The 56,166-nt window shown below is 66.3% G+C and carries 55 protein-coding genes (1 of these 55 cut by a window edge); 26 read left to right on the forward strand and 29 right to left on the reverse strand.

The window, feature by feature from the left end; genetic code table 11:
- The 4 genes in view from ASF14_RS17160 to ASF14_RS17175 are tightly spaced (at most 3 nt apart) and all read left to right on the forward strand, a layout consistent with a single transcriptional unit that may run on beyond the window.
- Positions 1-1,754: the 3' portion of a phage tail length tape measure family protein gene (locus ASF14_RS17160; protein ID WP_236697120.1), read on the forward strand. 1,603 nt of this gene lie to the left of the window's left edge; the window shows 1,754 of its 3,357 coding nt (coding positions 1,604-3,357); its start codon lies off the left edge, out of view; the stop codon is at positions 1,752-1,754.
- Between the two features lie 3 nt (positions 1,755-1,757).
- A complete protein-coding gene (locus ASF14_RS17165; RefSeq protein WP_056437873.1) occupies positions 1,758-2,354 on the forward strand; it encodes a hypothetical protein in 597 nt (198 codons plus the stop codon).
- Positions 2,354-3,001: a DUF2163 domain-containing protein gene (locus tag ASF14_RS17170; protein WP_056437876.1), complete on the forward strand. Its 648-nt coding sequence runs from the start codon at positions 2,354-2,356 to the stop codon at positions 2,999-3,001. The genes ASF14_RS17165 and ASF14_RS17170 overlap by 1 nt, the downstream gene beginning before the upstream one ends.
- Positions 2,998-3,426 carry a DUF6950 family protein gene (locus ASF14_RS17175; protein WP_056437878.1) on the forward strand — a complete coding sequence of 143 codons (429 nt, stop codon included), beginning with the start codon at positions 2,998-3,000 and terminating at the stop codon, positions 3,424-3,426. Before ASF14_RS17170 ends, ASF14_RS17175 begins: the two co-directional genes overlap by 4 nt.
- 28 nt (positions 3,427-3,454) lie before the next feature.
- Here the strand turns inward: ASF14_RS17175 and ASF14_RS17180 are convergent, their stop codons facing one another.
- Positions 3,455-3,772 carry a hypothetical protein gene (locus ASF14_RS17180; protein WP_156361279.1) on the reverse strand — a complete coding sequence of 106 codons (318 nt, stop codon included), beginning with the start codon at positions 3,770-3,772 and terminating at the stop codon, positions 3,455-3,457.
- A 40-nt stretch (positions 3,773-3,812) separates the two neighbouring features.
- Between ASF14_RS17180 and ASF14_RS17185 the strand changes: the two genes are divergently transcribed.
- From ASF14_RS17185 to ASF14_RS17235, 11 genes are all read left to right on the forward strand, one after another.
- Entirely contained in the window at positions 3,813-6,680 is a 2,868-nt protein-coding gene (locus ASF14_RS17185) for a hypothetical protein (protein WP_156361280.1), read from the forward strand.
- Positions 6,680-7,261, forward strand: a complete 582-nt coding sequence (locus tag ASF14_RS17190; RefSeq protein WP_056437885.1) for a hypothetical protein — start codon at positions 6,680-6,682, stop codon at positions 7,259-7,261. The genes ASF14_RS17185 and ASF14_RS17190 overlap by 1 nt, the downstream gene beginning before the upstream one ends.
- Positions 7,258-9,897 (forward strand): hypothetical protein, encoded by a 2,640-nt coding sequence (locus ASF14_RS17195; protein WP_056437886.1) that lies wholly within the window; start codon positions 7,258-7,260, stop codon positions 9,895-9,897. Before ASF14_RS17190 ends, ASF14_RS17195 begins: the two co-directional genes overlap by 4 nt.
- A gap of 50 nt (positions 9,898-9,947) precedes the next feature.
- Positions 9,948-10,436 (forward strand): hypothetical protein, encoded by a 489-nt coding sequence (locus tag ASF14_RS17200; protein WP_056437889.1) that lies wholly within the window; start codon positions 9,948-9,950, stop codon positions 10,434-10,436.
- Positions 10,433-10,753, forward strand: a complete 321-nt coding sequence (locus tag ASF14_RS17205) for a hypothetical protein (RefSeq protein ID WP_056437892.1) — start codon at positions 10,433-10,435, stop codon at positions 10,751-10,753. Before ASF14_RS17200 ends, ASF14_RS17205 begins: the two co-directional genes overlap by 4 nt.
- Before the next feature lie 224 nt (positions 10,754-10,977).
- Entirely contained in the window at positions 10,978-11,565 is a 588-nt protein-coding gene (locus tag ASF14_RS17210) for a glycoside hydrolase family 19 protein (protein WP_056437894.1), read from the forward strand.
- Positions 11,562-11,903, forward strand: a complete 342-nt coding sequence (locus ASF14_RS17215) for a DUF6527 family protein (RefSeq protein ID WP_056437897.1) — start codon at positions 11,562-11,564, stop codon at positions 11,901-11,903. Before ASF14_RS17210 ends, ASF14_RS17215 begins: the two co-directional genes overlap by 4 nt.
- Complete coding sequence (locus ASF14_RS17220) at positions 11,891-12,328, forward strand: hypothetical protein (protein ID WP_056437900.1); 438 nt, start codon at positions 11,891-11,893, stop codon at positions 12,326-12,328. Before ASF14_RS17215 ends, ASF14_RS17220 begins: the two co-directional genes overlap by 13 nt.
- A 187-nt stretch (positions 12,329-12,515) precedes the next feature.
- Entirely contained in the window at positions 12,516-14,165 is a 1,650-nt protein-coding gene (locus ASF14_RS17225) for an SGNH/GDSL hydrolase family protein (RefSeq protein WP_156361281.1), read from the forward strand.
- Positions 14,165-14,503, forward strand: coding sequence for a hypothetical protein (locus ASF14_RS17230; protein WP_156361282.1), 339 nt, complete (start codon positions 14,165-14,167; stop codon positions 14,501-14,503). The genes ASF14_RS17225 and ASF14_RS17230 overlap by 1 nt, the downstream gene beginning before the upstream one ends.
- A 506-nt stretch (positions 14,504-15,009) precedes the next feature.
- The gene (locus tag ASF14_RS17235) at positions 15,010-15,294 is read left to right on the forward strand and encodes a hypothetical protein (RefSeq protein WP_056437908.1); all 285 of its coding nucleotides are present in this window, start codon (positions 15,010-15,012) and stop codon (positions 15,292-15,294) included.
- Here ASF14_RS17235 and ASF14_RS21700 read toward each other — a convergent pair.
- The 4 genes from ASF14_RS21700 to ASF14_RS17250 all read right to left on the reverse strand — a co-directional run bounded on the left by ASF14_RS21700 (position 15,273) and on the right by ASF14_RS17250 (position 17,720).
- Positions 15,273-15,431, reverse strand: coding sequence for a hypothetical protein (locus tag ASF14_RS21700; RefSeq protein ID WP_156361283.1), 159 nt, complete (start codon positions 15,429-15,431; stop codon positions 15,273-15,275). The genes ASF14_RS17235 and ASF14_RS21700 overlap by 22 nt on opposite strands.
- Positions 15,432-15,723: 292 nt before the next feature.
- Entirely contained in the window at positions 15,724-16,872 is a 1,149-nt protein-coding gene (locus tag ASF14_RS17240; protein WP_056437910.1) for a glutathionylspermidine synthase family protein, read from the reverse strand.
- Positions 16,869-17,246 (reverse strand): hypothetical protein, encoded by a 378-nt coding sequence (locus tag ASF14_RS17245; protein WP_056437913.1) that lies wholly within the window; start codon positions 17,244-17,246, stop codon positions 16,869-16,871. The genes ASF14_RS17240 and ASF14_RS17245 overlap by 4 nt, the downstream gene beginning before the upstream one ends.
- Positions 17,247-17,351: 105 nt before the next feature.
- Positions 17,352-17,720 (reverse strand): glycine zipper 2TM domain-containing protein, encoded by a 369-nt coding sequence (locus ASF14_RS17250; RefSeq protein ID WP_056437916.1) that lies wholly within the window; start codon positions 17,718-17,720, stop codon positions 17,352-17,354.
- Positions 17,721-17,822: 102 nt separating this feature from the next.
- Here ASF14_RS17250 and ASF14_RS17255 point away from each other — a divergent pair, with 102 nt between their 5' ends.
- On the forward strand, positions 17,823-18,242 hold the full coding sequence (locus tag ASF14_RS17255) for a secondary thiamine-phosphate synthase enzyme YjbQ (protein WP_056437919.1): 420 nt from the start codon (positions 17,823-17,825) through the stop codon (positions 18,240-18,242).
- Between the two features lie 125 nt (positions 18,243-18,367).
- The gene (locus ASF14_RS17260; protein WP_052811366.1) at positions 18,368-18,949 is read left to right on the forward strand and encodes a CC0125/CC1285 family lipoprotein; all 582 of its coding nucleotides are present in this window, start codon (positions 18,368-18,370) and stop codon (positions 18,947-18,949) included.
- Between the two features lie 62 nt (positions 18,950-19,011).
- On the opposite strand, the gene ASF14_RS17265 is transcribed toward ASF14_RS17260, so the two are convergent.
- The 4 genes from ASF14_RS17265 to ASF14_RS17280 all read right to left on the reverse strand — a co-directional run bounded on the left by ASF14_RS17265 (position 19,012) and on the right by ASF14_RS17280 (position 23,763).
- Positions 19,012-19,362, reverse strand: coding sequence for a hypothetical protein (locus ASF14_RS17265; protein WP_056437921.1), 351 nt, complete (start codon positions 19,360-19,362; stop codon positions 19,012-19,014).
- A 251-nt stretch (positions 19,363-19,613) separates the two neighbouring features.
- Positions 19,614-22,358 carry a preprotein translocase subunit SecA gene (gene secA, locus ASF14_RS17270; RefSeq protein WP_056437924.1) on the reverse strand — a complete coding sequence of 915 codons (2,745 nt, stop codon included), beginning with the start codon at positions 22,356-22,358 and terminating at the stop codon, positions 19,614-19,616.
- Between the two features lie 108 nt (positions 22,359-22,466).
- Complete coding sequence (locus ASF14_RS17275; protein WP_056437926.1) at positions 22,467-22,727, reverse strand: hypothetical protein; 261 nt, start codon at positions 22,725-22,727, stop codon at positions 22,467-22,469.
- A gap of 196 nt (positions 22,728-22,923) precedes the next feature.
- Positions 22,924-23,763, reverse strand: a complete 840-nt coding sequence (locus ASF14_RS17280) for an energy transducer TonB (protein WP_056437929.1) — start codon at positions 23,761-23,763, stop codon at positions 22,924-22,926.
- Between the two features lie 82 nt (positions 23,764-23,845).
- Between ASF14_RS17280 and argJ the strand changes: the two genes are divergently transcribed.
- Both argJ and ASF14_RS17290 read left to right on the forward strand, forming a co-directional pair.
- The gene (gene argJ / locus ASF14_RS17285; RefSeq protein ID WP_056437931.1) at positions 23,846-25,072 is read left to right on the forward strand and encodes a bifunctional glutamate N-acetyltransferase/amino-acid acetyltransferase ArgJ; all 1,227 of its coding nucleotides are present in this window, start codon (positions 23,846-23,848) and stop codon (positions 25,070-25,072) included.
- Positions 25,073-25,077: 5 nt separating this feature from the next.
- On the forward strand, positions 25,078-25,689 hold the full coding sequence (locus ASF14_RS17290) for a glutathione S-transferase family protein (RefSeq protein WP_056437934.1): 612 nt from the start codon (positions 25,078-25,080) through the stop codon (positions 25,687-25,689).
- Positions 25,690-25,923: 234 nt separating this feature from the next.
- Here ASF14_RS17290 and trxA read toward each other — a convergent pair whose 3' ends face one another.
- The 9 genes from trxA to ASF14_RS17335 all read right to left on the reverse strand — a co-directional run bounded on the left by trxA (position 25,924) and on the right by ASF14_RS17335 (position 39,694).
- Positions 25,924-26,244, reverse strand: a complete 321-nt coding sequence (gene trxA, locus ASF14_RS17295; RefSeq protein WP_007404159.1) for a thioredoxin — start codon at positions 26,242-26,244, stop codon at positions 25,924-25,926.
- A 52-nt stretch (positions 26,245-26,296) separates the two neighbouring features.
- Positions 26,297-29,755, reverse strand: a complete 3,459-nt coding sequence (gene addA, locus ASF14_RS17300) for a double-strand break repair helicase AddA (protein WP_056437936.1) — start codon at positions 29,753-29,755, stop codon at positions 26,297-26,299.
- A 138-nt stretch (positions 29,756-29,893) separates the two neighbouring features.
- On the reverse strand, positions 29,894-32,848 hold the full coding sequence (locus ASF14_RS17305) for a PD-(D/E)XK nuclease family protein (RefSeq protein WP_056437939.1): 2,955 nt from the start codon (positions 32,846-32,848) through the stop codon (positions 29,894-29,896).
- Entirely contained in the window at positions 32,841-33,596 is a 756-nt protein-coding gene (locus tag ASF14_RS17310; protein ID WP_056437941.1) for a nucleotidyltransferase family protein, read from the reverse strand. The genes ASF14_RS17305 and ASF14_RS17310 overlap by 8 nt, the downstream gene beginning before the upstream one ends.
- Positions 33,593-34,561, reverse strand: a complete 969-nt coding sequence (locus ASF14_RS17315) for an aminoglycoside phosphotransferase family protein (protein ID WP_056438437.1) — start codon at positions 34,559-34,561, stop codon at positions 33,593-33,595. Before ASF14_RS17315 ends, ASF14_RS17310 begins: the two co-directional genes overlap by 4 nt.
- Positions 34,558-35,004, reverse strand: a complete 447-nt coding sequence (tsaE, locus tag ASF14_RS17320; RefSeq protein WP_056437944.1) for a tRNA (adenosine(37)-N6)-threonylcarbamoyltransferase complex ATPase subunit type 1 TsaE — start codon at positions 35,002-35,004, stop codon at positions 34,558-34,560. Before tsaE ends, ASF14_RS17315 begins: the two co-directional genes overlap by 4 nt.
- Positions 35,001-37,373, reverse strand: a complete 2,373-nt coding sequence (locus tag ASF14_RS17325; protein WP_056437947.1) for a sensor histidine kinase — start codon at positions 37,371-37,373, stop codon at positions 35,001-35,003. Before ASF14_RS17325 ends, tsaE begins: the two co-directional genes overlap by 4 nt.
- Before the next feature lie 158 nt (positions 37,374-37,531).
- A complete protein-coding gene (ahcY, locus tag ASF14_RS17330) occupies positions 37,532-38,950 on the reverse strand; it encodes an adenosylhomocysteinase (RefSeq protein ID WP_056437950.1) in 1,419 nt (472 codons plus the stop codon).
- Positions 38,951-39,112: 162 nt separating this feature from the next.
- Positions 39,113-39,694: a YqgE/AlgH family protein gene (locus ASF14_RS17335; protein WP_056437954.1), complete on the reverse strand. Its 582-nt coding sequence runs from the start codon at positions 39,692-39,694 to the stop codon at positions 39,113-39,115.
- Between the two features lie 105 nt (positions 39,695-39,799).
- On the opposite strand from ASF14_RS17335, the gene ASF14_RS17340 reads away from it, so the two are divergent.
- From ASF14_RS17340 to ASF14_RS17355, 4 genes are all read left to right on the forward strand, one after another.
- Positions 39,800-40,279, forward strand: coding sequence for a peroxiredoxin (locus tag ASF14_RS17340; protein ID WP_056437958.1), 480 nt, complete (start codon positions 39,800-39,802; stop codon positions 40,277-40,279).
- 115 nt (positions 40,280-40,394) lie between these two features.
- Positions 40,395-40,613 carry a hypothetical protein gene (locus tag ASF14_RS17345; protein ID WP_056437961.1) on the forward strand — a complete coding sequence of 73 codons (219 nt, stop codon included), beginning with the start codon at positions 40,395-40,397 and terminating at the stop codon, positions 40,611-40,613.
- A 79-nt stretch (positions 40,614-40,692) separates the two neighbouring features.
- A complete protein-coding gene (locus ASF14_RS17350) occupies positions 40,693-42,129 on the forward strand; it encodes an AMP nucleosidase (RefSeq protein ID WP_056437964.1) in 1,437 nt (478 codons plus the stop codon).
- Positions 42,130-42,202: 73 nt separating this feature from the next.
- The gene (locus ASF14_RS17355; RefSeq protein WP_156361284.1) at positions 42,203-42,655 is read left to right on the forward strand and encodes a hypothetical protein; all 453 of its coding nucleotides are present in this window, start codon (positions 42,203-42,205) and stop codon (positions 42,653-42,655) included.
- A 209-nt stretch (positions 42,656-42,864) separates the two neighbouring features.
- Here the strand turns inward: ASF14_RS17355 and ASF14_RS17360 are convergent, their stop codons facing one another.
- The 3 genes from ASF14_RS17360 to ASF14_RS17370 form a co-directional block, all read right to left on the reverse strand.
- Positions 42,865-44,703 (reverse strand): M2 family metallopeptidase, encoded by a 1,839-nt coding sequence (locus ASF14_RS17360; protein ID WP_082442312.1) that lies wholly within the window; start codon positions 44,701-44,703, stop codon positions 42,865-42,867.
- A 76-nt stretch (positions 44,704-44,779) separates the two neighbouring features.
- On the reverse strand, positions 44,780-45,541 hold the full coding sequence (locus tag ASF14_RS17365) for an alpha/beta fold hydrolase (RefSeq protein ID WP_056437969.1): 762 nt from the start codon (positions 45,539-45,541) through the stop codon (positions 44,780-44,782).
- Positions 45,542-45,789: 248 nt separating this feature from the next.
- Positions 45,790-46,563, reverse strand: a complete 774-nt coding sequence (locus ASF14_RS17370) for a helix-turn-helix domain-containing protein (RefSeq protein WP_056438443.1) — start codon at positions 46,561-46,563, stop codon at positions 45,790-45,792.
- Positions 46,564-46,761: 198 nt separating this feature from the next.
- Between ASF14_RS17370 and ASF14_RS17375 the strand changes: the two genes are divergently transcribed.
- Together ASF14_RS17375 and ASF14_RS17380 are read left to right on the forward strand one after the other, a co-directional pair.
- Positions 46,762-47,295 carry a hypothetical protein gene (locus ASF14_RS17375; RefSeq protein ID WP_156361285.1) on the forward strand — a complete coding sequence of 178 codons (534 nt, stop codon included), beginning with the start codon at positions 46,762-46,764 and terminating at the stop codon, positions 47,293-47,295.
- Positions 47,296-47,400: 105 nt separating this feature from the next.
- Positions 47,401-48,045, forward strand: coding sequence for a YitT family protein (locus tag ASF14_RS17380; protein WP_056437974.1), 645 nt, complete (start codon positions 47,401-47,403; stop codon positions 48,043-48,045).
- A gap of 146 nt (positions 48,046-48,191) precedes the next feature.
- On the opposite strand, the gene ASF14_RS17385 is transcribed toward ASF14_RS17380, so the two are convergent.
- The 8 genes from ASF14_RS17385 to ASF14_RS17420 all read right to left on the reverse strand — a co-directional run bounded on the left by ASF14_RS17385 (position 48,192) and on the right by ASF14_RS17420 (position 55,200).
- Positions 48,192-49,220, reverse strand: a complete 1,029-nt coding sequence (locus tag ASF14_RS17385) for an aspartate-semialdehyde dehydrogenase (protein WP_056437978.1) — start codon at positions 49,218-49,220, stop codon at positions 48,192-48,194.
- Positions 49,221-49,339: 119 nt separating this feature from the next.
- Positions 49,340-50,626, reverse strand: a complete 1,287-nt coding sequence (lysA, locus tag ASF14_RS17390) for a diaminopimelate decarboxylase (RefSeq protein WP_056437981.1) — start codon at positions 50,624-50,626, stop codon at positions 49,340-49,342.
- Entirely contained in the window at positions 50,623-50,871 is a 249-nt protein-coding gene (locus ASF14_RS17395) for a hypothetical protein (RefSeq protein ID WP_156361286.1), read from the reverse strand. The genes lysA and ASF14_RS17395 overlap by 4 nt, the downstream gene beginning before the upstream one ends.
- Positions 50,868-51,278: a hypothetical protein gene (locus ASF14_RS17400; protein WP_056437987.1), complete on the reverse strand. Its 411-nt coding sequence runs from the start codon at positions 51,276-51,278 to the stop codon at positions 50,868-50,870. The genes ASF14_RS17395 and ASF14_RS17400 overlap by 4 nt, the downstream gene beginning before the upstream one ends.
- A 14-nt stretch (positions 51,279-51,292) precedes the next feature.
- Entirely contained in the window at positions 51,293-51,556 is a 264-nt protein-coding gene (locus ASF14_RS17405; protein WP_056437989.1) for a hypothetical protein, read from the reverse strand.
- Between the two features lie 118 nt (positions 51,557-51,674).
- A complete protein-coding gene (locus ASF14_RS17410) occupies positions 51,675-51,926 on the reverse strand; it encodes a hypothetical protein (protein WP_156361287.1) in 252 nt (83 codons plus the stop codon).
- Between the two features lie 131 nt (positions 51,927-52,057).
- A complete protein-coding gene (locus ASF14_RS17415) occupies positions 52,058-52,774 on the reverse strand; it encodes an MgtC/SapB family protein (RefSeq protein WP_056437995.1) in 717 nt (238 codons plus the stop codon).
- A gap of 146 nt (positions 52,775-52,920) precedes the next feature.
- A complete protein-coding gene (locus ASF14_RS17420; protein ID WP_156361288.1) occupies positions 52,921-55,200 on the reverse strand; it encodes a S9 family peptidase in 2,280 nt (759 codons plus the stop codon).
- 267 nt (positions 55,201-55,467) lie between these two features.
- Between ASF14_RS17420 and ASF14_RS17425 the strand changes: the two genes are divergently transcribed.
- Positions 55,468-56,118, forward strand: a complete 651-nt coding sequence (locus ASF14_RS17425; RefSeq protein WP_056437997.1) for a DUF6975 family protein — start codon at positions 55,468-55,470, stop codon at positions 56,116-56,118.
- Positions 56,119-56,166 lie beyond the last annotated feature (48 nt).

Consider the following 56,166-nt stretch of genomic DNA (forward strand, 5'->3'; position numbering starts at 1 on the left):
CGATCGACACCTTCATCCCCAAGCAGGATAAGGCGAACCAGCTGGCGGCGATCGACGCGAAGATCGCCGCCGCCAAGTCGCCCGCCGCGAAGGCTGCGCTGGCGTCCGAGCGGGCGCGGGTCGAAATGTCGGGCGAGGTCGTCACCCGTGCCCAGGTCGAAGCGCAGGCGCTCGCGCAGGGCAACCGCGCGCGCACCCAAGCGGCGAACAGCGGTGCGAGCCATGCGGCGACGCTCGCCCGTGAAGCCGAGTCGATGGAGGTCAGCGCGCGCGCCGCGCTTGATGTCGCCGATGCCTATCTCAAGAGCAGCGCGGCCGGTGTTGAGGCGGAGGCGCGGCGCAAGGCTTCCACCGACGCGACCCGCAAGGGGATTTCGGTCGACGAACAGGTCCGCCGCCAGCTGAACCTGCAGGTGTCGGAGGGCGTCGCCACCAGCGCCAAGGCAATTGCCGGGCTTCGCGATGAGACGGCGGCCCGGCGCGCGGCGAACGACAATGTCGCGGCGGGAAAGATCACCGCTGCGCAGCTGAACCAGACGCTGTCCGACGAAGCGGCGCTTCGCCCGCTGATCGCCATGCAGGTGATCGCCCAGGCGCAGGGCCAGACCAAGGCCTATGAGCAGATCACGCGCGCAATAGCCGCCTATCGCCAGGCGCTCGCCGATGCCCATGCCGAGGAGGCGCGCAGCGCGGGCGCGGCAGCGATCGAGGCGACCAAGCAGCGCACCGCCGAGACGGTCGCCTCGATCCTCGACATGAGCAAGTCGCCGCTCCAGCTGGCCATGGCAGCGGCTCGGCGCGCTGCGAACAAGGAGGCCGACGACAAGAAATATACCGATGCCGACCGTGCTGCATTGGTCAGTGCCCGTGTTGACGAGGCCCGCGCCACCAACGCGCAGGCGATGGCGCGCTATATCCTCGACGCCAGTCGGGCCCAGGCTGATCAGCTGGAACTCTCGCAGCGCGAACTGGAATTGGCCGGCGTCAGTGATCAGGTCCGCACGCGCGAGTTGGACAAGCTGCGCATCCAGCAGGAAATTCGTCGTCAGTTCCCGGACATGGAACAGGCGGACATCGATGCGCGGATGCGCGGTATCGATGTGCAGGACGCCATCAATACCAAGTTGAAGGTGACGGCGGCGGCGATGAACGAGCTGCGCGGTTACGGCGCCGAGTTCGTCGACAGCGTCCTGTCGCCGCAGGCTTGGTCGGATTGGGAGACCTTGGGCAAGGCGGCGACGGGCAGCATCCGCAACGAGTTTATCAAGCTGGCGCTGCTCAACCCCATCAAGAACCTGATCAACGGCAACAAGGATTTGCCGACCTTAGGCTCGGTGTTTGGCAACATCGGCAAGCTGTTCGGGGGCGCGTCGGCGATCCAGTCGGGTGTCGACCTGGGCGCCTGGAGTGAGATCGACATCACGAAAATCGGTCGCAACGCCTCCGGTACCGCTCGCTGGTCGGGTGGCCTGACCTGGGTCAACGAGAACGGTGGCGAGATCGCCGACCTGCCTGATGGCACCCGGATTTATCCAGCGGCCGAGACGCGCCGGATGCTGGCAGGGAACGACAATGCCGGGTTTGGTGGCATCAGCGTCACCGTCAACGCGCAGGACTCCGTGCTTGCGGAGACGGTGCGGGGCTGGGTTGCCGAGGGCATTGCCGTCGCATCCACGCGGGGTGCTGCGGGGGGCGCTGCGATGGCCGGTCGCAATGCCAAGATGGCAGCCCGTCGTCGCCTGCCGGGAACCTGACCTATGGCCATCGAACTTCCGCAGCCCCGCTTGCCTCAGGTCGCGGTCCCCAAGCTGCTCGATTGGGGTTCGGATCAGAAAGCCCCGATGGGCGGCGGGTATCAGCGCCTGAACCGGCTGGGCAATCGCTTCGCCCTCGACATCACCTATCCCCGCCTGAAGCCTGAGCCCGATGGCCGGGTGCTCATTGCCCGCTTGCGTCGCGCGAAAACCGAGGGGGCGTTGTTTCCGGTGCCCCAGCCGGGATTGGACATCGGCAACCCGGGCAATCCTGTGATAAACGGCGCCGGTCAGAAGGGCAGCGCCTTGGTGCTGCGCGGCTTCACTGGCGGCTATGTCCTGCGGGAAGGCCAGTTCTTCAGCATCATCCATGGCGGTCGGCGCTACCTGCATAATGCCGCTGGCGACTTCGTTGCGACCTCGGGCGGCATCCTGACCATCACCCTGGACCCCATGCTGCGGATCGAGACCATCGACGGCGCGGTCGTCGAGGTCGCCAAGCCGTACATTGAGGGCATCGTCTCGGGCGCGAGCATCGACATCGAACAGACGATCGCCAAGTCGAAGATCCCCACCATCACCATCACGGAGCGTTTCTGATGACCGCGCTCACCCCAGCGCTCGACGCCGAGTTGCGCAAGGATTCGCCGACCGTTTTCGGCGCGGTGAAGATCACCCTGCCCGATGGCATCATTCGGCTGATCGACGGCTCGGGCGTCATCCGCTTCGGCGGCGAGACCTATGTCGGCGAGGACCCGACCTATGGCGTCATCTCCGACGTGGAGAATCTGACGGACGGTGTCGGCGACAGCGCGCCCGCGATCTCGCTGACCCTACTGCCCGCCGGTGATGCGGCGGCGGCGGCGCTCGCCGCGCCATCAATGCAGGGTGCGGCGGTCGAGATTTATGTCGGCGCGGTCAATCCGGCGACCGGCGGCGTCATCCCCGATCCGCACCTCATCTTCGCAGGCGAGGTCGATGTGCCTACCTTGGGCGCGGACGAGCAGGGGCGAACCGTCGAGTATGAGGTGACCAGCGTATTCGAGCGCCTGTTCGAGGATGACGAAAGCGCTCGCCTGTCGGCGGGTCATCATCGCAGCATCTTCCCGAATGAAGCGGGCTTGGACTTCGTCACCGGCGTTGCCGAGACCGTCTATTGGGGCGTGCCTGGCGTCGGAGGCGCAGTGCAGAGCTTCAGCGGCGGTGGCGGTAGCTATGGTGGCGGTGGTCGGATGGTCGAGCAATGAGCGACGATCCGTTCATCATCCGCACCCGCGCAGCGCAGGCCACGCTGGATCAGTGGTCAACGCGGCCCATGCGGCTCGGCACCTCCGATTGCGTCCGCATGACCGCCTCCCACCTTCGGCGCCTCGGTCACAAGGTGAAGCTTCCCGCGTCAGGCTCCTATCGGACCATCCGAAGTGCTCTGAAGGCGCTGGACGAGCGCGGCTATGCCAGTCTCGCCGATGCATTGGACGCCATGGGGCTGGAGCGGATCGCGCCGGCGGCGGCGATTGTCGGCGATGTGCTGGCGTTGCCTGCCGAGGACAAGCTGGGCGCGCTGGCCGTTGCTCTCGGCAATGGCCGAGTGGTGGGGTATCATTCCGATGCGATCGGCGCGGCGGTCCTGCAGCCGATTGAATATGTCGCTGCGTGGCGGGCTATCTCCTAAGTCACCCGTATTCCGGTGTTTTGCTGGCTTACGATCCGGTTCTCGGTGCGCACTGTTCAACGACCTTTTGCGACAGCCAAGACTTGATCGACGTGCTTGTACCGGAGCTGTGCAAGTCGACACGAGCCGCAGCAGTGCCGGCCGCCATTCCACCGGCGGTCCAAACGATCATGACATCTTCGGGGCGATCGGGCTGGCGGTAGACCTGGGGCGGGTATCCTTGCCGAATTAGGCAGCGCTCGACCTCCGCGGAGCTTCTCGCCGTGACGTATTCGGCATCCGGTGTCCGACCGTCGAACTTGGCCACTTGGCCTTCGGCAAGCGCCATCAGTGCAATCAACAACATCACGACCTCCCGCGTGACGGGAGCCAGGGAGCCGCCGCCGATGAGCAATGTACTCAAAACGGCCGCTATTGTCGTCGGTGCCGTTGCATTCGCCGCGACTGGTATTGGAGCGATCGGAAGCGCCGGTCTGCTCGGAAGTTCGATCGCGGGCATTGGTACCGCGGCGGCCTTCACGTCGTTCGGGGCATTGGCATCAGCTGCAGCGGGTGCGCTCTCTCTCGCGGCCGGCCTCACCGCTAAAAAGCCATCCGCTGCCGACGCTACGGGCTCGCAGACCAGCTTCTCGGCCGATCCGGATGCGGGGGTGCCGCTCGCGATCGGTCGAACGGGCACGGCCGGCGATATTGTCATGCGCCGAGGCTGGGATACGCGCGACGCAGGGGATAACGACCGCCAGGCGTTCGTGGCGGTGCTGTCGCTCGGCCCGATCGCTGCGATCGAGGGGCAGACGGTAGACCGCAACCCGGTCAGCTATTCCAGCACGGGCGCCGCGATAGGCGCCTTCGCGGGCTTCATGTGGTCGATGACGCAACTCGGCGCGCTGGCGTCGCCCGCGTTGGCGTTCGGTGCCGGTGCGGGAACGCCCCCAGGCGTCGGTGCCGACTTCAAGCTGTCGGGCAAGGCGGCGGCGACGTGGACGCTGCGCTTCGATACGAAGGCCAAGCAGTATCAGAACGGCGTGCCCGCCCCCATGTGGACGGTACGCGGCGCGCTGGCATACGATCCGACGAAAGACTCGACATACCCGGGCGGCTCCGGCCCTCACCGTATGGCAGACCCGGCCGATACCGCCGCCTATGACGCTGCCATGGCGACTTGGGAGTGGACGGAGAACCCGTACCTGCTCGGCCTTCGCTGGGCGCACGGCTATTGGCAGCGCGACGTCAGCAACCCCAATAGCACCTATCAGCGTGTCATGGGCCTTGGGTCACCGTGGCGCCTGATCGACGTCGCCGCGTTCGTCGAGGGTCGGAACATCGCCGCCGCCAACGGCTGGACCTGTGGCGGGATGATCTATTCCCGCGATGAGAAGTGGGCGACGATGAAGAAGATCCTGCAGGCCGGAATGGGCGAGCCCATGCCGCTCGGCGCGCGGATCAGCTGCATCGTCAATGCGCCCAAGGTGTCGCTGGCGACGGTCACGTTCCAGGATGTGATCGGCGAAGCGCGAGTGTCCGCAACCCAGCCGCGCCGCAACCGCATCAACACCGTGACGCCGCGCTACCGCCTCGAGGAGAACAACTGGCAGTTCCTCCCCGGCTCGCCGATCACGGTGCCCGAGCATGTCGCCGAAGACGGCGGCAAGCGGTCGAAGGTGCTGGACTATCCGCTCATCCAGAACACCAAGCAGGTGGGCACTGCCGTCCGATACGACATCGAGAACGCGCGCGAATTCGGCCCGATCACGCTCCCGCTCAAGCTATTCTGGATGGGCTACAAGCCGGGCGACTGCGTCACCGCAGACCTGCCCGAGGTGGGCCTGAACAAGCAGACCATCCTGCTGCTCAACCGGGATTTGGACCCGCCCACCGGCGTCGTGACGTTCACCGCTCGCAGCGAGACGAATGCCAAGCACGCTTTCGCGCTGGGTCAGACGGCGACACCACCTCCGACGCCGGGTGTGACCGGGCAGCCCCTTGTCCCTGTCCCTGCCGTCGACGCCTGGGCTATCACGGCGACCAGCATTATTTCGCAGGCGCAGACCGTCCCGGCCCTCGTAGTGACAGGAACGGTTGACGCCGGCACAGCCGACGCGGTGGTCATCGAGTATAGGCCATTCGTATCCGGCCAAGCGGCGAATGTGGGGTGGAGTTCGGCGGGCATCTGGTCGGTCGGCGCCAACCGCGTGGAGATCACAAGCGTTCGGAGCGGCGCCGCTTACGAAGTGTCAGTGTCCTACCAGCGCAACGGCGTGACCGGTGGTCGTCGCATTATCGGACCGGTGGTCACGGCTGGCGTTGCGGTCGATTATGATGCGGTCGTCGGCCCGAACCGTCCGCAGAACGGTGCGACGGTCGGTGCACCAACCGGAACCCAGGTCGGCGGTCGTAAGGCCGAGGATGTGGTGGCCGACCTCAATCAGAACATCATCAACGTCGCTAACGAAATGGTGGTGAACGGAACCTGGCGCGGCGACACGGACAAGATCATCTTCATCGACGGCAAGCCCGTCCGCCAGGTGGTCGAGCAGCAAGGGGTGACGGCGGAAGGCCATACCTTGTTCATCACGAAGCTGCAGGAGGTGGACAGCAGCACCGGGCTGGCGAAGTTCATGATGGCGGGCAACGCTGACGGGGCGATCGTTGGCATCCAAGGCGTTGCCGGGGGTGGCATCAACCAGTTGAGCATGGTCGCCGAACGCTTCCTGTTCGTGGATACGAATGGCGGCAATGCGATCGTCGCCATGTCCTATGACACGACGGACAAGACTTGGCGGCTGGGTGCCGTGGAGGCGACCCGGATCAAGGCCGACACCATCGTCACCCGGCACCTCGTCTCTTCCTCGATCAGCCAGACGCGGGTCGCGCCTGTCGGAACCAGCGTTTCGATTGCCCGGAACGCCACTGCGACGGTCGCCACCGTGTCGATGACGAAACAGGAGCCGGATAGCGTCATGAAGGTGACGTTCTTCGGCATGTTCCAGTCGGACGACGACATTCAGATGACGTGTAGCGTCGATGTGGATGGGGCCACTGTGTACCCGGCGGGCACGATCAACAACGTGTTCGATAGCACGCAGAGCAAGGCGCAATCGACCATCACGCCGTTCGTCTACATCTCTGACCTTCCGGCGGGGGATCACACCTTCAAGTTCAATGTGACCAATCAAGAGGTCGATAACATCGCGCTAATCGTCAAAGCCGGGTCGGCCATGGAAGTCCTCGAACAGAAAAGGCCGCTTCTCTGATGGCTGACCAGGTGCTCACTCCGGCGGATGTCGCCAACTTCGTCGCCGTCTGGCAGGCGTGGGGCGCAAGCGTTGACCAGTTCAACGCGTGGATGATGGGCACCGCGACCGGCGGGCCGAACGGCGACGGTCGCTACCCGCTGACCAATCGGGGTGGTCAGGTGGTGCTGGTCATGTGCCCGGCCAAGCTTGCGACGCTCGTGCCGACCGGGCAGCCCTTTGACTGGCTGTTCGATTGCTACAGCCCGCGCGAGATGGTCCGGGTCGCCACCGGCCTGTCGCCGCTGCGCGCGCCGCGCGTGTTGATCCTGTCCGAAATACGGGCTTCGGTCATTGTGGCCGATATGTCGTCGGCGCAGACCTATGGCATCAGGATCAACGTCCGGGTGGCGGGCACCTCGATCCTGTCCGCGCCGCTTCGCATCCTGCCCGGCCAGCTTTCGAGCAAGGCGGACGGCACGCCGCAGCCGACGATTTCGACGCCGCGCATACCCGACGACGCGCTGGTCAGCATCGATGTCGAGGCCGAGGGCTCCGGCGCGCGAGGCTTGGTGGTCTATCTGAAGGGGAATTACGAATGATCCTTCAGAACCGAAAGCCGCGCGTGCCGCTGCGCGCCAACTTCCTGACGGGCGACTATCAGGCGAACAACGCCTCCTTCACGTCCATCATGTCGATGAAGGAAATCGAAATCGCAGGCCCTGGCGGCGTGTCTGCGGGGCCGGACGGCAAGCTGTATGTCAGCCCCGCCGGGCAGCCGCGTATCGTGCCAGGCGTCGGGTTCCTGCGCGAACCCGCGTCGAAGAACCTGCTGTTCATGCGCAACGCTGCACCGACCTCGACGGAAGGATGGGCGCTGCTCACCGCCCGCCCCGAAGGCGCGACCATCACGCTGGTTGATGATATGCAGGCGCTGCGCGCGGCTGGCATCTTCGACAACCTGCTGTCGGCGGGCCTGATGAACGGCAAGGTCGTTCGGCTCTACAACCCGAGCAGTGACACCGAATTTGCCGTGCCGTTTTTCGGCGCAGGTGGCGGTGCTTATGCGATCAGCGCCTATGTCCGGTGCCCGACTGGCGGCGGATACATCACGGTCACGGGCGGCGGCGGCCAGACGCCAATATTCACCGGGGCGGCTTGGCAGCGCGTCGGCCGCCTTCACACCGCCGGGCAGCAAGGCCGCCTCGTCGTTCGCCCGCAGTCCGAGGTGCTGGTCATTCTCGCCCAGGCTGAAGCGGCGCGCATTACGAGCCCGATCGTCACCTATGGTCAGCCTGTCGCGCGCGGCGGCGACCTGTTCGAGGTGCGGGGCCGCAACCTGTTCGATCGGCCCCACACGCTCATCCTTGAGGCGGAAATCGCGCAGCAGAACAATATCGAGCGCACGATGATCCAGCTCGGCAACGCGAACGGCGAGGTCATGACGGTCGCGCGCACCACCGACCACGCGCTGACTGGCACGCTTTGGAAAAGCTACAAGCGGCCTTGCGTGCCTCGCCTCTATGGGCCGGGCAAGGTCCGCATGGCGCATCGGATCGGCGCGCGGGGCCAGACGATCGCGGCGGCCGGGCTTTGCGCCCATGCACCGTTCCTGCCCCCGCCCGAGCGGCTGGACCGGCTATCGGTCGGCGCGCGGCTGGACGGCACGTTGCCTATGTCGGGGTGGATACGCTCGATAGAGATCATCGGAGAGGTCGGCGACGACGATCTGGAAGCGCTGGTCGCGAACGATAACGACGCCTTCCTGCCCGAGACGCGCCGCTATGTCAGCCCGAACGGGGACGACAGCGCCGACGGGCGAACCCCGGCTACCGCATGGAAGACGCTCGCGAAAGCGGGGGACATTACGCAGTTCTGGCCGGGCACCCATATCTTTCTGGAGCGCGGCGGCGCGTGGAATGAAACGCTTCTGACGGCCAACCGCGCCACCTATCGGCCCTATGGTAGCGGGGCGCTTCCCAAGATCGGGGTGGGCCAGACCTATGCGCTGGACGAGAACGCGGCCAACGACTTCCGCCTCCAGCAAATCCATATAACCGGGGCAAAATCGCGGGGCGTCAATTGCTACGGTGCAAGCGGCGTCATGATCGTGGATTGCGAGGTATCCGGCAACGGCTCGCTGACCGACGACAACGCCATAGGCATCGCGATCCGGGGCAACACGCGCCGCGCCGAGTCAGAGTTGCTGGCCAAGCCTGCGGCGGTCAACGTGACCGAATATTCGACCAGTGAGGCGGCTCTGACCGGCACATTCGTCGCGCGGTGCATCAAGGCGGGCACGGGCGCGCAGATGCAGTGGCAGGTGTTCCGCCCGGACGGGTCGCTCATCACCATCACGCAAACCGATGGGACGGTGATCCGGGTTTTAACGGGCGGCACCCGCTTCTCTGGCGGCGGCATCGTGCTCAACCTGTCTGGTACGGGCGCGGTCGGCGATGAGGTAAAGGTAAGGGCGAAGCCGTTCAGCGAAATTGCCCTCCCCGGTAATGCGTTGGCCGAGGACGTTCTAATCGAGCGTTGCCATATCCACGATAATATTGGGAAAGCCGCAGGCGACGCGTTGTATATCGAAGGCGTCGGCGGTTTGTGCATCGTCATCGGCAATCTCATCCCGCCGCCTCGCGGTGTGGCCGCCGACTGTATCCAGATAGGCCGAAACAACCGCTTCTACGTTGCGAACCCGGCTCACGCGATCGTGCGCAACAATCGCGTCGCGGCGTTTACGGGCGGCGGCAAGGGCGCAATCGTCGTACTATCAGAGTCGTGCCTGATCGAAGGCAACCACATCCGAGGGCACAACTTCTGCATCTCGCTCAACCCCCTGACCTTCGCCATCGTCCGGTGGAATTACTGCTATGAAGCCAACCTCTATAATTACTCATGGGGGATCGGCGTCGGATCGGACTTCGACTCCTACGACCTCGCGATTTACGGGAACGTCATCGTCGGCTGCAATCGCGCCGTGACCTTCTCGGGGAACGGGAACAGCACCTTCACGCTCGAAGGGCGCGTTGTCAGGTTCCAGTATCGCAGCCGCGTCGCCGTCAATGACAACGATGTCTTGGATTGCCCGGTCGGTGTCTTCATCGATCGGCCGACCGGCGGGCGTGTCACGCTCAACCGCTTCAAGAACGTGCCGCTTCAGATCGATCGCCGCACTCAGGCCCTGCCGCCTGGGGATGCCGAATTGCGCATTTCCTACAACCAAGCAGCGTGAGGAACCCCACCGATGGAAGCTTTCCGCTTTGCGGCCGACGAGGCCGCGAAATGACCGCGCTCGGGCATGTCATCAGCACGGCGGCCATATGGTGCCTGATGCTGACCGGCGTCCGCTTCGGCGTCGCGTCCGTCCAATGGCTGGGGCCCGCTTGCCGCGCGCTCTGGCAATTGGCTCGCTGTCGGGAGCCGGGCCGCGCGCAGTGTCGCGCCGCGTTCCGCCAGACGATCGAGCAGCTTCATGTCGACCTGCGCGACGCGATGACCGCGCCATGGTCCGCCTCGCTGCTGTTCGTCGGCTCCGCGCTGATCGGCTTCGGGTTCATGTTCGGATGCGCGGGCGACATGGCGAAGCTCGTCTCTCGCTCGCCTGAGACCTGGCAGACCTTCGACGTGGTCACCGACTGCATCGCGGCAGCGATGGCCGTAACCGGCATGGCTTTCGTCCAGGCCGTCACCGCCTCGCATCGCACCGTCAGCCTCATGGTGTCGATCGGGCTTGTATTCACGGGGCTTGGAATAGGGGTGGTGACGCTGTGAAGGACTGGCAGCACTATGGCATCGGCGTCTTCGCCGTTGCGGCGGGGCAGTGGCTGCGCATCGGTCAGAAGATAGAGGCCAAGCAGCCGGTAAGCTGGCGCGACATCGCCGTTCTCATTTCGCTGCTGCCTGCCTTCGGCGCGATCGGCGGCGCGGCGGCGCAACACTTCGGATGGCCGCTATGGGCCTATCTGACCGTCTCCGTTTCGTCGGGATGGCTGGGCTTCGGCGCGATGAAATTCGTGCTGGGGGCGGCGCGGACGATCATCGGGACGGTCGCGGGCATGGCGACCGCCAAGGATAAGCCGGAGGCCTGACCAAGTTGCCCCGCCCCGTTGCTGAATGGGCGGGGCAACCTGCTGTCCGCCTGGCGATGCCAGACCGGGACTTGATAGAGATCAATGTTGACAGAATTGTGATGCAGGGGCCGCCACGAGGGAGATTGGTCGGCCCCCACGGCCGATGACCATCGGGGGATAGGTCCGGCACCCCGCCTCGATAGCGGCTCGCCAATTTCGCGTCTCCAACAAAGGACATACATATGGACGTTGCACTTGTGCAGCGCCGTCTCGGCGTGCGCGCTGACGGCGCATTCGGACCGGTGACGTTGACCGCGCTGCTGCGGAAGCTCGGCGCGCCGACCGCGACCGCCGCAGGGCTTGGCGCTGGCATCGCTGCCTTGGAGGGGGCGATCATCCTCGACGTACCCTTGCGGCTTGCTCACTTCCTTGCCCAGGCGGGCCATGAGTCGGCTGGCTTTACCCGGATGTACGAAATCTGGGGCCCGACGCCCGCGCAGCGCCGATACGAAGGCCGGGCCGACCTGGGCAACGTCAAGGCAGGCGACGGCTTCCGGTACCGCGGGCGCGGCATTCTCCAGATCACGGGCCGTGACAACTATCGCCGGTTCGGCGCGCTGATCGGGGTCAACATCGAAAGCCAGCCGGACCGGGCGGCAGAGCCTGCGATCGCGATCGCCCTTGCCTGTGCATACTGGACCTCGCGCCGGATCAATGCGCCGGCGGATCGCGACGACATCGAGGCCGTGACGAAGCTGATCAACGGCGGGCTCAATGGCATCGACGATCGGCGCCAGCGGCTGGAGCGCGCGAAGGCCATTCTGCTGTGACCCGCCTTCTGTCGTCCAAGCTCGCCGAATTCCGGCCGGGCCGCGTGGCCTTCTGGTGTCCGGGGTGCTGCTATGAGCATTTGGTCGTGGTCCAATCCACCACGGGCGAGCCGGTGTGGGGTTTTAACGGCAATTGTGAGGCGCCGACATTCACGCCCAGCGTGTTGGTGCGGACCGGTCGCGCCGTGAACCCGGCCTTCATTCCCGAATCTGGTGACCCGCCCGAGGTCTGCCATTCCTTCGTTACCGATGGGCGCATCCAGTTCCTCGGGGACTGCACGCACCATCTGGCAGGGCAGACGGTGGACCTGCCGGAGTATCCGCAATGTCGTGGCTGATCCTGCTCCGCCGGTTCTGGCCCGCGCTGATCGTACTGGCCATGGGCCTGTGGGTCGCGCGGCTCGATCGCCTCCGCGCCGACTATCGCCAGACGCTGACCAACGAACGGGCGGCTTGGTCTGCGGCGATCGCGGACGCGGCCAAGGCGCGCCTTGCGGACGAAGCCCGGTTCGCCCGTCAGCAGGCGACGGCGGCCCAGACCTATGCGGCCTCCCTCGCTTCCCGCCAGCCCCTCATCATCCACTCGAAAGACACGGTGACACGCTATGCGCAGACTGATGCTGGTCGCGCTCTGTGTCGCGCCCCTGACCGGGTGCGCGACATCGACGCGCTCGATGCCCTACTCGCCCACGATTCCGGACCGCCCGGCGGCGGCAGGGGAGCCGTGCCGACCGACGGCTCAGCACCGCCAGCCGGACGGTAGCGCCAGCGCGGCGGACGACGACGCGACCATCCGAGACGGGCGCTTCGATCTCGCTGCCTGTGACGCCAAGCGCCAGTCTCTCTGGGACGCCTGGCCGCGCTGACGCCAGCGCGATGCAGCGCAGGCCGCAATCCCTCCTCGCCAGCCCCGTCGGCGGCGATTCTCCTGACACCTTGAAGGATAGTCGATGAAGACCATTCTGCTTTTTGACCCGCGCTTCCCGCTCAATCACCCGCGTCGCCTGACCGTCGCCGATGAGATTGCCTCGGCTGCGGTCCGAGCTGGCGTTGCCGCTGCTGCAAATCCCAGCGAAGCCGGAGCCTTGGCCACTGGATCCCCGCTCAGCCAAGCCGACATAACTGAGGTCATTTTGCAGCATGGCGCCACCAACACTGCCCTAGCGAGGGTCTTCGTCCCGTTGAGCGTCGCTCAGGTTGGCGCGGGACTCGGCATGCTCGCGGCCGTGGGACGGCCAATCGCTGGCTCAATACCGTCTATCTTTCCACAATTTCCAATTGGCACGAAGATCAGCGTTCTCGGTGACAGCACTGTCGCTCACGGGACCTTCGGTGCAAGCCCTGGTGATAAACTCGTGCGCAAGCTCAATGCCGGTCACTACGAGGTAGCGCAGGCCTTGAAGCCGCGATTCGCCATGGAAGAATGGCCGTCAAATACGACTGCCCGCGATAATGCCGCTGCGGGTGGCACCAGCAGCTATACCAAGCAATGGGTCGACGGCGGCAATCGCGCAGTGTCGGGTTCGCCGGTCAGCTTTCACGCCGGTCTCCTGCCTTCCACTCTGGCGATGGGGGCGCCCATCCTCGCCTATTCGGCTACGGTTAACAGCGCTGCGCTTCCAGGCGCTGAGCAGACGATCATCGACCAGATTCTAACCCCTGCCATTAACGCTGGAAAGTATGTGCTGGTCGGCACGATGCTGCCTTGGGCAGCTAGTGGTACCGGCCTCGATACGCCCGCAAACGTCGCTTCGCGTATGCGCATTAATACTGCATTGCGCGCTTGGGCCGCGTCGGTCGGGCCGACAAAAGCGCTGCTGCTGGATTGGGATATTCCCTTCCCACTCGATGGCAGCAATTATGCTTCATCGGACAATTTCTACGATACGCTGCATCCAAATTCGCTGGGGGCGGCACGACTGTCGCTGTACCTGAACAGCCGCCTGGACCTGATCCTCCCGAGCGACAATCAGCTGCTGACCCGGACCGCTCCGAACAAGCAGCCCAATCCGACGTTTACCGGCACCACGGGAACAGCGGCGGGCACGGTATCGGGGCAGGTCCCCTCTGGATATCGTCTGATCAATGCATCCGGCACCGTATCCACCGCTGTAGCATCTCTCGAGGCGAATGCCGCAACCGGTGGTCAGTCGCTGGTAATTACGGTGCAGCCCGTTTCGGGCAGCATCGCCGAGGAAGGCTTCAATTTCACCTATGGGACGGCGGGTACGATCCCTGTGTCCGATATGGCTGGGCAATATGTCGCCACGTATTTCGAGGTGGAAGTTCCTGCCAGCCCTTATGTCGGCGTCCCCACGGCCTATCTGTATGACGCGGGCAGTACGATGGAGGCTCGCGCGCTCGACCTCGACACAACCTATGGCAATAGTAGCAAGTCGGACGGATCGGCCAAGACGTTCTGGGTTGCGACGGATCCTGTATTGGTGGGTGCGTCGTCTACCGGACCTAATGTAACGCTGCGCCTTCGCCTTCGCGGTGCCGAGGCCTTTGCGGCGGGTGCTGCGCCGATCACTATCAAGATCAAACGGGTGTGGACTGGCGTTGTTGGCGATCCCAAGCCGCGCTGGAACGCCAGCTGATGTCCCATGCCTGCCCCCATTGCGGAGCCGACCAGCCCGATCGAGTGGAGCGGTTCGGCCTGATCGTCCAGCGTGACCCGGGGGCAGTGTATTGGAAGGGCATCCGGTACCACCGGCCGCCCGGCGAGGTGGAGACGCTTTACCACCTCGTCCGGCGCGGCCGGGTATCGCATCTCACGCTCGCCATGCTGACGGTAGGAGAGGATGCCGAGACCGACGTGGCCAAGGTGCGGATATGCAGACTGAGGCGCTGGCTGCGCAGCCTGGGCGGAGAGGTGACAATCTCCACCGAGCGTGGCTGGGGCTATGTGCTAGAGCAGGCGCGGCCGCTGAATTAGCTGCGGACCGGACTCGAAACCGGCTATGCGGGTTTTTACCGATATTTGGTCGTTTTCGCGGGCGTCGCCTAGCCTCGGACCCCCTTCCCCGCCAAATTGGGGCGAATTGCGTGTGTCCATCCACACCGCCGCAGCTAGGGAAAGGGTCTAGCATTTTCTGGCGGGTAGTGTAAACCCGTTATGCAACCAAAGAGGTATCGCGTCGCTCCGACGTTAAGCCGTACCCGCTCTGCTTCGGCATCGGGCTTTGCAGAGGGTGGCGCTACGGTGCCACCCTCAACCGAGTAGAGCCAACCTGGCGGACACTGCCATTTCCCGCATCTTGGCCTGCCAATAGGTGCCCGCCTCGCTCCACGGAGTCGCAATCTCGAACTCGCCCATGCGGCTGTCCCACAGCTTCTCGGCGAGATATTCGATCAGCGCCTGATCGTCGTTGCTGGTGCAGAGGCGGCAGCGGGCCGTGGCGAATCTCTTGATTATTTGTTCTCGTTACGTTCCATAGCATAATGCGCCGCCACCATCGAATCGTCGTCGAGCTATCCGTCCAGGTCCTGCGCCAGGCGATGACTGATAGCGGCGAGCGTCGGTGCGACACGATCCCGGTCCGCCTCGCCCTCCGCTGCCTGCTGCCCCACTGCCCCGAGCGCTGGCCGCTGACGACGTTCTGGGAATCGGCCGGGCAGTCGAATGAGATCGGGCGTGCGCAGGGCGTGACGGCGGCGTTCAATGGGATCGTGCGCCAGCTGCGCCGCTCAGGGGTGTGGCGAGATCAGGACCACCCGGAGACATAGCGTATCGCGCCCCAGGCGCTGGCGATCAGACCCGAGGCGGACAGAACGGCGAAGCCGCCGAATTCGAGCCAAATCTCGACCCGCTCCCATCGGCTCTGCGTCTGGTCATCACGCCCGGGCGGGCTCGGCTGGATCATGTTCGAGGCGTCCCGAATATGATCGGATCTGGGGCGGTGGCGGCGCATCGTTATGCCTCAGCGAGGGGCGAGCGCTCGACGCTAATCGCCGGTGATTCGCGGGTCCAGCGGCATTATGACAAACCCAGTGTGCCTAAGGGGGTGGCTACCATGAACAGAGGGGGAAAAGGTCAGAAAGCCCCGCAGAAAACTGCCGTTTCCACTCGACTGTTAATCGAGCGGCCGTAGGTTCGAATCCTACTCAGGGAGCCACCGGCGCTGTCTTCTCCCAGACAGCGCCAGCCATGACGGATCAGCCGTCGATCACATGCGGCACGAACCGCGCGGTGTTCGAGGTGATCAGCCCGTCCTCGCGGATGCCCATCCCCACCGGCGCACCGTCCACGACCCAGCTGCCCAGCACCGGAAAACATCCCGGCGCCGCCTCCGGCAGACGGTAGAGCGACTGGTAGATATAACCTTCCTCGCCATAGTCTCCCGCCGTCTCCGCCACGATGCTCCCGGCCTTGCGGATCGAGACGTTTGCGCCCTCGCGCGACAATAAAGGCTTGGCCACCGCATCGCCGCTCGGCACCGAAAAGCTCGTGGGCAACAAATTGGTATGGCCGGGGAACAGGTCCCATAGTACCGGCAGGATCGCCTTGTTCGACCAGATCATCTTCCAGACCGGCTCGATCCAGGTCAGGTCGCCGCGCTCCAGATTGTCGAGCAGCGGCCCGGCAAACTCCTCATGGACCAGCCATTCCCACGGATAGAGCTTGAACAGCGCCTCGATCCGCATGTCCGCTTCGTCGACGAAGCAATGCGTGTCGTGGTTCCAGCCGATCCGGTCCATCAGGATGGGGACGGTGGTGATACCGGCCGCCTCGGCCGTATCGCGCAGATAGGCGGCGGTGACGGCATCCTCGCCCGCCGGGTCTTCGACATGCGCGACATGCAGCGTGGCGGGCAGAGCGGGCGCGATCTCGGCCCAGCGGGCGACCAGCGCCTCGTGCAGGCTGTTATACTGGTCGAGGGCGGGGAAACGCTCTTCCTTCCACGCCCATTGCACGACGGCCGCCTCCAAGAGCGATGTCGGCGTGTCGCAGTTGAACTCGAACAGCTTCGGAGCATCCGAACCGTCATAGCCCAGATCGAACCGCCCGAAATTCAATGCGGGCGGCTCGGCCTCCCAGGCTTCGCGGATCGGGTCGTGGAAGACGGGCGGAATGGCGAAACGGTTCAGAAGCGCGGGGTCGCTGACCACCGCCTCCCCCGCCGCCAGGAACAGCCGGTAGAGCTCGCCCGTCGCCCCTTCGATCGTGTCGATCTGGGCGCGGGTGAAACGATAGCAGGCGCTTTCGTCCCAATAAGGCCGCTCGCGCCCCTCATGCCAGATCAGGCCCAGCGCCTCGACCTTGGCCTGCCAGTCGGGTCGCGGCGTCAGCGTCTGGCGGATCATGCGTGGATGCTGCCGAAGCGCCGCGCCGAACTGCCAAAGCCCCCACGGCTGACGGCGGCGGACCGGGTCATTGCGCTACCGGGCGGAGCATAGGCATAGCGGGCGCCGGTCGCGGCACGGAAACTGCCGCCGGTCGCGCGTTCGCCGAACCAGGGGATGGCGCGGCCGCGACCCAGAAAATACCAGAAAGCCCCGCCACCACCGCCGACGCGATGCTGGCGGCAGCGATCGTCGGGCAGACGCACACCCTGCGCGTCGGTGCAGATCGCCGTGTCGCGATCGGTTGTCCAATTGTCATCGGCTTTGGCGCGATTACAGCCGCTTGCCAGCAGCGCCGCCGCCATCGCGGTCGTCAGTTTCAGATCAAATGCCATATCGGCCCTCCCGCGCGCATCATGATGCAGGAGCGTCGTCCTTGGCCAGAAAAATGAAAGGGCGCCGGTGAACCCTGTCACCGACGCCCTTCCTTTCTGCCACGCTTAGCGGCAGCGGACCTTGCCGCGATCGATCGAGCGGCCGAGCAGCGCACCGCCGCCTGCCCCCAGCAGCGTGCCCAGCGTACCGCCACCGATCACATTGCCCAGCACGCCACCGCCGACCGCGCCGACCACCAGGCCGGTGGTGCCGTCATTGCGCTTGCAATAGGTGCGGCCGTCGCGACCACGATAAATCTGGTCTTCGCGGCTCAGGCGACGCTCGCGATGATTGCCGCGGCGGTAATCGCGCGAGGCATCCCAATCGTCACGATCGCCATGCCAGCGATAGTCACGATCCTGGGCGACGGCGGGCGTCGCGGCGATGGGCGCGGCAACGGTAACGACGGCCAGAGCGGCGAGCAGGGCTTTCATGGCAGGTCTCCTTATCTTCAAGCCCGCACAACGCGCTTGCCGCGAACCTGTTCAATTCCAACGCGACTGGCACCGACGGGACGGGTCGGGCATTGAGGAGCGATGCGCCAAGCCACCACCATCATCACCGTCGACACCCATGGTCAGGGCCTGACCGAGATCACCCGGCCCGTCGCCGCCTGGGTCCGCGAACAGGGCATGGACGAAGGGCTGCTGACCCTGTTCTGTCGGCACACCTCCGCCTCGCTGATCATCCAGGAAAATGCCGCGCCCGAGGTGAAGACCGACATCCTGGACTATTTCGCGCGAATCGCGCCTGAGGACGCCCGCGCCTATGCCCATGACGATGAGGGGCCGGACGACATGCCCGCGCATCTGCGCAGCATCCTGACCGGCGTTCACCTGTCCGTTCCGCTGATCGGCGGGCGGCTGATGTTGGGGACATGGCAGGGCATCTATCTATTCGAACATCGCCGCGCACCGCATCGACGGCAAATTGCAATCCATATGGCAGGCGTGTGACGCACTATTCATCGCGGGAGCCAAACCGTTCATCGACCGTTCTGCCGGGATAGGTTAGACCGGCGCCAGCTACAGGGCTGTTGCCGTCCGGCCTGGTCGAGCGGCAAGGAAAGGAAGAAGTGTCCATGCAATTCGGTCGGAAGATCGCGCTCGCGCTGCTCGGCGCCAGCACCTTGATGGTCGCGGGATGTGCGACCGAAACCACCTATCGCCCGGCGACGGGTTCGGGCTTCTACCGCACCGGCTATTCGGACCAGCAGCTGGAGCCGGGTCGCTTCATCGTCAGCTTCGCGGGCAACACCGTGACGTCGCGCGACACGGTCGAGCGCTATCTGCTGTACCGCGCGGCCGAGCTGACGCTGGCCAATGGCTATGACTATTTCGTGATGGCCGACCGCGACACGCAGCTGCGCTCGCGCACCTATTCGACGCCCGGCGCCTTTGGGCCGGGCTTCGGCGGCTGGGGCGGCGGCTGGTGGGGCCCGTCGTGGCGCTATTATGGCCGCGGCTTCGGCTGGCGCAGCTGGGATCCGTTCTGGGGTGATCCCTTCTTCGGCAACAACATGGATATCAACACCATCGACCGCTACGAAGCGACGGCCGAGGTCGTGATGCGCAAGGGTCCGATCCCGCGCGACAATCTCCGCGCTTTCGACGCCCGTGCCATTGTCTCGACGATCGGGCCGACGGTGGTGATGCCGAAGTAATTCGGCCAAGGTATCGGATCACGGGGCGGTCACCTTTTGGGGTGGCCGCCCTTTTTCTTGATTTACGGGCGACCGCCACGCACCCGGCGCGCATTGACCATGCCGCGCAAGGCCTCGGTGCGGACCTGCAACTCGCGTTCCTCGGACGGTGACAGTCCGTCCTGCCCGAAGCGCTCCTCCAACGCGCCGATCGCGGCATTTTCGCGCCTGAAGGATCGAGCCTCGGCACGCGATATGTCGCCACTGCGCCGCCCCTCACGGATCGCGTGACGGATGTCGCGTCGGTCGGCCGCGACGCTCGGCTGATTGGGCATGGCGAGGATATCGGAGGGTGGCCCGGCGCTGACGAACTGCGAAGGCGCGGCAGTGGGTAAGGCGGCTGTTATGACGGCCAGCATCGCATAGTGCTTCATGATTGATCCTCCCTGTCGGCCGAGGATCGTCTCGCGTCGCTGAACAAGACCTGTCCATTCCTCCCCTGCAAGGGGAGGTGGCAGTCCGCAGGACTGACGGAGGGGTGTCACCCGTTGCGAAGTCAGTCCGCCCTCACCAGCGTTGACGCCCCTCCACCAGCTTCGCTGGTCCCCTCCCCTTGCAGCGGGGGAATGAAAAAGGGCGGCGAACCGAAGCCCGCCGCCCTCTTACGCTACCGATCGAAAAACGATCAGGCCGTCACCGCTCCGTGGCAATGCTTGTACTTCAGGCCCGATCCGCACGGGCACGGCGCGTTGCGGTTGACGCGACCTTCCCACTGCGAAGGATCGGTGCCCAGGTCCATGCCCTCGGGCTGCGGGATCTGCATCGGCGGCATCTGCGGCTGGAGCAGCCCGCGCGCGGCGGCGTCCCAATCGTTCGTATTGTCCTCGCCGGTGAACGGATCGAAGTGCGAAGTGATGAAGTCGGGCAGTTCGGGCAGTTCCGGCGGCGCCTGGAGCTGGAACTGGGCATAGGCGATGGTGCGCGTCACATCCTCGCGGATATTGTCGAGCATCCGCTGGAACAGCGAAAACGCCTCGTGCTTATATTCGTTGATCGGCGTCTTCTGCGCATAGGCGCGCAGGTGGACGACCTGGCGCAGCGCGTCGAGCGTCGCCAGATGCTCCTTCCAGTGATGGTCCAGATTCTGGAGCAGGATCGACTTCTCGACGCTGGTCCAGGTGTCGGGCTCCAACTCCTTGGCCTTGGCCTCGACCATCGCATCGGCCTCGGCGGAGACGCGCTCCAGCACGATCTCCGGGTCGATCGCTTCCTCGGTCATCCAGTCGTCGATCGGCGGCTCGAGGTTGAGCAGGTCCTTCAGCTGCTGCTTCATGCCCGCGACATCCCACTGCTCGGGATAGCTGTTGGGCGGGCAGGCGGTGCCGACGATCGCGTTGACCGTCTCGGCGCGCATGTCGGCGACGACTTCGCCCACCGTCTCGGCATCCATGATGTCGGCGCGCTGTTCGTAGATGACCTTGCGCTGGTCGTTCATCACGTCATCATATTCGACGACCTGCTTGCGGATGTCGTAGTTGCGCGCCTCGACCTTCTTCTGCGCGGTCTCGATCGCCTTGGACAGCCACTTGCTGCCGATCGCCTCGCCATCCTCGATATTGCTGCGCATCATCTTGGCGAACAGCGTGTCCGGGCCGAAGATGCGGAGCAGATCGTCGTCCAGGCTGAGGTAGAAGCGCGACAGGCCTGGATCGCCCTGACGGCCCGAACGGCCGCGCAGCTGGTTGTCGATGCGGCGGCTTTCATGGCGCTCGGTGCCCAGCACGAACAGACCGCCCGCCTCCAGCACCTTCTGCTTTTCGGCGACGATCTCGGTGCGGATGCGGGCGGCCGCCTCCTCATATTCCGGCGTGCCCTCGACCAGATCGGGATGCTCGTCGAGCATCCGGAATTCCAGGTTGCCGCCCAGCTGGATGTCGGTGCCGCGACCTGCCATGTTGGTCGCGATGGTGACGGCGCCCAGACGGCCCGCCTGCGCGACGATATGCGCCTCCATCTCGTGATAGCGGGCGTTCAGCACCTTATGCGGCACGGCTTCCTGGGTCAGGAATTCGCTGAGCAGTTCCGACTTCTCGATCGACACGGTGCCGACCAGCACCGGCTGCCCCTTGGCGGCATGGTCACGGATCTTCTTGGCGATCGCCAGGAACTTGTCCTGCGTGTTCTTGTAGAACTCGTCCTCCTCGTCGACACGCGCGATCGGCACGTTGGTCGGGATGGTGACGACGTTGATCTTGTAGATGTCGTAGAATTCGCCCGCTTCCGTGGCGGCGGTGCCGGTCATGCCCGAAATCTTCGGGTACATGCGGAAATAATTCTGGAAGGTGATCGAGGCCATGGTCTGGTTCTCGGGCTCGATATTGACGCCCTCCTTCGCCTCGACCGCCTGGTGCAGGCCTTCCGACCAGCGACGCCCGTCCATCATGCGGCCGGTGAATTCGTCGATGATGACGACCTTGCCGTCCTTCACGATGTAATCGGTGTCGCGCTTGAACATCATGTTCGCGCGCAGCGCCTGGTTCAGGTGATGGACGACCTGCGTATTCTCGAAATCATACAGATTCTCGCCCTGGAGCAGCCCGGCCGCCTCCAGCAGGCGCTCGGCACGTTCGGTGCCATCCTCGGTCAGGATGATCGACTTCTGCTTCTCGTCCTTCTCATAATCGTCGGCGGTCAGCTGCTTCACGATCGCATCGACGCCGATATACAGTTCCGACTTGTCGTCGGTCGGGCCGGAGATGATCAGCGGCGTGCGCGCCTCGTCGATCAGGATCGAGTCGACCTCGTCGACGATCGCGTAGTTGAAGGGGCGCTGCACCATCGACGAGCGCTCATACTTCATATTGTCGCGCAGATAGTCGAAGCCGAACTCGTTGTTCGTGCCATAGGTGATGTCGGCGTCATAGGCCGCGCGGCGCTGCGCATCGTCCAGATTGGGGATGATGGTGCCGGTGGTCAGGCCCAGGAAGTTATAGACCCGGCCCATGGTCGCGGCGTCGCGGCTGGCCAGATAGTCGTTGACGGTCACGACGTGCACGCCCTTGCCGGGCAGCGCGTTCAGATAGGTGGCGAGCGTGGCGACCAGCGTCTTGCCCTCGCCGGTGCGCATCTCGGCGATTTCGCCCCGGTGGAGCACGATGCCGCCGATCATCTGCACGTCATAGTGACGCTGGCCCAGCACGCGGCGCGCGGCCTCGCGCACCGTGGCGAAGGCTTCGGGCAGCAGGCTGTCGAGCGTGGCGCCGTTATCGAGCTGTTCGCGGAACTTCACCGTCTGCGCCGCGAGCTGCGCATCGGTCATCGCCTCCATCTCGGGCTCGAACGCGGCGATCTTGGCGACCGTCGGCTTGAGCGACTTGACGTAACGGTCGTTGGACGAACCGAACAGGGACTTGGCGAGGCCGCCGAACATAAGCGATTTCCTGACTGAAATATCGTGAGATGGGCGCAGCGCCGGTCGAAGCGGGGCGCGCGCGACTGCAATGGCAAGGGATGGGGTCGGCCAAGGCCGACGCCGGGGCTATTCGCGTCGACGGCCCATGAAGATCGCAGCGATCGGCCGGGGCGTGACGGCCCGGAACATACCGAGAGGTTCGGCGCTATCTACCAGCGCGACAAGCGCCTGCACCGGCCGCGTCGCGGCGCGCGCAACGGCGGCCTGCTTGGCGGCGGCCACGACACAGCGCTCGGCAACGACCCCGCGCGCCTCCTGCGCGCGCGCACTCGCACCCACGCCGGTCAGCGCGGACAAAAGAGCGGAAAGGAGCAGAAGCAGGTTCATGCGAGGCTTGTCTTAGGCAGATACGCGCGGCGCGTCCATCCGTTGCATGGCATCGCGCGCCGTAGCCGACATCAACATTTGTTGAGCGGCATCTGCCACCAGACGTTGAACGTCCGGTATACACCAATGACCGCGAGCACGATGTTTCGAAGCCCGACCCCTGCGCCCCAGATGCGCTCCCGCTCCAGCATGCCCCTTATTCTTCGGACGGGAAGCGATAGCCGAGGCGGACCAGCGCATCGACCTGCGACACGGCGATGGCGGGTGTCGCACCGGGGCCCGTCTCTGTCTGTCCGCCACAGGGCGATGGAATGGGCATACCCTTTTCCCAAAGGCGCAGGTCACGCTTGCAATCGATGAAGCGTCCCTCCGACGTCACGCCATATGTGACGTTCATATCGCTGAGAAGGGTCAGGTCCTTTGGCCAAAGCGCGGGATCGTGAGCCGCCGCGTTTGGGGCATAGTCGATCAGGAAGCGCCCTTCGAAGCGGCGTGTGACGGGCTTCCCGGTCTGGCGGGTAATGGCATCGATCAGGCGACGGGCTATCCCGTCGCACATGGGGCCGCTCCTTGCGACCAGCGGTTGCTGCGATGGCCTTCCGCCCTCGCATTTCAGGACGCGCCCATCGGGTTCGGCGACGAGACGCAGCGTTACCGGCATGATCGCAGGGTCTTCCGATCCACCGCCACCGGGCAATTGCCATCGTATTCTCAGCGAATAGCGGCTCGGCACCGGCTTACCCTGGGCGTCCTTGGCTGGAGAGAACAATCCAGCGCCAGTTACCGTAAGCCGACAGGTTTGTATGGCAAGGTTCTGAGATGCCGCCTCGACCACCTTGCATTCGGTCACACGCCCGGCCGCGTCGATCTCGAGATCGACGATGACCCGGCCCTGCTCGCCCGCTCGAAGTGCGGAGGGAGGATAATTGTCAGGACCGAAAAGCGTTCGCATGACCTCGCCGGAAATCTGTGCCTTCGGCTCTTGCTGAGCCGAAGCCGGGAGCGCGATCGCCGCCATCGCCATCGCTACGATCATCCTATGAAATCCCCCGAAACCACGACTGTCACCAGATATCACCCGTTGCAGCGCGCGCGCGCAAGCGGCAAAGCACGGGGCCATGAGCATCGCCACCTCTCCCCTCGCCCAGCCCTTTCCCGCTCTGCCCGCGATCGACGGCGTGACGCTGCGCGTCGCCCGCGCGCAGTATAAAAAGTGGGATCGCTGCGACCTGACCTTCGTGACGCTGCCCGAAGGGACGAGCGTGGCGGGGGTGCTGACCACCAGCAAATGTCCGTCGCCGGAGGTGGAATGGTGCCGCAAGGCGCTGGTGCTGGGCCAGGCCCGTGCGCTGGTGGTGAACGCGGGCAATTCCAATGCCTTTACCGGCCACCGGGGCCGCGCCGCCGTCGAGGCCATCGCCGCGCGCACCGCCGCCGCGATGGAGTGCCAGCCTTCGGACGTGTTCGTCGCCTCGACCGGGGTGATCGGCGTGCCGCTGCCCATCGACAAGGCGGAGGCAGGCCTCGACGCCGCCTTCACCGCCGAGCCCTGTGGCTGGGAAGACGCCGCCGCGACGATCATGACCACCGACACCTTCGCCAAGGGTGCAACGACGACCGCCGTCGTCGATGGCCGCACGGTGACGCTGGCGGGCATCATCAAGGGTTCGGGCATGATCGCGCCGGACATGGCGACGATGCTGGGCTTCATCTTCACCGACGCGGCCGTCGCGCCGGAATTCCTGCAACGTGTGCTGATTGCCGCCAATGGCCGCAGCTTTTCGTGCATCACGGTCGATGGCGACACCTCGACCAGCGACACGGTGTTGGCCTTTGCGACGGGCAAGGCGGGCAATGCGCCGCTGATCGACGACGAGAGCGACGGGGCGGATGCCTTCCGCGCGGCGCTGACCGATCTGTGCCATCAACTCGCACTGCTGGTCGTGCGCGATGGCGAGGGTGCGACCAAGCTGATCGAAGTCCGTGTCGAGGGCGCGGAGAGCGACCGTTCGGCGCAACGCATCGCCATGTCGATCGCCAACTCGCCGCTGGTGAAGACCGCGATCGCGGGCGAGGACGCCAATTGGGGCCGCGTCGTCATGGCGGTCGGCAAGGCGGGCGAACCGGCCGAGCGCGACAGGCTGTCGATCCGCTTCGGCGAGACGCTGGTCGCCAAGGACGGCTTGGCGGTCGAGGGCTATGACGAAGCGCCCGTCGCCGCACACCTGAAGGGACAGGAGATCGCGGTCGGCGTCGATCTGAGCCTGGGCGAAGGCGTCGCGACGGTTTGGACCTGCGACCTGACCCACGGCTATATCTCGATCAACGCCGATTACCGGAGCTGAAGCCGATGCTGACCATCTGGGGCCGGATAAACTCGCACAACGTCAAGAAGGTCGTCTGGCTGGCCGAGGAGATGGGGCTGGCCTATGACCGGCGCGATGTAGGTGGCCCGTTCGGCATGGATGAGGCGTACCGCACGCTCAATCCCAACGCGCTGATTCCGACGATCGAGGATGACGGCTTCGTGCTGTGGGAGTCGAACAGCATCCTGCGCTATCTGGCGGCGACGCGGGGTGGCGAGGCTTTCTATCCCGTCGATCCGCAGGCCCGAGCCTCGATCGAGCGGTGGATGGACTGGGGCTTTACCTGGGCCGATGCGATCCGACCGATCTTTTTCCAGATGGTACGCACGGCCCCCGAAGCGCGCGACACCACGCTGATCGAGCGGAGCGTGGCACGGGCGGCGGGGCTGTCCGCGATCCTCGACGATGTGCTGACGCGGCAGGAATGGCTGTCGGGTGTCTCGTTCGGGATCGGGGATATTCCGGTCGCGGCCTATGCGAATACGTGGTTCCAACTGCCGGTCGAGCGGCCTTCGCGGCCAAATTTGGAGCGCTGGTATGCGGCGTTGCAGGCGCGTCCGCCGTTCCGCGACGTGGTGATGATCCCGCTGAGTTGAGCCCAATAAAAAGCCCCTCCCGCAGGCGGGAGGGGTTTGGGGGGGAGTGCCGCGAGCGCTAGTCTCGGTGAAACCTCCTGCCCTCCCCCATCCCCTCCCGCTTGCGGGAGGGGCGTGCCAAGCGGCATAGGGTCGGATCAATCACCGCTCCTTCTTCCTCCCCTCCCGCAGGCGGGAGGGGATCGAGGGGAGGGAAAGGTGTCTCACCGAGACCTCCCCAAAACCGTCTAAACCTTACAGCGCGCCTTCCAGCCAGGCCTTGATCCGGCCCTTGGGCTCGGCGCCGACCTTGGTCGCGGCGGCGGCACCGCCCTTGAACAGGATCATCGTCGGGATGCCGCGCACGCCGTAACGGCCCGGCGCGTCGGGATTGTCGTCGATGTTCAGCTTGGCGATCGTCACCTGCTCGCCCAGTTCTTCCGACAGCTCTTCCAGCGACGGGCCGATCATCTTGCACGGTCCGCACCATTCGGCCCAGAAATCGACCAGCACCGGCTTGTCGGAGTTCAGGACGTCCGCTTCGAAGCTGGCGTCGGTGATCTGCTTGGTTGCCATAGTCTCAATACTCCTTGGATTGTCATCCATCTAGGACGCGCGCGTCGGTCGCTCAACCACCGAGCGCCAAGCTTTGCTCCCGGTCGCGATAGCCGGGCTTGTGCGCGGCCAGCAGCGCATCGGGCACGGTGATCAGGCGAGGCCCCGCCGTGTAGAGCAGCGCCACTGACACCCGCCGACCCGGAAAGATCACCTCCAGCGCGGCGGCATAACCCGCCATCTGCGCCAGATGGAATGCGGGCACATCGTCGATCCCGCCGGGCGCGCGCCGCCCGGTCTTATAATCGATCAGGCGTATCTCGTCGGCATCGACCAGCAGCCGGTCGACCCGACCCGACACGACAAGACCATTGGCCAGCGTCGCCGCGATCGGCGCTTCGGCCAGCGAACCGGGGCCGAACAGCGGCGCATAGGCCGGATCGTCGAGGATCGCGAAGACCGCCCCCGTCACGTCCGCGCGCATGGCCGGATCCTCGACCCCCGCCGCCTGGGAAAGCCAGCGCTCGGCCGCCCCGCGCCGCTGCTCCGGTGCCACTGGCGGCAGACGTTCGAGCAGACAGTGGATCAACCGCCCCCGCTCGGCGGCGGCGCGCATGGCGGGCGTGGGGGGTGGATCGGCGACCATGTCCTCGCCCAGCTGCGACGGTGCGAGCGGGCGCGGCGGCCGCGACTCCTGCGGCGCGGGCGCATGAACCCAGTCGGGCAGCCGCGTCTCGTCGCGCGCCGCCGCCACGACCACGGTGCCGGGGCGGGCCGCGACCGGCGGCTGTGGCAGGGTGCCGAGGAACTGGCGTGACTGGCCGTCGCCCGGCTCGACCTCGGGCACACCCAGCGCAGTCATCGCGCGGGCGCAAGTCGCGTACCAGCTGTGCATCGGCGGTACGCCCGCCGCCCGCTTGCCCAGCGCCCCGGCGACCACCAATTGCTCCTCCGCCCGCGTCGCCGCGACGTAGAAGAGCCGCCAATGCTCGGCCAGCTCACGCGCGGCAATCTCGGCGGCGACGGCATCCAGCGGCCCGCCCCGTTCCTCGGCGCGCGGCGGGAAGACCGGGATCGGCAATGCCCCCGGCTCTGGCGTCCAGCGCAGGATCGAGCGGGGGCTTGCGGTCGGATCGGCGGTCGCGTCGGCCAGGATGACGAGCGGCGCCTGCAACCCCTTGGAGCCATGCGCGGTCATCACCCGCACGGCGTCGAGCGGCGCGGAGGGATCGCGCACGATCTCGACATCGCCGCGATCGAACCAGTCGAGGAACCGCTGGAGCGAGGGCGTCGTCGTGCTCTCGAAGGTCAGCGCGGCGTTGAGCAGTTCCTCGATCGGATCGCGCGCCTCGGTCCCCAGCCGCCGGATCAGCTTGCGCCGCCCGTCGAGCGGCCCGGACAGCAATTCCTCTAGAAACTGGTAGGGCGTCGACACATCGGCACGTGCCAGCATCTGGCGGAGCGGGGCCAGATCCTCGGCGGGCAAGGTCCGCGTCAGATGCGCCCAGAGCGATCCCCGCGCCCGGTGCCCGGCCGCCATCAACCGATCCTGCGACCAGCCGATCAGCGGCGACACCAGCAGCGACGCCAGCGACAGGTCGTCCTCAGGCTGAAGCGCGAACCGCACCGTCGCCAGCAGATCCTGTACCGCCAGCGGCGCGTTCAGCCGCAGACGGTCGACACCCGCCACCGGCACTCCCTCGGCATAAAGCCGCGCGACGATCAACGAGGCGAGGTCGCCGCGCCGCTTGACCAGGATCATGATGTCCTGCGGCTCCAGACGGCGTCCCTTGCTCTCCAGCATGACACCGTCGTCCAGCCAGCGACGGACGGCGCGCGCGATATCGGTCGCCACTTTGCGCACCGCATCGTCGATCCAGCCTTCCTCGTCCTCGTCGCTACCGCCCGCCACGACCGGCGGCCAGAGCGTGACGCGGCCGGGACCCTTCACCTCGCTGGCATGGCGCTCCACTTCGCCCGCCATGCCCATGCCCGGCTCGCCCAGCGCCTCAATGGCGGCGTCGACGAACTCCAAGATCGGCGTGGTCGAACGGAAACTGTGAGTCAGCGACAACTGGTTGAACGGCAGGCCGCGTTCCTCGGGCGGCCATTCGTCATCGCCCGCCACCTCGTCCGCGCGGCGCGAGAAATGCAGCTCGGCCGCCTGGAAGTTGATCGGGTCGGTGCCCTGGAAACCGAAGATCGCCTGTTTGTGATCGCCCACGGTGAACAGCGTTCGCGTGGACGGCGCATAGAGGCCGCGCCCGACGAAGAATTCGTCGGCCAGCGCGCGGACGATCCGCCACTGATGCGCGTTGGTGTCCTGCGCCTCGTCGATCAGGACATGCTCGGTCACCTGGTCGAGCTTGTAGCGGACCCATTCACCGATGCCGGGCCGCTCCAGCAGCTCGACGGTGGTGCGGATCAGGTCGTCGAAATCGACCGCCCCGATGGCGCGCTTCGACAAGGTATAGGCACGCGCATAGTCACGCCCCACGCTCAGCGCGTCGGCGAGCAGATCGGCATGGCTCGCCCGCGCCGCCAGGCTGAGCAGATGGCGGCAGGTCTCACCCAGTTCGCGCGCCATGTCCTCATAATCGGGATCGGCGTCGGTCAGTTTCTTCGACGCCTTGCGCGGGTCGCCCTTGGCGGTGAAGACCGTGCCCATCAATTCGTCGAGCAGCGCCACCCGCCCCGCCCGGTCGCTGCCGATCCAGCGCTCCAGCGTCGTTGCCGCCTTGTCGCCGGTCGCGGTGCCCCAGGCGCGGTTCGCCCCCGCCAGACGGACGACCGCGTCCTCGTCGATTTCCTCGACACCCTCGGCAATCGCCTCGTCGATATCCCCCGACGGCAGATCGAGCGCACGGCGGAGCCAGGGCTGGATGCCGGTGGGCAGCGCCTCCAGCGCACCCGGCGCGCGGGCGCAGGCGGCAAGGAAAGCCTCCGCTCCGCCCTCGCCCAGCCGCAGCGACAGCGCGCCGACCGTCTCGACCGGGCCGACACGGCCCTCGCGCTCGGCGGTTTCGAGCATCCGCGCCAAGGCCTCACGCGCCAGCACGGCTTCCTCGCGCGCTTCCAGCGGGCGGAAGCCCGGCGCAAGCCCGGCCTCGACCGGGAAGGCTGCGAGCAGCCCCTGGCAAAAACCATGGATGGTCTGGATGCGCAGACCCCCACCCGGCGCGTCGAGCACGCGGGCGAACAGGGTCCGCGCGCGGTCGCGCAGGTCCGGCGTCGGCGTTTCGCCCAGCGCCTTCAGGTCGAGGAACAGCTCGGTCTCGGGCATCCGCACCCAGGCGGCGAGGCGCCCGTTGATCCGCTGCGCCATTTCGGCGGCCCCGGCCTTGGTGAAGGTCAGGCACAATATCGCCTCGGGCGCGACGCCGCGCAGCAGCAGGCGGAACACGCGGGCGGCAAGCACCTGCGTCTTGCCGGTGCCCGCCGAAGCGGACAGCCAGACATGCGCGGCGGGGTCGCTCGCGGCGGCCTGGTCGCCCTTGAGCGGGGGGAGGTTGGCCATGGGCCGGGCGCTCATGCGGCATGCTCCGGGCCGCGAGAGTCCCGTGCGCTTCGACTTCGCTCAGCGTGAACGGAGGTAGGACCCAAGCCCCCGCTCCGTTCGGCCTGAGCGAAGTCGAAGGCCACGCCGTTACGTGCTAACACAGCCCAGGATTTACCGATCACGGCCATACCATTCATCCCGCCGCATCAGCTGGTCATATTCCGCATAGGGCGCATATTCGGGCACCAGTTTCGCGGTAAACGGCGCATCGCCGGTCAACCACTGCCCCGCCGCCTCGGCGAAGTTCGCCGCTGCGATGGACACGAACTCGTCGGTCCGAATGCGTTCGCGTTTACCATCAGGGTCGACCGGGGTGGCGATATAGCCCAGCCCCTCGCGCCCGCGCCCCAGCGACCAATATTCGAATCCGCCCGCCTTGCCGGACACATTCTCGAACCCGCCCCGCTCGGCGATCAGGCCGAGCAGGCCGAGTTGCAGGCTGAACCCTTCGCGCACTGCCGTCGTGGAGGGTGGCTTGCCGGTCTTATAGTCGATCACCACCAGCGACCCGTCCGCCGCCTTGTCGATCCGGTCGAACCGGCCGGTCAGCGTCACGCCCGCCAGCTTGGCCTCGCCCTTGCCCTCGGCGCTCAGGACATGGCGGCCCTCGCCCGCCTTGGCGGCGACCTCGGCGGCGATCCAGTCGATCGCCTCGATCAACCGGGGCTGCCACAGCGCGCGCATCATCGGATGGGTCCGCTGGTCGCGCAGCATCGCCAGCGCAAGGGGACGCAGCGCCTCAACATCGCAAGCGTCCTCCCTCCACCACATCTCCAGAATGTCGTGGACGGCGGTCCCGCGCCACGCCGCGCTGGGATCGGCATCGACCGGGTCGAGCGGTGACAGGCGCAGCACCCGGCGCGCATAGAAGGCGTAAGGGTCGGCCTTGAGCCGGTCGACCTCGGTCACCGAGATCGTGGTGGGCCGGAGCGCAGCGGGCGGCTTGGGCGCGGGCCGGTCGACGGGCGCGTAATCGTCCGGTCGGTCGAGCTCGACCGCCCAGCGCGCCAGCGAAGGATGCGCCTCGAACCGCTCGCCCGCCATGGCCTGAAGCCGCAACCAGAAGCGCGAGGCCAAAGTCGGCCCGCTCGCATCGCGGCGCGCGCGGGTCAGGATCGCGCGGGGAGCCCCCATCGCCTGTGCCAGATCATGCGCGGCGATGCCGATCCGCTGCTCCAGCCCGACCAGCCCCAACAGCGAGCGGATACGCGGCGCCAGCCACGGGTCCGGCGCAGGCCGCCCCGGCCAGACACCCTCGTTCAGGCCGCCCGCGATCATCAGGTCGGCCGTCTGAAGACGTGCCTCGATCGGACCATAGATGGCCAGGCGGGGATGCTGGCCTTCGCGCGGGATGGCGCGGATCGCGATCTCGTCGAACAGGCTGCGAAGCAGCGCGGGCAGCTCGGCGGGATCGACCCGCGCGGGGCCGTGATCGGCCTCTTCCTCGTAACCCGCCAGGAACTCCGCCGCCGCGCGACCGGCGGGGCCGGTCCATAGCGCATCGCCGCACAGGGTCTGCCCGCATTCGCGCAGACAGGCGAGCAGGCTGCGCAACCCCTGCGGCCCATCGCCGAAGGTTCGACCCACCGCCTCCAGCATCGGCGCGGCCTTGGTCCAGAAGGCGGAAGCCGTGGGCTTGTCGGCGACATGCGCGGCGATGCCGTCGAGCCCCGGCGCCGGACGCGGCCCCCTGAGCGCCCGGTCGAGCGCACGGACGCCGTCGAGCCATTCCACCCGCTCCATCTCGCCCCGGATCAGCGGGTGCTTGAGCAAAGCGAGCAGCGGCAACGGTGCGAAATGCTGCGCCGCCGCTTCGGCCAGTTGAAGCAGGAAGGTGCCCGGCAACAGGATCGACAAGGGCCGCCCTGCCGTATCGTCGATCAGGATGTTCCAGCGCCGACAATGCGCCGCCACGCGCCGCGCCAGCGCGCGGTCGGGGGTGACGAGCGCGGCGGTACGGCCCGGCTCCTCGACCGCCTCGCGCAGTGCCAGCGCGATGGCCTGTGCCTCTTCGGCGGGGGTGGCGAGTTCGATGGTGGACACACCCGACAGCCGCCGGTCCTCGGCGGGCAGGTCGGTCCATTTGCCGGTGAAGTCGGCCGGGGCCATGGCATTGGCGATGGCACGGCCTCGCGCGGCCCCCGCGTCATAATCACCACCGCCACGCCACACCGTCACCTCGCCACGCCCGACGCCCATCCGGTCCAGCAGGAGTTTCAGCGCGTATTGCGGGTGCGTCTCGATCGAGCGGCGGGTGCGGCCCGTCTCGGGGTCGGGCTTATGGGGCCCCAACGCATCCCATTCCGCGTCGGGCATGGTCAGATCCAGCCCGGCGAACACCACCGAGCCGCCCGGCATCTCCGACACGCAGCGCAGCAGCCGCGCGACCGCAGGCGCGGTATCGGTGACACCCGCCGCACACACGAACCCGGCGGGCTGCGCCTGCGCCCAGCGCTTGGCCGTCCGGTCGAGCAGCAGGGTGCGGCGCTTCGCCGCATCGATCCGCCCCATCCGCTCCAGCACGGCGGGCCAGCGGTCGAGCACGACCGAAAAGGTCGCCAGCGCCGACTGCCAATGCTCGGTCAGCTCGGGGCCCAGGTCGAGCGCGGCGAGTTCGGCCGGGTCGACCTCCTCGACCAGCATCTGGTCCAGCGTACGGGCCAGATCGCCCGCCAGCCGAACGGCTTCGGCCGCCGTCACTGGCTGGCCCGCACGTTGCCGCTCCTGCTCGACCAGCCGCGCCAGGATCATGCGTCGCGCGGAGGGCGCGATGGCGGGCGGCGGGGGTGCTTCGGCATCGGCGGGGTCGAGCGCGGAGCCCGCCGCCTCGCCCAGTTCGGGATCGCCCAGCGCGACCATGCGCGGCAGGATCAGGCCGCCGCCGCTCGCGCGGACGAACGCCTCGGTCACCGCGCGGACGCCGCGATTGGTCGGCAGCAGGATCATACCCTGCGCCAGTGTCAGCGGATCGCCACCGCTGCGCCGCATCAGCCCGGCGACCAGTGCATCGGCAAAACCACGATGCGCCGGAATGGTGTGCAGCCTCGGGCGGCGTGGCTCACCCATCCGCGAGGATCAGCTCCGTCTGCGGGATGGCGCGCGGGGTGCCGACATCGAACCACAGCCCCTGATGCACCTGCCCGAAAGCGCGACCCGCCTCGATCGCGCGGTTCCAGAACAGGTTGGTCGAGAAGGGCCCCTCGGGCGGGTCGGCGATCAGGCGCGGGTGCAGGATCTGAAGCCCGGTATAGGAAAAAGGGGCGACCCGGCCGCGCTGCCGCCGCGCGGTGATCCGGCCATCGGCGCCAAGGTAAAAGTCGCCCTGCCCGTTATGATTGTGCGCCCGCGCCAGCGGCACCATCAGGAGGAGCGCGTCCATCGTCGCCTCGTCCCAGCGCGAGGCGAGCAGGCGGATCGCGTCGACCGGGCCGTCGATCCACAGATTGTCGCTGTTGACGACCAGGATCGGATCGTCGCCCAGCAGGGGCTTGGCCTTGACCAGCCCGCCGCCGGTTTCGAGCAACTGCTCACGCTCGTCCGAGATGATGACTTCGATCCCCGGAAAGCGATCCTTCAGATGCGCTTCCAGCTGGTCGGCGAGATAGTGGACATTGACCACCGCGCGCTCGATCCCCGCCGCGACCAGCCGGTCGAAGACATGGTCGATCAGCGGCTTGCCCGCCACCGACACCAGCGGCTTGGGGCGCGTGGCGGTCAGCGGACGCATCCGCTTGCCCAACCCCGCCGCCATCACCATCGCGGTGCGCGGCACCCGGCCCGAAGGCATGGGACGAAGCGAGAGTTGCCGAGTCATCGGGACAGTACCTTCGGGTCGCCGCGCAGCTCGGGCGGCACATTGTCATCGAACCAGGTGGCCACCGGCGCCAGCACCGGCTGCGACAGATCGCGTTCCAGATAGGCCCAGACACGCGGGCACAGCGCAGCATAACGCGGCTTGCCGTCGCGCTTCCAGAGGCGGGTGAAAATGCCGACGATCTTGGCATTCCGCTGTGCGCCCAGCACGTGATAGGCGTTTAGGAAGGCTTCGCCTTCGCCGGTCGCGGCCAGATAGCGCCTGAGCATCGCCTCTTCGATCGAGGGCTCGACATCGCGCCGCGCATCCTGGAGCAGCGAGACGAGGTCATAGGCCGGATGCCCGGCCAGCGCATCCTGGAAGTCGAGCAAGCCGAGCGTCCGTTTCGGCCCTACCAGCATCAGATTCTCGACATGATAGTCGCGCAGCACCGTGACGGGCTTGTCTGTCAGCGCATGGGCGAACACCTGGTCCCAGGCCGCGCGATAACCCTCGACATCGACATCCAGACCGAGGGCGGGCGTGTACCATTCGGGTAAAAGCGCCGCCTCACGGTGAAGGACGGCGGTGTCATAGGGCGCCAGCCCCTCGGGCGCATGGTTCCGCAGCGCGGCCAGCAGGTCGACCGCATCGCTGTAGAGTTGCACCGTCGCATCGGGATCGGCCTCGATCGCCTCCCGCATCCGGTCGTCGCCGAAATCCTCGATCAGGACGAGGCCGCGTTCCTCGTCCGCACCAAGGATCGTCGGCGCGGCAAAGCCCTTGCCGACCAGCCAGCGGGCAATGGCGATGAAGGGACGCGGGTCCTCATGCGGCGGTGGCGCGTCCATCAGGACGGCGCGGCGCGCCCCCTGCGTCACCCGGAAATAACGGCGGAACGAGGCGTCTCCGGCGAGCGGGGCGATCACCGCCCCCTCCCATCCCAGCGTCGTCAGAAAGGCGGGCGCATCCGCCGGAGGGGTCATATCGGCCATCGGTTTTCCCAGCCCGAGGGGATCTTTGCTGTCAAGATACGTCCGCCGCCCGGATCCATCTCGATGGTCAGCGCCAGCGCCTGCGGCCAGGCGCCCTCGCCTGCCCGGTCGGGCCATTCGACGATCAGCGCAGAGTCCCACAGCGCCTCGTCCAGCCCCAGTTCCTCCATCTGCTCCGGCCCGTCGAGGCGGTAGAGATCGACATGCAGGACCGGGATCATGGTCTCGGGCGGGGCATAGGGCTGGACGATGGCAAAGCTCGGGGATGGGGCCTCACCGGGCAGGCCGAGCGCGGCGAGCAGCCCGCGCGCCAGGCTGGTCTTGCCCGCCCCCAGCGTACCGGTCAGCGTCACCACATCGCCGGGACGGAGATGCGCCGCCAGTCGCCGCCCGAATTCCTCGGTGGCGGCGGCATCGGCCAGCCGGATCGTCATGGATTTTCCTTTTCCGGCACGCGCCGGGGCAATTCGACGGTGACCAGCGTGCCCTCGCCCGGTTCGGACAGAAGGGTAACGGTGCCACCGTGCGCCTCGACGAATTTCTTGGCGAGCGGCAGGCCGAGGCCCAGCGCACGCTCGCCGGTCGCCTTGATGCCCGGCTCGGCAAAACGATCGAAGGCGCGCGCGACGGCTTCCTGGTCCATGCCCTGCCCGTCGTCCGATACCACGATCCGCGCCCGCGCCGAATCACCATCGGCGTGGAGCAGGATGCGCCCGCCCTCCGGCGTCTGCTCGACCGCATGGCGCAGCAGATGCTCGATCGTCTCCTGCAACCGGCGGCGGTCGCCGGTGATCCGGCCGAGCGAGCGATGCACCTCGACCGCGAAGTCGAGCTTGCGGCGTCCCGCGATCGGCCGGATCGTATCGGCCGCCGCCCGCGCGACGCGGGCCAGTTCGACATCCTCGCGCGCGATGCCGCCATCCGCCTGGTCGCGGGTCAGGTCGAGCACATCGTCGACCAGCAGGCCCAGCCGCTCGGTCGATTCGAGGATCGCCTCGACATAGCTGGTCGCCGTCTCCGGCAACGGTCCGGCAAACCCACCATGCAGCATCTCGGCAAAGCCGCTGATCGAGGTCAGAGGCGTGCGCAGCTCATAGCTCATATTGGCGACGAAGGCGGTCTTGACCTTGTCCGCCGCCTCCAGCGCATCGGCGCGATCCCGCAAGGCTTGTTCGGCGCGGCGGCTGTCCGTGATGTCGAGCAGCGTGAACAGCGCATTGCCATCGGGCAGCGGCACGCCCGCAAACTCGAAATGTCGCCCATCGGCAAAGGCGACGCGCCCGCCGCGCTGCTGCCGCTCGATCGTCGCGGAGCGGACCAGATCGACGATCAGCGCCGAGCGTCCCGGCGTCGCCAGCCGCTCCGCCACGCGCTCGGCAAAGGCATCGACACGCGGATGGCTGGTCAGGAAATCCTCTTCCAGACCCCAGAGTGCGCGGAAGCGGTTGTTCCACAGCTGCAACCGGCCATCAGCGGCGAACACGCCCAGCGCCTCGAACAGATTGTCGAAGGTCGCGGTACGGACACGCAGCAGCGTGTCGCGCGCGGAGGCCAGCTGCACCTCCTCGGTCCGATCCTCGAAGATCATCAGCAGACCGCCGTCCGGCAACGGCTGCGCCACGACGCGCAAATGCGTGCCGCCGGGCAGATGCCATTGCTCCTCAATCCCGCCGCTCGCCTGGCGAAACCAGCCGACCCGCTCCGCCTTCCAGCCGGGGAAGTCGCGGACTTCGGGGCTGCGATTGGCCTCGCGCATCCGCTCCAGGATACGGTCGAATTCGGGATGGTCGGCCAGCCACTCGGCGCGCATCGCGAACATGCGGCGAAAGGGCTGGTTGCAGAAGACGAGGCCGCGATCCGGTCCGAAATGCGCGACCGCCGCCGACAGCCGGTCGAGCATCGCGCGCTGCGCCTCGGCAAAGCGCTTGGCGCCCGCGCGCGACTGTTCCAGATCCTCGATATCGACCGCGAAACCCGCGATGCCGCCGGTCGGCAGCGGGACGTCGAAGATGCGCAGCGCCCGGCGCGCGCCGTCGATGGTGGCGGGCAGGACCTGCTCGTGCGGCCGCCCCTGATCCCGCGCCGCCGCCGCGCCCGCCAGCGGACCGCCGCGCCCCGACCCCTCGACCAGTTCCAGGCCGCGCCCGACGACATCGGCGGCATCCCGTCCCTCGACCGCTTCGACATAGGCGGTGTTGACCATGGCGAGGCGCAGATCGGCGCCGCGATACCACATGGGCAGCGGGGCGGCCTCGATCAGTCCGGTGAGCGCCTGGAACGCATCGCCAAGCCGCCGGGCCTCGCCGTCGAGGCGGACGATCTCGTCCTGCGTCTCGGTCATGTCGAAGACCCATATGACGACCTCTCCGGCCGCGCCCTGATGCGCGGGCGCGCGGGCGCCGTCGAACAGCAGGGTGCGCACCGATCCCTGCGGCCGGACGATCCGGCGGAAACGGCGTCCGGTCTTCTGCGCGGCGTTCAGATCGGCGGCGAGCAGCGCCTTGTCCTCAGGCGTAAGCCCGGCGTCTTCATAGGCCAGTTCCTCGAGGAAGCGCGCCACATCGGCCAGCCCCAGCCAGTCGGCCAGCCGCCGGGGCATTTCGATCCGCCCGTCGCTGCGGATCACCATCGCCTGAGCGGGACCGGCGCGCAGCATCGCATCGAGCCGGTCCCGCTCCAGCCGTACCGTCGACGCCTCCGCCCGGGCGCGGACACCCAGATAGAGCAGCACCATGCCGATCACGATCAGGGCACAGGCGCCTGCACCCAACAGGACCGCCTCGGTGTCACCGATCGCAATCATCCGAGAAAGGCCGGGCCGAAACGCTGCATCCGCCCATCTCTAGCCCGATCGGCACGCGATACGCCATAACGAAGACGCGGAGCCGTGGGACGCAGTCAAAGAAAAAGGGCCGCCCTTTCGGACGGCCCTTCTCGTTCGGACAAAGCCCGAAGACGGGATCAGTAGCGGTAATGATCCGGCTTGAACGGACCTTCGACCGGCACGCCGATGTAAGCCGCCTGCTTCTCCGACAGCTTCGACAGCTGGACGCCCAGCTTTTCGAGGTGGAGCGCAGCAACCTTCTCGTCGAGGTGCTTGGGCAGGACGTAGACTTCGTTCTTGTAGTTCTCGCCCTTGGTCCACAGCTCGATCTGGGCGAGCGTCTGGTTGGTGAACGAGGCCGACATCACGAAGGACGGGTGGCCGGTCGCGCAGCCCAGGTTCACCAGGCGGCCCTTGGCCAGCACGATGATCTGCTTGCCGTCCGGGAACTCGACCAGGTCGGTGCCGGGCTTCACTTCGGTCCACTTGTAGTTCGACAGCGCCGCGATCTGGATCTCGCTGTCGAAGTGGCCGATGTTGCAGACGATCGACATGGGCTTCATCGCCTTCATGTGATCGGCGGTGATGACGTCGGCGTTGCCGGTCGCGGTGACGAAGATGTCGGCGCGCTTCACGGCCTCATCCATGGTCACGACCTCGAAGCCTTCCATCGCCGCCTGCAGCGCGCAGATCGGGTCGATCTCGGTCACGAGCACGCGCGCGCCGCCATTGCGCAGCGACTGGGCCGAGCCCTTGCCCACGTCGCCGAAACCGGCGACCGCGGCGACCTTGCCCGCCAGCATGACGTCGGTGGCGCGACGGATCGCGTCGACCAGCGATTCCTTGCAGCCATAGAGGTTGTCGAACTTCGACTTGGTGACCGAGTCGTTGACGTTGATCGCCGGGAAAGGAAGCTCGCCCTTCTTGGCGATTTCGTACAGGCGATGGACGCCGGTGGTCGTCTCTTCCGACACGCCCTTCAGGTTCTTGACGGTCTGGGTCAGATAGCCCGGCTTCTTGGCGATGAACGCCTTGACCGAACGCTGGAACTCGACCTCTTCCTCATTTTCCGGCTCGCCGAAGGTCTGGCCGGCCTCCAGCTTGGCGCCCCAGAGCGCGAACATGGTTGCGTCGCCGCCATCGTCCAGGATGATGTTGGCGGTCTGACCCTCGACGTCGCCGTCCCAGGTGAAGATGTCGCCGACATAGTCCCAATATTCGGCCAGCGTCTCGCCCTTGACGGCGAACACGGGCACGCCGCTCGCGGCGATCGCGGCGGCGGCATGGTCCTGGGTAGAGTAGATGTTGCAGGTCGCCCAGCGGACGTCGGCGCCGAGCGCGGTCAGCGTCTCGATCAGCACGGCGGTCTGGATCGTCATGTGCAGCGAGCCGGTGATACGCGCGCCCTTGAGCGGCTGTTGAGCGCCGAATTCGTCGCGCAGGGCCATCAGGCCGGGCATCTCGGTCTCGGCGATCTTGATCTCGGCGCGGCCGAAATCAGCCAGGCTGATGTCCTTGATGACGTAATCGTTCTTGGTGGCGGCAGTCGTGGACACGACGAAACTCCGTGCAAAATGGGGCCAACCAAGACGTAGCGCGCACGCCGATCGGCACGGCGCCCGCCTTAGCGGTGATCGCCTTAGGGATCAAATATAAAGATATCTTTATATCGTTGAGCGTCTTGCATTCCTCCCTTGCAAAGGGAGGAACAGGATTGTTCAGGCCCTGCCGCCGCCCGTCACCAGCTGGCGCGGATCGACACCGGCCGCGCCGTAGGCCGCCTGCCAGCGGTCCTCGGCGGGCACGTCGAACAGGATGCCCGGCTCGCCACCGACGTTGAACCAGGTGCCGGGTTCGCGCAGCTCCTGCTCCAACTGGCCCGCATCCCATCCGGCATAGCCCAGCGCGACGACCCATTGCTTCGGCCCGTTGCCCTCGGCGATGGCGCGCAGCACGTCGACCGTGCTCGACAGCACCCAGCGGCCGCCGACATCGACGCTGTCCTGCCCCTGCCAGTCATGGCTGTGCAGCACGAAGCCGCGCCGCGGCTCGACAGGTCCGCCATAATGGACCGGCGCGTCGGGGATATCGCTATGCGCGATCTCGAACTGGTCGAGCAGCGTATGGAAGCCGATGCCGTCGATCGTCGCGCCCAGCCCGATGCCGAGCGCCCCGCCCTCGTCATGGGCGCATACGGCGATGATGGCATGATCGAAACGGGGATCGCCCATGCCGGGCAGGGCCAGCAGGAATTGGCCGGAAAGATAGGTCAGTTGATGCACGCCATCGACTATAGGCATCGTCGCCCCACCTCGCCATGCTTGAAATCTATAAGGTCTCTGCGCCATGAACGCCGCGTGGCCCGGCATGGTGCCGTGGCAAATCCCCCGCGAAGGATCCGCACGATGACGATCAAGGTCGGAGACCGCCTGCCTAGCATCACGCTGGTCAAGGTGACGCCCGAAGGCCCCGAACAGGTCAACACCACCGATTATTTTGCGGGCAAGCGCGTCGCGCTGTTCGCGGTGCCCGGCGCCTTCACCCCCACCTGCTCGGCGCAGCATCTGCCCGGCTTCATCGCCCAGGCGGATGCCGTGAAGGCCAAGGGCGTGGACGAGATCGCCTGCACCTCGGTCAACGACGTGTTCGTCATGAAGGCCTGGCGCCAGACCAACAATGCCAGCGAGATCACCATGCTGGCCGACGGCAATGCCGATCTGGCCAAGGCGGTCGGCCTGACGCTGGACGGGTCCAAGTTCGGCATGGGCACGCGCAGCCAGCGCTACACGATGCTGGTCGATGACGGCGTGGTCGAACAGCTGTTCGTCGAGGCACCGGGCGAGTTCAAGGTCAGCTCGGCCGAGCATCTCCTCTCGGTCCTCTGATCGGCCCTGCTGATCCGGTCGGTCGCACGGCCGGTCGGATCGGGGGTGGAACAGTGCTGGAGGCTTCGGCGTTTTTTGCCCATCGAAGGATCGGCACAATGAGAGGAGCCTTGCCATGACCACCTATGTCCCACCCGAAAAGCAGGCACAGGCAAAGAGCTTCACCGAAAAGGCGCAGGGCGCCGCCAAGGCGGCCGGCGACAAGGTGAAGGAACACCCCTATGCCGCCGCCGGAATCGCGGCGGGCGTCGCGGCGGCCGTCGCCGGTGCGGCGTTCGGCGCGTCGAAGCTGCGCACGCCCGGTGACGACGAGAATTCGGCACTGGGGGCCTGACCCCATGGCGCGGGTGTGGGCGATCCGATGTCGCCCGCACCCGCTTGCCAGCCCGGTAAACAGGGCTTAGCTCTGGACGATGACTCACGCTGTCCAGATCGTCGAAGAACTCGACCGCCTCTATACCGCCTCCGTCACGCGTCTGAAGGATGCGTTGACCCTCTATCTCCGTGACGGCACCGCGCCCACGCTGGAAGACCGTGCGCATGGTTGTTTCGCCTATCCCGAAATCCGCCTGATCTATCGCGGCGAGGGCGGGCGCCCTGCCCCGATGCGGTCGTTCGGCCGATTGGTGTCGCCCGGCGACTATCGGATCAGCGTCACCAAGCCCGCGCTGTTCAAGGATTATCTGGTCGAGCAACTGACGCTGCTGATCGAGGATTACGACGTCTCGGTCGAGGCGGTGCCCGGTCGCCAGGAAATCCCCTTCCCTTATGTCCTCGACCCCGGCCATGCCCTGAGCCTGGACACGGTATCAGCGGCCGAGTTGGCGCGTTTCTTCCCCGCGACCGAACTCGCGCATATCGGTGACGAGATCGCCGACGGCCTGTGGATGAATGCCGACGGCAACCGGCCGCTGGCGCTGTTCGACGGGTTGCGCACCGACTTCTCGCTTGCGCGCCTGCGCCACTATACCGGCACCCCGCCCGAGCATTGCCAGCGCTTCGTGTTGTTCACCAACTATCACCGCTATGTCGATGAATTCGTTCGCTGGGGCGCGTCGCAGCTGGGCGAGGGTTCGCGCTTCACCGCCCTGTCCGGCGCGGGCGGCGTCGTGATCGAACGGCCGGAGGATGTCGACAAGATCGTCACCGACAGCGCCTGGCGGCGGCACCAGATGCCCGCCTATCATCTGGTCGCCAAGGACGGCACCGGCATCACGCTCGTCAATATCGGCGTCGGCCCGTCCAACGCCAAGACGATCTGCGACCACCTCGCGGTCATGCGGCCCGAGGCGTGGCTGATGATCGGCCATTGCGGTGGCCTCCGCCCCAGCCAGCGGATCGGCGACTATGTGCTGGCGCATGCTTATCTGCGCGACGACCATGTGCTGGACGGTGTGCTGCCACCCGAAATCCCGGTGCCCGCCATCGCCGAGGTGCAGGTCGCACTCGCCAAGGCCGCCGAGATCGTCTCGGGCCAATCGGGTGACGAGCTGAAGCGTCGCCTGCGCACCGGTACGATCGTCACCACCGACGACCGCAATTGGGAACTGCGCTATTCCAAGTCGGCGTTACGCTTCTCGCTCAGCCGCGCGGTCGGGATCGACATGGAGTCGGCGACGATCGCGGCGCAAGGTTATCGCTTCCGCGTGCCCTATGGGACACTGCTGTGCGTGTCGGACAAGCCGCTGCATGGCGAGCTGAAGCTGCCGGGTCAGGCCAACCGTTTCTACGAGCGCGCGATCAGCGAGCATATGCGGATCGGCATCGAGACCTGCGAACAGCTGCGTCGGGAAGGCAACAAGCTGCACAGCCGCAAGCTGCGCGCGTTCAACGAGCCGCCCTTCCGCTGACAAGCAACCGGGGGCGGGTGGAAGCGTTACGGTGACGAACCGAAGCTGCTTTGTTTGAATGGGGGATTTCGTCATGGTCGATACCACGGACCCGAAAACGCCACGCCCGCCCCGCCGCCGCGCCACGCCCAAGGCAGCCGGCACGCCCACGCCGCGCAAGCGTCCGGCGCCCAAGCCCGCCCCTGTCGAGGAGGAACCGGTCGACGCGGCCACCTTGGAGGACACCGAGGATGCGGTGGCCGAGGCCCCCAAGCCCGTGCCCAAGCCCAAGGCGCCCCCCAAGCCTCGTTCGACCAAGCGCACGGCGCCTCGCAAGGCACCCCCGCGCAAACCGGCTGCCATCAAACCAGCCCCCGCGCCTGCCTTGGGCAAGCACGGGCTAGACCGGGTCGGCGGCAAATGGGGCGTGGCCTCGATCCTGGGCAGTCTGGCGGCAGCGGCCGGACTGACGGCGGCGCTGCTGTCGCTCAAGGGCAGCACGCCCAAGCAGGAAAACGGCAAAGACAAGAACGGCGAGAAGGACTGATACCAGCAGCCGTTCGGCCTGAGCAGACGCTGGTATAAACGCCCCTCCACCACCGCTTCGCGGCGGTCCCCCTCCCCATCGTAGATGGGGGGGATTTGGAGGAATGCCGTCTCAATTCCTCCCCAAGCTGTGCTTGGGGAGGGGAACCGCTCGCGACAGTGAGTGGTGGTGGGGCAGGCAACGCCAGCGGCGGAACATACCCCTCAGCCTCACCAACCCTGCGGCTTGCCCTTATTCTGCTGGTCCAGCCACGTCTTGAGCGGGGCGAAATATTCGACCAGCGCCTTGCCCGACATCTCGCGGCTGCCGGTGAACACCTGTAGCGCGTCCGGCCACGGCTTGGACTGGCCCATGGCCAGCATCGCGTTCAGCTTCTTGCCGACCTCCTTGTTGCCATAGAAGGAGCAGCGGTGGAGCGGGCCCTTCCACCCGGCCTGCTGGCACGCCGCCTTGTAGAATTGGAACTGAAGCACCCGCGCCAGGAAATAGCGCGCATAGGGCACACCCGCCGGGATATGGTATTTGGCACCCGGATCGAATTTCGTCTCGTCGCGCGCGACCGGCGGCACCACGCCCTGATATTTCAGGCGCAGCGCGTCCCAGCCCGCCTGATATTGCCCGGCCGGGATCTGGCCCGAGAAGACGCCCCAGCGCCATTTGTCGATCAGCAGGCCGAAGGGCAGGAACGCCACCTTGTCCATCGCCTGACGCAGCAGCAGGCCGATATCCTTGTCCGCGCTGGGCACGCGGGCCGGATCGAGCAGACCGATCTTCACCAGATAATCGGGCGTGATCGACAGCGCGACGGTATCACCGATCGCTTCGTGGAAACCGTCATTCGCGCCATTCTTGTAGAGGAACGGCTGATCCTTGTACGCGCGCTGGTAATAATTATGCCCCAGCTCGTGATGGATGGTCACGAAGTCGTCGGCATTGACCTTCGTGCACATCTTGATGCGGATATCGTCCAGATTGTCGATATCCCAGGCCGAGGCGTGGCAGATCACCTCGCGGTCGGCGGGCTTCACGATCTGCGACCGCTGCCAGAAGGTCTGCGGCAGGGGCGCGAAGCCGAGCGAGGAATAGAAGCCCTCACCCGCCTTCACCATCTTGATCGGGTCATAACCCTTGGCCTTCAGCAGATCGCCGGTGTCATATCCGACATCGCCCGCCCCCTTCGGCGCGACGAGGTCATAGATATTGCCCCATTCCTGCGCCCACATATTGCCGAGCAGATCGGCACGGATCGGGCCGGTCTTGGCCTGCACCGTGTCGCCATATTTCTCGTTCAGCTTCCAGCGGACATAAGTGTGGAGCGCCTTGTACAGCGGCTCCAGCTCACCCCAGATCCGGTCGGTGACCTGCGCGAACTGTTCGGGCGACATGTCATAGCCCGAGCGCCACAGCGACCCGGCATCGACATAGCCCAGCTCCTTGGCGCCCTGGTTGGCCAGCGCGGTCATCTGGGCATAATCGGCCCGCATCGGCGCGCCGACATTGTCGTGCCAGCTGACCCACATTTCCTTCAGCTTGGCGGGGTCACGCTCGCTGCCCATCGCGGCCTCGATGTCCGATCCGTTGATCGGCTGGCCATTCAGCACGCCCTTGCCCTTGCCATAGGAGGAGGACATGCGCGTCGTCAGCATCGACAGCTGTGCCGAGGCCCCCGGCGTGGTCGGCGCGGGCAAGGTAATGCCACCGCGCAACAGGTCCAGCTTGCGCTTGGTGTCATAGGACAGGCCCGGCAGCGCCTGATAACGCGCCGCCCCCAAGCCGTAGCGGACGGCGAGATCGGTCATCTCCGCGCCCGACGCGGCGGCCAGCGCATCGGTGTCGTCGGTGATATAAGTCGCATTGACCCAGGCGACCTGCTGCGCACCAACGGATTTTTCGGCCAGCGTCTTCTCGGCCTCGGCGACGAAGGCATCGGCCCCGGCGACGGTCGCGGGCGGCTGCGTTGCCGGCGCGGCGGGCGCCGCAGTCTGGGCGTGAGCGGCACCGGCGAGCACAAAGGCGAGTACGGCGCCGGAAACGGCGGAACGGATCATGCTATCCCCCTAACATTCTGAAACGCCCTTGAAACGGGGCGGATGGCGCGCAGTTGCGCGGCTTTGGTCGCCGCCGTCAAGCGGTGAGGAACTGCACGATCGCCGCGCCCAGTTCGGGCTTGGTCACCGAAGCCATATGGTTGCCCGGAATCTCGACATAGCGCCCGCGCGGCAAGGCCTCGGCCAGCTCGACCGCCGCGCCATTGTCGAAATCGTCGACGCCCGCCACGACCAAGGTCGGCAGGTCGAACCCCTCGATCGCCGAGAGCGGCGTGTCCGCAAAGGTCTGGAGGATATGGAGCAGCGCCACCGGATCGCCGCCGGTGGTCTTGAGGAAGGCCTCGGCCATCCATTCGGGGGTACCGCGCTTATGCTCGCCCAGCCGGGTGAGGATATTGGTGAAATGCGCGACCCGGCGGTCGGTGTGGAGCAGCCCCTCCAGCCCCATGCCCGCAAAGATCGCCTTGCCCGGCTCCGCCCCGGTCGCAAGCATCCGGCTGACCGTCCGCGCGCCCAGCGAATAGCCGCCGAGATCGTAATCGGTCAGCCCCAGATGCTCGACTAGCGCATGGCCGTCGCGGGTCAGCGCGTCCTTGGGATAGGCGGCGGGGTCATTCGGCTTGCCGCTCTCCCCATGCGCGCGCAGGTCGGGCATGATGACCCGGTAGCCCTTGGCCGCGATGGCGGCGGCGTGGCCGTAGCGGATCCAGTTGGTATAGGCGTCGGAGAAATAGCCGTGGATCAGCACCACGGGCCGCCCCTCCCCCATTTCACGCCACGCGATCGGGGTGCCGTCGAAGCTGTCGAAGAAGCGGGTTTCGGGGGCGGTGTCGGCCAAGGGTTCGGTCTCCGGCGGTTAAGCTGTACGCGAACCTCCTAATACGGATCGGCGGGGATGTGGACCTTTCTTGCCGCCGTTGCACCACGGGCAGGGTCGATGTTCAGCGGTTCCGCGCGAATTCCTCGCGTATAGGCGAAGGGGAACCAGCGGGGCTGGTGGAGGGGTATCGTCCTCTCGATGACGGGATACCCCTCCGTCAGGCTTAGGCCTGCCACCTCCCCTTCCAGGGGAGGAATGGAATGGCCCTAGCCAACATAGATACCGGCAACCCGCCACTCGCCATTCTCCCGCTCCAGCGTGACGGTTTCGACGACCGCCGCCGAATTGCCGAAGCGCGTATTGAAACGCACCATCCGATAGCCGGCAGGCGGTGCGGGAACATCGTCCTGGCTGAGCAGGGTCCGCGATACCGTCTTGCCCAGCGGGGTCCGCACCTTCTCGGAGGTAGCGGCCCAGACCTGCTCGGTGTTCAACTTGTGGAAGCTGCTCGTGGTCAGGCGGTAGCTGTCGGCCCAGCGCCCCTGGTCGATCAGTTGCAGGAAATGCTGGGCGGCTTCGACCACCGCCGGATCGGTGGCTGTCGTCGTAGCCGTCTGGGGCGGCGTGGACGCCATATGGGTCAGGCCGCCAAGGGCGAGCAGGCTGAGGGCAAGGGTCATGAGTATCGCTCCGATGATGATCCGGGGACGGCGGATGCCGGTCTCCACGCCGACGACCGGCGCCGGGCTTTCATCCGCCATCGGCTCTGGCCGGTCCTCCCCGATCCTCCTGTCCCCCACATAATCGGGGGTCGGCAGCGATGCGTCGCCCTCCACCTCCAGCAGCATCCGTGCCGCTTCGCGACTGCTCGACACGGCCAGCTTGCGGCGGGCGTCGCGCAGCCGTTCGTTGATGGTGTGGACCGACAGGTTCAGTTCGCGCGCGATCGACTTGGCGTCATGCCCCCGAACGATCAGGCGCAGCGTCTGCTTCTCCCGGTCGGTCAGCGCGCCGATACCCGCTTTGGCCTGCATGGTCATGGTGCCGACTATGCCGGAGCGGGGCCCGCCGACCACCCTCAAAAAATTGTACCTTGACCACGGCGGCGCAGGTCGAAGCAGCGCCCTGAGTCCCATTCTCACCAGTCCATGACAAAATGGCGGGAATCCGCGCTTTTTTGTGATTCCGAGCGAGTCGCACGCATGGACAAAAGGGGTACAAGCCGTTAGCCGCCGCCCATGGCAGCATCCCTATTCCTTCTTCTGGCGGTGATCCTGGCGTTCGCCGGTGGAGGGGGGCCGTGGATGCTGATCGCCACGGTCGCGGCGGCGACGGCGGCGGGGACGCGGCTGCCCGATCTCGACACGCCGCTCCAGCTTCAGCATCGCAGCGCGCTGGTGCACAGCGTCCTGCCCTTCTACGTCGCCACGCTCGATCTGCGGACCTGGCCGGTCGCGGCGGGGCTGGGGTTCGGCGTGGGCTTTCATCTGGCGGCGGATTTGTTTCCCGGCACGATGCGCGGCTTTGCCACGATCAAGATACCGCTGATCGGGTCGATCGGGGCCTTCCCTTCCTATATCTGGATCGCGGTCAACGCGGCGGCGAACATGGTCGGCGCGTTCGTGATCCTGGAATGGATCGCCGCCGACCGGGTGGCCGCCTGCGCGCTCGCCGCGACAGGCGTATTGGGGGCCAGCTATCTGTTGCGGACCAAGGGCGGTTTCTATGCGCTGGTGGTGATGATCGCACTGGGCTGGCTCTTCCTGAGCTAAGTCAGGCAATTGGCGTTTCGCCACGATTGCGATATGGGACAATCCTCTGCCGCCAAGAAGCAGGCCAATCGGGAGTGGATGCCGGACCCTTGATCCGGACCCTCGATGACCGCAGCAACTGCTTCCCCTGCCGAAACCCTGCCGCCCAGCCCGATCGGGCGTCCGCACAGCCTGCTTGAAGACGCCTATGCGATCTTCATCGGCGTGACCCTGCTGATCGTCGGGCTGATGTTCCTCAAGGCGGCGGGACTGGTGACGGGCGGCATCGCGGGCGTCGCGCTGCTGCTGTCCTATCTGCTGCCACTACCGGCTGGCGTGCTGTTCACGCTGGTCAACATCCCCTTCTTCCTGTTCGCGCACAAGGTGATGGGCGCGCGGTTCGCGGTGAAGACGGTGCTGGTCAATATCGGCATCGGCGTCGCCTCGGCGATCACGCGCGTGTCGGTGCATGTCGACGGGGTGCACCCGGCCTTTGCCGCGCTGGTCGGCGGCACGGTGATCGGCATGGGCATCTTGTCGCTCGCCCGCCATCAGGCGGGGGTCGGCGGCACCGGCGTCATCACCATCTGGCTCTATCGCAAGCGCGGGTGGAATATGGGCATGACCCAGGTCGCGCTCGATATCGTCATCCTGGCGATGGCGATCCCGGTGGTTTCGGGTGTGCAGATGATGTGGTCGGCGATCAGCGCGGCGGCGATCAGCCTGATCCTGTTCGCCTGGCATCGGCCCGGATTGTATATGGGGCGGTAAACCCTTGATCCTCCCCGGTACGGGGAGGTGGCAGCGCGTGAGCGCTGACGGAGGGGGGCTTCCTCATAGGACACCCGTGTGGACGCCCCCCTCCACCACCGCTTCGCGGCGGTCCCCCTCCCCGTTACCGGGGAGGAATTTCAGGCTCAGTCGCCCTTCTTCAGATGGCGGCGGCCGAGCAGTTCGGCGATCTGCACCGCGTTCAGTGCGGCACCTTTCCGCAGATTGTCCGACACGCACCACAGCGACAGGCCGTTATCGACCGTCGAGTCCTCGCGCACGCGGCTGATGAAGGTCGCATAGTCGCCGACGCACTCGACGGGCGTGACGTATCCACCGTCCTCGCGCTTGTCGATCAGCATGACGCCGGGCGCCTCGCGCAGGATGTCCTGGGCTTCCTGCGCCGAAATCTCGTCCTCGAACTCGATGTTCAGCGCCTCGGAATGGCCGACGAAGACCGGCACGCGCACGCAGGTCGCCGTCACCTTGACCTTGGGGTCGAGGATCTTCTTGGTCTCGGCGACCATCTTCCACTCTTCCTTGGTCGAGCCGTCGTCGAGGAAGCTGTCGATGTGCGGGATCACGTTGAAGGCGATCTGCTTGGTGAACTTCTTCGGCTCGGCGGGGTCGCCGACGAAGATGTTGCGGCTCTGCTCGAACAGTTCGTCCATGCCCGCCTTGCCCGCGCCCGACACCGACTGATAGGTGGCCACGACGACGCGCTTGATCGTCGCCTTGTCGTGCAGCGGCTTGAGCGCCACGACCATCTGCGCGGTCGAGCAATTGGGGTTGGCGATGATGTTCTTGGCCGTGTAGCCGTCGATCGCGTCGGGGTTCACCTCCGGCACGATCAGCGGCACGTCCGGGTCCATGCGGTAGAGCGACGAATTGTCGATCACGACGCAACCGGCGGCGGCGAATTTGGGCGCATAGATTTTGGTCGCGTCTGATCCGATGGCGAACAAAGCCATGTCCCAGCCGGTGGGATCGAAATGCTCAATATTCTTGATGGTGAGCATCTTGCCCGTCTCACCATATTCGATCTGGTCGCCCTGGCTGCGCGACGAGGCGACGACCGCCAGCTCGTCGATCGGGAACTCCCGCTCCGCCAGAATGTTGATCATTTCCCGGCCGACATTGCCCGTCGCCCCGGCGACCACCACGCGATAACCCATTATATCCTCCACTCGGAAGCGTGAGCCGGTAGCGTCATTGCGTGGACACGTCCACCAACTTTGCGAAAAGTGCGCGTTTCATCGGGGCAAGCGGGGGTTTAACGAACCCCCGCCCACGCCTAGGCGGCATGGTCGAGCGCCTGCCCGTCCAGCCAGTCGGGTACGACCTGCGGCCGGATCGCCGCCGCCTCGATCCGCGGGGCGATGACGGCAAAGCGATCGCCCTCGACCATGACTTCGGCCGCCAGTGCCCGGCTGTTGTAGCAGGACGCCATGGAGGCGCCATATGCCCCGGCGTCGCGCAGGACCGCAAGGTCGCCTTCCTTCACCCGGTCGATCAACCGGCCTGTGGCGAAGCGGTCGCTGCTTTCGCAGACGGGTCCCACGACATGCGCGCGCATCGTCGCACCGTTCGGAGCCACCGCCGTGAACTCATGCCAGGCGTCGTAGAGCGCGGGCCGCGCCAGATCGTTCATGCCCGCATCGATGACGACGAACGGGCATTCCTCGCCCGGCTTGACCCAGAGCACGCGGGTCAGCAGCACCCCGGCATGGGCGGCGATATAGCGCCCCGGCTCGAACATCAGGGTCACGTCCCAATCCTGCGTCACCTTTGCCACCATCGCACCATACGCGGTGACATCGCCGTCCGGGCCGTCGTGGTAATCGACGCCAAGTCCGCCGCCCAGATCGACATGGGTGATCGCGTGTCCCCGCGCCCGCAGCGCCGCGACCAGCTCGCCTATCCGGCGATAGGCGGACTCCAGCGGCCCCAAATCCATAATCTGGCTGCCGATATGCACCGCAACGCCGCGCAATGTCAGGCCCGGCCGTTTCGACAGCCGGTCGAAGATGCCGATCGCATCCGCAAAGGCCACGCCGAACTTGCTGTCTCTGGTGCCGGTGGTGATCTTGGCATGGGTCCCCGCATCGACATCGGGATTGACCCGCAGCATCGCGGTGGCCTCGACGCCCATCCGGGCGGCGGCGGCCGCCAGTACTTCCCCTTCGCGCTCGCCCTCCAGATTGACGTGGCCGACCCCGGCCCGCAGCGCTTGGGCGAGTTCCTCCGAGGTCTTGCCGACGCCCGAATAGACGATATCCCCGGCCGTCATGCCCGCTGCGAGCACGGCAGTCAGTTCGCCGCCCGAAACGATATCGGCGCCGAACCCCTCGGCGCGCAGGACCGACAGGACGGCCAGCGACGGATTGGCCTTGACCGCGAAGGCGAGCGACTTGCGCGGGATCGGGGCCAACGCTTCACGAAACCGCCGGGCGGCGGCGCGCAGGGCGCTTGCCGAATAGACATAGGTCGGCGTGCCCACCGCCTGCGCGATCCGGCCAAGCGCGACGCCCTCCGCATGGAGCGCGCCGCCCCGCAGCTCAAAGCCCGTGTCGCGGCTCATGACCGACGGTCCCGGCGAATGCGCGCGGCATGAATGGCCTCGGCGGTATGATAATGCCCGCGACGTTCGGCCCGGAGTGCCTGGATCATGTGCTTGCCATTCAGCATCAGCACGACCCCGCCCAGCGCCACGAAGAACCAGAACAGCGCGAGCAGCGACTCCGACGGCCCGCTCAGCGTCGCCACCACCGCGCCCAGCGTCGTCAGGCCGCCCAGCGACCGCCATGCCATGTCCCGCCCGCTCATGCCGCCATCTTCTCGCTGGGATCGCCAATCACGCAGGTCGCGGCGGCGTGCATCTGCGTGCCGCACCGATGACAGACCAGAATATCGGCAGGAAAATCACGCTCTTCGGCCAGCGCGTCGGCCGTGTCGCCGCGCTCGAACACCAGACCCATCGCGGCATGGCGATGACGCTTCGCTGCGGCCCGCGCCCGGCCGATCATCGCGGGCGAACCGCCGAGCCCGCGTCCCTCGATCGCGGTGAAGCCCATCGCCCGCGCCTGTTCGGCGACCGCGATCAGGAAGCCGCCCGCGCCGCAATCGGCGTCGACGATCCGCACCGCACGGCGATGCCGCTCGCGCAGCGAACCCAGCGCCGCCTCGATCGCGGGCCAGCGGGGGTCTTGGCGATATTTGCTGTCGATCTGCATGGTCGGAGCCTCCCTCACGCCGCACGCGACAGGACGGGGGCGTCGGCCGCCACCGGGTCGAACGACACCAGCGGGGTCAGCGCATCTTGCACGACCGCGACGCTGGCATGATAGATTTCGGCCTCCTCGACCGCATAGCGCATGGCCGCGCCACGCGAGATGAAGCGCCCTTCCAGCTGGCCTGCGCTATCCTGCACCAGCCAGTGACCCGCATGGTCCTGGCCGACATAGATGAGCCGCGCTTGGCGGGCGGGGTCGATAGGGAAATCGGTACACATGGATACGGGAAACCTCTGCCGATCGGGCGTTCGATCGCCCGCCCGCCTCAGCTACGCCTCGCCCCATAGGGTTTCGAGATGGATTTCCCGCTATCGCATAGCGCCCGCATAGTGTCGGTCATATCCGCCGCCAGCGGGCGCTGACCTGCACTTCGTCGAACAGATGCTCGCCCATGATCACCAGCGCGCTGCCCAGGCTGGCGAAGAGAAAAGCGGCGGTCGCCAGCGCATAGCCCACCAGCCCGGCACGGCCGCCCTGCCCCGCCATGGCCATCAGACTCGCGATCGCCCGCCAGGCGAGGACGCAAAACCCGACGCCCAGCAATCGCAGCGCCAGTCCGTGCCGCCATGTCCGAACCCGTACCGCCATACCGCCTCCTCATTTGGTCGGCGGCTAATCGGGACGCGCATAGCAATGCGAGAGCGAATGGCCGGTTTCGCATAGCGCCCGCATAAAGTTCGCCCCGCATTCCCGTCAGGGGAGCCATGCGCTTCGAGGGCTCAGTCGTGCGTGCTGGCGGCCCAGGTGGCGTGCGCGATGCCGTGGACGGACTGGAAATGGTCGGTGATCCGGTCGAGCTCGCCCGCCTCGACGATGGTGCTGGTCAGGGTGGCGGCGACGGTTACCTGCTCCTCGCCCAATTCCTCGATATCAAGCTCGGCCACCGGCAGCCCGGCGCGCTCCAGATGCTCGACCAGCATGTCGCCGACCGGCCCGGCCTGTGCCGCACTGGTCGTCAGGCTGACCGAATAAGTCGCCTCGACATGGCGTCCCTCGACCGGAATGCGGTTGATCGCGTCGACCAGCGGACGCAGCGCGGTATTGGCGATCAGGACCATGACGGTCAGCAGCACCGCTTCGGCCACCATGTCGCTGCCCGCGATCGACCCGACCGCCGCCGAGCACCAGAGGGTCGCCGCGGTGTTCAGCCCGCGAACGTTCATTCCCTCCTTCATGATGACGCCCGCACCCAGGAAACCGATGCCGGAGACGACATAGGCGATGATGCGGATCGACTCGACATCGCCGCCCAGCCGCTGCCCCAGATCGACGAACGCCGCCGCACCGATCGCGACCAGGGCGTTGGTGCGCAGCCCCGCCGTACGCTGGCGGTACTGCCGTTCGGCGCCGATCACGGTGCCCAGCACGAACGCGGTCAGATAGCTGACCAGCGTGTCGAGGAACGGCCAGAGGTGGAAGGTCTTCAGGAATGCCATGTACAGTCCGTAAATCCTCCCCGTTACGGGGAGGTGGCAGCGCGTCAGCGCTGACGGAGGGGGAGCGCCACACGGGTCAACACTCGCGGTACGCCCCCTCCACCATGCTGCGCATGGTCCCCCTCCCCGTGCCGGGGAGGATCATTTTACTTCGTCGGCTTGTCCTTCACAGTCCGGTCCAGGAAGTTCAGGATCGTATGCCACAGATGCTCCGACACGCCCGGCCCGCCGACGCGGTGGGTCTGGCCGGGATAGAGCATCATCTCGAACGGCGTGTCGGTCTTCTGCATCTCGGCGGCGAACGCGGTCGCATTGTCGAGGAAGACGTTGTCGTCCGCCATGCCGTGGATCAGCATCAGCGGATCGCGGATCTTGGCCGCATCGGTAATCGCCTGCGATGTCGCATAGCTTTGCGGATCGGTACGCGGATCGCCCAGATAACGCTCGGTGTAGTGCGTATCGTACAGCTGCCAGTCGGTGACCGGCGCGCCCGACACGGCGGCGGCATAGACCCCCGGCGTCTTCTCCAGCATCTTGATCGACATATAGCCGCCGTACGACCAGCCATAAGTTGCAATGCGCGCGGGATCGACGAAGGGCAGCGTCTTCAGATAGTTCGCGCCCGCCAGCTGATCGGCGACCTCTACCGTGCCCATCGCGTGATAGATGGCGTCCTCGAACGCCTTGCCGCGATTATACGAGCCGCGATTGTCGATCTGGAAGAAGATCCATCCCTGATCGACCAGATATTGCGGCAGCGCCCCCTGCCAGCCACGCGTGACCTGCTGGCCGGTGCCGGGGCCGCCATAATGCTGGAAAAAGACGGGGTAGCGCTTGCCCGGCTCCAGCTTGGGCGTGATCATCTCCCAATAGAGCGTCGTGCCGTCATCGGCCTTGATCGTGCCGAACTTCGTCTCGCGGTGGCTGGCGAGATAGGGCGCATAGGGATGCCCGGCGACAATTGCATTCTCGTTGATCCAGCTCAGCCGCTGGCCCGCCGTGTCGGCCAGATAGACCTGGGTCGGCTGGCTCGGGCTGGAGCGCGAGACGATGAAGCGGCTGGCGGACGAGTCCATCGTGGCGCTGTTGGTATAGCCGCGCTCGGTCAGGCGGGTGATGACGTTCGGCTGGGCGATGTCGACCGCATAGAGATGCTGTTCGAGCACATCGTCCTTCAGGCCGGTGAAATACAGCCGTCCCTTCGCTTCGTCGACGCCGACGAGGTTGGTGACGACCCAGGGCCCCTTGGTCAGCTGAGTCCACTGGCCGTTCGCGAAGCGGTAGAGATGGCCATAGCCATCGCGCTCCGAACGCCAGATCAGGCTGCCGTCCTTCATCGGGCGATAGGCGTCCGACAGGTTCAGCCAGCTGCGATCACCCGAACGCTCGGTGAAGAGGACGGTCGACTTGCCGGTCTTGGGGTCGACGCGGAGCATGTCGAGCGTCTTCTGGTCGCGACTCTCCCGCTGGACCAGCATCGCCGAGCCGTCCGGCGTCCAGTCGACGCGCGCCAGATAGATGTCGGGATTGGTGCCGAGATCGACCTTCACCCGGCCCGACCCGTCCGCCTTCATGACGTAGAGATCGACCAGCGCGTTGGGCGTGCCTGCCGCCGGATAGCGCTGTTCATAGACCTTGGTGCCCGCCGCGCCGATCGCGGCACGGACGGCGACCTTGACGGGCGCGTCATCGAACCGCTCGACTGCAATATAGCGTTCGTCGGGGCTCCACCAATAGCCGGTGAAGCGGTGCATCTCTTCTTGCGCGACGAACTCCGCCTCGCCGAAATGAACGGTGCCGCCGCCGTCCTTGGTCAAGGCGCGCGCCTCGCCGCCGACCAAGGGCCCATTAAGGGGTAGGGCCCAAAGGTTCTGGTCGCGCACGAAGCTGACATAGCCGCCCTTGGGGCTGACGATCGGATTCAGCTCGCCGCCCGGCGTGTTGGTCAGGCGACGGACCGTGCCGTCGAGACCGGCGAGATACAGGTCGCCGTCCAGCGGCACCAGGATCGACTTGCCGTCGGGCGCCCAGTCATAGGCGACGATGCCCTTCGACCCGCCGATGCGTGCGCGTTCGCGCTGCATCTTCTCGGCCTCGGACAGTTCCGCGCCCGAGCCGACCTTCTTGGAGTCGACCAGCATCCGCTCCTCGCCGGTGCGGGTGTCGCGAGCCCAGAGGTCCAGCCGCTCGCGCTCGTCGGCGCGCGGGCGCAGCGAGGTCAGCAGCGTGCCGTCGGGCGACAGGCGCAGGCCGCGCGGCTGCGATCCCGACAGGTCGGGGCTGCCGAAGACACGCTTCAGGGTCAGCTTGCCCTGTTCGGTCCCCTGCGCGGTCGGCGCATCAGCCGACATGGCCGAGGCCCCCGAACCCATGGCGATCGACGCCCCGACCGACGCCAGCGCCAGACCCAGCACCCATTTGCGCATTCATACCACTCCGAACCTTGTCATTGCCGGGTCCCGGCCCGGCCATGGCGCGCGTTATCGCGGGGGCGCTGCCATCCCGCAAGCGCGATCCGGCACAGGGCACAGCGACGCCTGTTTTCTTGAAATGAATCAGCGGCGTAACTCATAACGAAAGCGTTCCAGATTTCGTAAACTCGGCATTAACGAATTTCCGTTAGGGCCGTTGTTCGGGTGCGACGGTCGGATGACGGTTCTGTCGCCTGCGCCCGGCCCATTATCGGAACGGACATGGCGACGAGTACCGCTTTGGAATTTCAGAACGATCGGCGCGGCGACATCCGTGCGATCCTGGCGCGATGGGGCAGCGCCGGGCATCCGCACGTCCAGGCGTTGCTGATGCCGCAGGTTCTGCTGCATGACCTGACCGATGCGGTTCATGCGGTCTGTGCGGTCCATGGCAATCATCCCTGCATGATCGATTATGCCATGGCGCGCGGCATCCAGATCGAAACCCTGCCCTGGTTGATCCAGTCCTCCAACGCCTTTGCCCTTGAACGCGCCTTTCTCGCCAATCTGACCTCGGCGGCGGGTCCGCTGCCCTCTACCCCCGGCCAGGCCCAGACCGATGCCGCGCTGACCCAGCTTCGCCATACGCTGGAAATGCTCGCGAATTCGGATCGGCGGGGCTGCGCGACCGGTGCCGTTTCGGCGCTGATCCTCGACTGGCGCTCGATCCGGCAGGTGCTCGACCAGGCGGCGCGGCGCTTCGGCCTGTCGCCCGCGCCCGGCCAGATGCCCGAGCCGCTGTGTGACGTGGAGGATGACGAATCGGGCATCGGCCTGGCGCGCGCGCGCGGGTTCGGCGCGACGCAGCTGCTCGTCCAGCATCGCGGCCTGTGGGACCTGCTGGAGGCGCGGGCGAGCGCGCGGCGCGGCTGATGCAGTCCACGGAGGCTTCGACTGGTCGCATCCCCGCCTCCGTCGATC

Source organism: Sphingomonas sp. Leaf257, from assembly GCF_001422185.1.
GTDB lineage: Bacteria > Pseudomonadota > Alphaproteobacteria > Sphingomonadales > Sphingomonadaceae > Sphingomonas > Sphingomonas yabuuchiae.

Coding starts and splice junctions, on each gene's coding strand:
- ASF14_RS17415 (WP_056437995.1), bottom strand. CDS start 52,774: ATGGCATTCCTGAAGACCTTCCACCTCTGGCCGTTCCTCGACACGCTG.
- ASF14_RS17355 (WP_156361284.1), top strand. CDS start 42,203: ATGGTCGATACCACGGACCCGAAAACGCCACGCCCGCCCCGCCGCCGC.
- ASF14_RS17375 (WP_156361285.1), top strand. CDS start 46,762: ATGGCAGCATCCCTATTCCTTCTTCTGGCGGTGATCCTGGCGTTCGCC.
- ASF14_RS17265 (WP_056437921.1), bottom strand. CDS start 19,362: ATGAAGCACTATGCGATGCTGGCCGTCATAACAGCCGCCTTACCCACT.
- ASF14_RS21700 (WP_156361283.1), bottom strand. CDS start 15,431: ATGATCCAGCCGAGCCCGCCCGGGCGTGATGACCAGACGCAGAGCCGA.
- ASF14_RS17250 (WP_056437916.1), bottom strand. CDS start 17,720: ATGAAAGCCCTGCTCGCCGCTCTGGCCGTCGTTACCGTTGCCGCGCCC.
- ASF14_RS17255 (WP_056437919.1), top strand. CDS start 17,823: ATGCGCCAAGCCACCACCATCATCACCGTCGACACCCATGGTCAGGGC.
- ASF14_RS17310 (WP_056437941.1), bottom strand. CDS start 33,596: ATGACTCGGCAACTCTCGCTTCGTCCCATGCCTTCGGGCCGGGTGCCG.
- trxA (WP_007404159.1), bottom strand. CDS start 26,244: ATGGCAACCAAGCAGATCACCGACGCCAGCTTCGAAGCGGACGTCCTG.
- ASF14_RS17380 (WP_056437974.1), top strand. CDS start 47,401: ATGACCGCAGCAACTGCTTCCCCTGCCGAAACCCTGCCGCCCAGCCCG.
- ASF14_RS17400 (WP_056437987.1), bottom strand. CDS start 51,278: ATGCAGATCGACAGCAAATATCGCCAAGACCCCCGCTGGCCCGCGATC.
- ASF14_RS17230 (WP_156361282.1), top strand. CDS start 14,165: ATGTCCCATGCCTGCCCCCATTGCGGAGCCGACCAGCCCGATCGAGTG.
- ASF14_RS17340 (WP_056437958.1), top strand. CDS start 39,800: ATGACGATCAAGGTCGGAGACCGCCTGCCTAGCATCACGCTGGTCAAG.
- ASF14_RS17240 (WP_056437910.1), bottom strand. CDS start 16,872: ATGATCCGCCAGACGCTGACGCCGCGACCCGACTGGCAGGCCAAGGTC.
- ASF14_RS17425 (WP_056437997.1), top strand. CDS start 55,468: ATGGCGACGAGTACCGCTTTGGAATTTCAGAACGATCGGCGCGGCGAC.
- ASF14_RS17220 (WP_056437900.1), top strand. CDS start 11,891: ATGTCGTGGCTGATCCTGCTCCGCCGGTTCTGGCCCGCGCTGATCGTA.
- ASF14_RS17345 (WP_056437961.1), top strand. CDS start 40,395: ATGACCACCTATGTCCCACCCGAAAAGCAGGCACAGGCAAAGAGCTTC.
- ASF14_RS17335 (WP_056437954.1), bottom strand. CDS start 39,694: ATGCCTATAGTCGATGGCGTGCATCAACTGACCTATCTTTCCGGCCAA.
- ASF14_RS17350 (WP_056437964.1), top strand. CDS start 40,693: ATGACTCACGCTGTCCAGATCGTCGAAGAACTCGACCGCCTCTATACC.
- ASF14_RS17195 (WP_056437886.1), top strand. CDS start 7,258: ATGATCCTTCAGAACCGAAAGCCGCGCGTGCCGCTGCGCGCCAACTTC.
- ASF14_RS17360 (WP_082442312.1), bottom strand. CDS start 44,703: ATGATCCGTTCCGCCGTTTCCGGCGCCGTACTCGCCTTTGTGCTCGCC.
- ASF14_RS17210 (WP_056437894.1), top strand. CDS start 10,978: ATGGACGTTGCACTTGTGCAGCGCCGTCTCGGCGTGCGCGCTGACGGC.
- ASF14_RS17235 (WP_056437908.1), top strand. CDS start 15,010: ATGCGCCGCCACCATCGAATCGTCGTCGAGCTATCCGTCCAGGTCCTG.
- lysA (WP_056437981.1), bottom strand. CDS start 50,626: ATGAGCCGCGACACGGGCTTTGAGCTGCGGGGCGGCGCGCTCCATGCG.
- ASF14_RS17305 (WP_056437939.1), bottom strand. CDS start 32,848: ATGGGTGAGCCACGCCGCCCGAGGCTGCACACCATTCCGGCGCATCGT.
- ASF14_RS17395 (WP_156361286.1), bottom strand. CDS start 50,871: ATGAGCGGGCGGGACATGGCATGGCGGTCGCTGGGCGGCCTGACGACG.
- ASF14_RS17290 (WP_056437934.1), top strand. CDS start 25,078: ATGCTGACCATCTGGGGCCGGATAAACTCGCACAACGTCAAGAAGGTC.
- ASF14_RS17275 (WP_056437926.1), bottom strand. CDS start 22,727: ATGAACCTGCTTCTGCTCCTTTCCGCTCTTTTGTCCGCGCTGACCGGC.
- ASF14_RS17200 (WP_056437889.1), top strand. CDS start 9,948: ATGACCGCGCTCGGGCATGTCATCAGCACGGCGGCCATATGGTGCCTG.
- ASF14_RS17280 (WP_056437929.1), bottom strand. CDS start 23,763: ATGATCGTAGCGATGGCGATGGCGGCGATCGCGCTCCCGGCTTCGGCT.
- ASF14_RS17180 (WP_156361279.1), bottom strand. CDS start 3,772: ATGTTGTTGATTGCACTGATGGCGCTTGCCGAAGGCCAAGTGGCCAAG.
- ASF14_RS17190 (WP_056437885.1), top strand. CDS start 6,680: ATGGCTGACCAGGTGCTCACTCCGGCGGATGTCGCCAACTTCGTCGCC.
- ASF14_RS17170 (WP_056437876.1), top strand. CDS start 2,354: ATGACCGCGCTCACCCCAGCGCTCGACGCCGAGTTGCGCAAGGATTCG.
- argJ (WP_056437931.1), top strand. CDS start 23,846: ATGAGCATCGCCACCTCTCCCCTCGCCCAGCCCTTTCCCGCTCTGCCC.
- ASF14_RS17185 (WP_156361280.1), top strand. CDS start 3,813: ATGAGCAATGTACTCAAAACGGCCGCTATTGTCGTCGGTGCCGTTGCA.
- secA (WP_056437924.1), bottom strand. CDS start 22,358: ATGTTCGGCGGCCTCGCCAAGTCCCTGTTCGGTTCGTCCAACGACCGT.
- ASF14_RS17175 (WP_056437878.1), top strand. CDS start 2,998: ATGAGCGACGATCCGTTCATCATCCGCACCCGCGCAGCGCAGGCCACG.
- ASF14_RS17260 (WP_052811366.1), top strand. CDS start 18,368: ATGCAATTCGGTCGGAAGATCGCGCTCGCGCTGCTCGGCGCCAGCACC.
- ASF14_RS17410 (WP_156361287.1), bottom strand. CDS start 51,926: ATGGCGGTACGGGTTCGGACATGGCGGCACGGACTGGCGCTGCGATTG.
- addA (WP_056437936.1), bottom strand. CDS start 29,755: ATGAGCGCCCGGCCCATGGCCAACCTCCCCCCGCTCAAGGGCGACCAG.
- ASF14_RS17420 (WP_156361288.1), bottom strand. CDS start 55,200: ATGCGCAAATGGGTGCTGGGTCTGGCGCTGGCGTCGGTCGGGGCGTCG.
- ASF14_RS17165 (WP_056437873.1), top strand. CDS start 1,758: ATGGCCATCGAACTTCCGCAGCCCCGCTTGCCTCAGGTCGCGGTCCCC.
- ASF14_RS17245 (WP_056437913.1), bottom strand. CDS start 17,246: ATGGCATTTGATCTGAAACTGACGACCGCGATGGCGGCGGCGCTGCTG.
- ASF14_RS17315 (WP_056438437.1), bottom strand. CDS start 34,561: ATGACCCCTCCGGCGGATGCGCCCGCCTTTCTGACGACGCTGGGATGG.
- ASF14_RS17325 (WP_056437947.1), bottom strand. CDS start 37,373: ATGATTGCGATCGGTGACACCGAGGCGGTCCTGTTGGGTGCAGGCGCC.
- ASF14_RS17370 (WP_056438443.1), bottom strand. CDS start 46,563: ATGACCATGCAGGCCAAAGCGGGTATCGGCGCGCTGACCGACCGGGAG.
- ASF14_RS17405 (WP_056437989.1), bottom strand. CDS start 51,556: ATGTGTACCGATTTCCCTATCGACCCCGCCCGCCAAGCGCGGCTCATC.
- tsaE (WP_056437944.1), bottom strand. CDS start 35,004: ATGACGATCCGGCTGGCCGATGCCGCCGCCACCGAGGAATTCGGGCGG.
- ASF14_RS17385 (WP_056437978.1), bottom strand. CDS start 49,220: ATGGGTTATCGCGTGGTGGTCGCCGGGGCGACGGGCAATGTCGGCCGG.
- ASF14_RS17225 (WP_156361281.1), top strand. CDS start 12,516: ATGAAGACCATTCTGCTTTTTGACCCGCGCTTCCCGCTCAATCACCCG.